This window comes from Brotaphodocola sp. (genome assembly GCF_983179755.1).
Window position 1 is genome coordinate 115,344 of record NZ_CFAHBC010000002.1, and the last position, 57,671, is coordinate 173,014.

43 protein-coding genes (2 of these 43 cut by a window edge) are annotated in these 57,671 nt (G+C 48.0%); 34 read left to right on the top strand and 9 right to left on the bottom strand.

The features are described from left to right. Window positions 1-302: the 3' end of an HAD-IC family P-type ATPase gene (locus AC4EVX_RS01725; protein WP_177978208.1), read on the top strand. The gene continues 2,347 nt to the left of window position 1, outside the view; 302 of the gene's 2,649 nt are visible here — the last part of the coding sequence; its start codon lies off the left edge, out of view; the stop codon is at window positions 300-302. 81 nt (window positions 303-383) lie between these two features. Here the strand turns inward: AC4EVX_RS01725 and AC4EVX_RS01730 are convergent, their stop codons facing one another. Next, window positions 384-1,076: a winged helix-turn-helix domain-containing protein gene (locus AC4EVX_RS01730; protein ID WP_177978209.1), complete on the bottom strand. Its 693-nt coding sequence runs from the start codon at window positions 1,074-1,076 to the stop codon at window positions 384-386. A gap of 473 nt (window positions 1,077-1,549) precedes the next feature. Between AC4EVX_RS01730 and AC4EVX_RS01735 the strand changes: the two genes are divergently transcribed. After that, window positions 1,550-3,862 carry an ATP-binding protein gene (locus AC4EVX_RS01735; protein ID WP_177978210.1) on the top strand — a complete coding sequence of 771 codons (2,313 nt, stop codon included), beginning with the start codon at window positions 1,550-1,552 and terminating at the stop codon, window positions 3,860-3,862. 423 nt (window positions 3,863-4,285) lie between these two features. Here the strand turns inward: AC4EVX_RS01735 and AC4EVX_RS01740 are convergent, their stop codons facing one another. From AC4EVX_RS01740 to AC4EVX_RS01755, 4 genes are all read right to left on the bottom strand, one after another. After that, entirely contained in the window at window positions 4,286-4,828 is a 543-nt protein-coding gene (locus AC4EVX_RS01740) for an NADH peroxidase (protein WP_177978211.1), read from the bottom strand. Between the two features lie 357 nt (window positions 4,829-5,185). Further along, entirely contained in the window at window positions 5,186-5,581 is a 396-nt protein-coding gene (locus AC4EVX_RS01745; RefSeq protein ID WP_490159430.1) for a Fur family transcriptional regulator, read from the bottom strand. A gap of 212 nt (window positions 5,582-5,793) precedes the next feature. Continuing rightward, window positions 5,794-6,732, bottom strand: a complete 939-nt coding sequence (locus AC4EVX_RS01750; protein WP_177978213.1) for a LysR substrate-binding domain-containing protein — start codon at window positions 6,730-6,732, stop codon at window positions 5,794-5,796. After that, window positions 6,725-7,474: a PHP domain-containing protein gene (locus tag AC4EVX_RS01755; RefSeq protein ID WP_177978214.1), complete on the bottom strand. Its 750-nt coding sequence runs from the start codon at window positions 7,472-7,474 to the stop codon at window positions 6,725-6,727. Before AC4EVX_RS01755 ends, AC4EVX_RS01750 begins: the two co-directional genes overlap by 8 nt. A gap of 338 nt (window positions 7,475-7,812) precedes the next feature. Here AC4EVX_RS01755 and AC4EVX_RS01760 point away from each other — a divergent pair, with 338 nt between their 5' ends. From AC4EVX_RS01760 to hemC, 9 genes are all read left to right on the top strand, one after another. Beyond that, window positions 7,813-8,541 carry a S1 RNA-binding domain-containing protein gene (locus AC4EVX_RS01760; RefSeq protein ID WP_490159431.1) on the top strand — a complete coding sequence of 243 codons (729 nt, stop codon included), beginning with the start codon at window positions 7,813-7,815 and terminating at the stop codon, window positions 8,539-8,541. A gap of 127 nt (window positions 8,542-8,668) precedes the next feature. After that, complete coding sequence (locus AC4EVX_RS01765) at window positions 8,669-9,334, top strand: GTP pyrophosphokinase (protein ID WP_177978216.1); 666 nt, start codon at window positions 8,669-8,671, stop codon at window positions 9,332-9,334. 133 nt (window positions 9,335-9,467) lie between these two features. After that, a complete protein-coding gene (locus tag AC4EVX_RS01770) occupies window positions 9,468-11,270 on the top strand; it encodes a glycerophosphodiester phosphodiesterase family protein (RefSeq protein ID WP_177978217.1) in 1,803 nt (600 codons plus the stop codon). Window positions 11,271-11,399: 129 nt separating this feature from the next. Beyond that, complete coding sequence (gene dtd, locus AC4EVX_RS01775; RefSeq protein WP_177978218.1) at window positions 11,400-11,846, top strand: D-aminoacyl-tRNA deacylase; 447 nt, start codon at window positions 11,400-11,402, stop codon at window positions 11,844-11,846. 209 nt (window positions 11,847-12,055) lie between these two features. After that, on the top strand, window positions 12,056-13,462 hold the full coding sequence (locus AC4EVX_RS01780; RefSeq protein WP_490159432.1) for an aminopeptidase: 1,407 nt from the start codon (window positions 12,056-12,058) through the stop codon (window positions 13,460-13,462). A 291-nt stretch (window positions 13,463-13,753) separates the two neighbouring features. Next, entirely contained in the window at window positions 13,754-15,460 is a 1,707-nt protein-coding gene (locus AC4EVX_RS01785; protein ID WP_177978220.1) for an AAA family ATPase, read from the top strand. A gap of 108 nt (window positions 15,461-15,568) precedes the next feature. Beyond that, window positions 15,569-16,651 (top strand): trigger factor, encoded by a 1,083-nt coding sequence (tig, locus tag AC4EVX_RS01790; protein WP_177978221.1) that lies wholly within the window; start codon window positions 15,569-15,571, stop codon window positions 16,649-16,651. A gap of 96 nt (window positions 16,652-16,747) precedes the next feature. Further along, entirely contained in the window at window positions 16,748-17,536 is a 789-nt protein-coding gene (locus AC4EVX_RS01795; protein ID WP_490159433.1) for an HAD-IIB family hydrolase, read from the top strand. A gap of 252 nt (window positions 17,537-17,788) precedes the next feature. Next, on the top strand, window positions 17,789-20,842 hold the full coding sequence (gene hemC / locus AC4EVX_RS01800) for a hydroxymethylbilane synthase (protein WP_490159434.1): 3,054 nt from the start codon (window positions 17,789-17,791) through the stop codon (window positions 20,840-20,842). A gap of 137 nt (window positions 20,843-20,979) precedes the next feature. On the opposite strand, the gene AC4EVX_RS01805 is transcribed toward hemC, so the two are convergent. Then, the gene (locus AC4EVX_RS01805; protein ID WP_490159435.1) at window positions 20,980-21,564 is read right to left on the bottom strand and encodes a cysteine hydrolase family protein; all 585 of its coding nucleotides are present in this window, start codon (window positions 21,562-21,564) and stop codon (window positions 20,980-20,982) included. A gap of 299 nt (window positions 21,565-21,863) precedes the next feature. On the opposite strand from AC4EVX_RS01805, the gene AC4EVX_RS01810 reads away from it, so the two are divergent. The 12 genes from AC4EVX_RS01810 to AC4EVX_RS01865 all read left to right on the top strand — a co-directional run bounded on the left by AC4EVX_RS01810 (window position 21,864) and on the right by AC4EVX_RS01865 (window position 41,267). Further along, window positions 21,864-22,646: a nucleoside phosphorylase gene (locus tag AC4EVX_RS01810; protein WP_490159436.1), complete on the top strand. Its 783-nt coding sequence runs from the start codon at window positions 21,864-21,866 to the stop codon at window positions 22,644-22,646. A gap of 105 nt (window positions 22,647-22,751) precedes the next feature. Continuing rightward, a complete protein-coding gene (locus AC4EVX_RS01815; protein WP_177978325.1) occupies window positions 22,752-23,354 on the top strand; it encodes an ECF transporter S component in 603 nt (200 codons plus the stop codon). A gap of 100 nt (window positions 23,355-23,454) precedes the next feature. Continuing rightward, complete coding sequence (locus tag AC4EVX_RS01820) at window positions 23,455-24,228, top strand: energy-coupling factor transporter transmembrane component T family protein (protein ID WP_490159437.1); 774 nt, start codon at window positions 23,455-23,457, stop codon at window positions 24,226-24,228. Further along, window positions 24,219-25,931 carry an energy-coupling factor transporter ATPase gene (locus tag AC4EVX_RS01825; protein WP_177978226.1) on the top strand — a complete coding sequence of 571 codons (1,713 nt, stop codon included), beginning with the start codon at window positions 24,219-24,221 and terminating at the stop codon, window positions 25,929-25,931. Before AC4EVX_RS01820 ends, AC4EVX_RS01825 begins: the two co-directional genes overlap by 10 nt. Window positions 25,932-26,457: 526 nt before the next feature. After that, complete coding sequence (locus AC4EVX_RS01830; protein ID WP_177978227.1) at window positions 26,458-28,941, top strand: TIM-barrel domain-containing protein; 2,484 nt, start codon at window positions 26,458-26,460, stop codon at window positions 28,939-28,941. Between the two features lie 265 nt (window positions 28,942-29,206). Beyond that, window positions 29,207-30,544: an extracellular solute-binding protein gene (locus AC4EVX_RS01835; protein WP_177978228.1), complete on the top strand. Its 1,338-nt coding sequence runs from the start codon at window positions 29,207-29,209 to the stop codon at window positions 30,542-30,544. A 28-nt stretch (window positions 30,545-30,572) separates the two neighbouring features. Beyond that, window positions 30,573-31,502, top strand: a complete 930-nt coding sequence (locus AC4EVX_RS01840) for an ABC transporter permease subunit (protein WP_177978229.1) — start codon at window positions 30,573-30,575, stop codon at window positions 31,500-31,502. 4 nt (window positions 31,503-31,506) lie between these two features. Beyond that, window positions 31,507-32,334 (top strand): carbohydrate ABC transporter permease, encoded by an 828-nt coding sequence (locus AC4EVX_RS01845; RefSeq protein ID WP_177978230.1) that lies wholly within the window; start codon window positions 31,507-31,509, stop codon window positions 32,332-32,334. Between the two features lie 151 nt (window positions 32,335-32,485). Further along, window positions 32,486-34,270: a sensor histidine kinase gene (locus AC4EVX_RS01850; protein WP_490159438.1), complete on the top strand. Its 1,785-nt coding sequence runs from the start codon at window positions 32,486-32,488 to the stop codon at window positions 34,268-34,270. Then, a complete protein-coding gene (locus AC4EVX_RS01855; protein WP_490159439.1) occupies window positions 34,245-35,750 on the top strand; it encodes a response regulator transcription factor in 1,506 nt (501 codons plus the stop codon). Before AC4EVX_RS01850 ends, AC4EVX_RS01855 begins: the two co-directional genes overlap by 26 nt. An 807-nt stretch (window positions 35,751-36,557) precedes the next feature. Further along, the gene (locus tag AC4EVX_RS01860) at window positions 36,558-39,830 is read left to right on the top strand and encodes an ATP-binding protein (RefSeq protein WP_490159440.1); all 3,273 of its coding nucleotides are present in this window, start codon (window positions 36,558-36,560) and stop codon (window positions 39,828-39,830) included. Window positions 39,831-39,914: 84 nt separating this feature from the next. Next, window positions 39,915-41,267, top strand: a complete 1,353-nt coding sequence (locus AC4EVX_RS01865) for an MATE family efflux transporter (RefSeq protein ID WP_490159441.1) — start codon at window positions 39,915-39,917, stop codon at window positions 41,265-41,267. A 173-nt stretch (window positions 41,268-41,440) separates the two neighbouring features. On the opposite strand, the gene feoB is transcribed toward AC4EVX_RS01865, so the two are convergent. Then, entirely contained in the window at window positions 41,441-43,786 is a 2,346-nt protein-coding gene (gene feoB / locus AC4EVX_RS01870) for a ferrous iron transport protein B (RefSeq protein WP_177978234.1), read from the bottom strand. A gap of 116 nt (window positions 43,787-43,902) precedes the next feature. Further along, window positions 43,903-44,181, bottom strand: a complete 279-nt coding sequence (gene spoIIID / locus AC4EVX_RS01875) for a sporulation transcriptional regulator SpoIIID (protein WP_177978235.1) — start codon at window positions 44,179-44,181, stop codon at window positions 43,903-43,905. Window positions 44,182-44,405: 224 nt separating this feature from the next. Between spoIIID and sstT the strand changes: the two genes are divergently transcribed. The 7 genes from sstT (at window position 44,406) to AC4EVX_RS01910 (ending at window position 51,192) form a co-directional block, all read left to right on the top strand. Further along, window positions 44,406-45,629: a serine/threonine transporter SstT gene (gene sstT / locus AC4EVX_RS01880; protein WP_177978236.1), complete on the top strand. Its 1,224-nt coding sequence runs from the start codon at window positions 44,406-44,408 to the stop codon at window positions 45,627-45,629. A gap of 310 nt (window positions 45,630-45,939) precedes the next feature. Continuing rightward, the gene (locus AC4EVX_RS01885) at window positions 45,940-47,331 is read left to right on the top strand and encodes an amino acid carrier protein (protein ID WP_177978237.1); all 1,392 of its coding nucleotides are present in this window, start codon (window positions 45,940-45,942) and stop codon (window positions 47,329-47,331) included. Window positions 47,332-47,646: 315 nt separating this feature from the next. Beyond that, a complete protein-coding gene (locus AC4EVX_RS01890; RefSeq protein ID WP_490159442.1) occupies window positions 47,647-48,531 on the top strand; it encodes an ABC transporter substrate-binding protein in 885 nt (294 codons plus the stop codon). A 27-nt stretch (window positions 48,532-48,558) separates the two neighbouring features. Further along, on the top strand, window positions 48,559-48,714 hold the full coding sequence (locus AC4EVX_RS01895) for a hypothetical protein (protein ID WP_490159443.1): 156 nt from the start codon (window positions 48,559-48,561) through the stop codon (window positions 48,712-48,714). A gap of 1 nt (window position 48,715) precedes the next feature. Then, window positions 48,716-49,777: a sulfate ABC transporter ATP-binding protein gene (locus AC4EVX_RS01900; protein WP_177978239.1), complete on the top strand. Its 1,062-nt coding sequence runs from the start codon at window positions 48,716-48,718 to the stop codon at window positions 49,775-49,777. 108 nt (window positions 49,778-49,885) lie between these two features. After that, window positions 49,886-50,701, top strand: a complete 816-nt coding sequence (locus AC4EVX_RS01905; protein WP_177978240.1) for an ABC transporter permease subunit — start codon at window positions 49,886-49,888, stop codon at window positions 50,699-50,701. 65 nt (window positions 50,702-50,766) lie between these two features. Continuing rightward, window positions 50,767-51,192, top strand: coding sequence for a protease complex subunit PrcB family protein (locus tag AC4EVX_RS01910; RefSeq protein ID WP_177978241.1), 426 nt, complete (start codon window positions 50,767-50,769; stop codon window positions 51,190-51,192). Here the strand turns inward: AC4EVX_RS01910 and AC4EVX_RS01915 are convergent. Further along, window positions 51,179-52,132, bottom strand: coding sequence for a LysR substrate-binding domain-containing protein (locus AC4EVX_RS01915; protein WP_177978242.1), 954 nt, complete (start codon window positions 52,130-52,132; stop codon window positions 51,179-51,181). The two genes, AC4EVX_RS01910 and AC4EVX_RS01915, sit on opposite strands and share 14 nt — an antisense overlap. A 391-nt stretch (window positions 52,133-52,523) precedes the next feature. On the opposite strand from AC4EVX_RS01915, the gene AC4EVX_RS01920 reads away from it, so the two are divergent. From AC4EVX_RS01920 to AC4EVX_RS01935, 4 genes are all read left to right on the top strand, one after another. Further along, complete coding sequence (locus tag AC4EVX_RS01920) at window positions 52,524-54,497, top strand: aconitate hydratase (protein WP_490159444.1); 1,974 nt, start codon at window positions 52,524-52,526, stop codon at window positions 54,495-54,497. Between the two features lie 32 nt (window positions 54,498-54,529). After that, window positions 54,530-55,702, top strand: a complete 1,173-nt coding sequence (locus AC4EVX_RS01925) for an isocitrate/isopropylmalate family dehydrogenase (protein ID WP_177978244.1) — start codon at window positions 54,530-54,532, stop codon at window positions 55,700-55,702. Window positions 55,703-56,064: 362 nt separating this feature from the next. Next, entirely contained in the window at window positions 56,065-56,712 is a 648-nt protein-coding gene (gene cysE / locus AC4EVX_RS01930; protein WP_177978245.1) for a serine O-acetyltransferase, read from the top strand. 141 nt (window positions 56,713-56,853) lie between these two features. Next, a protein-coding gene (locus AC4EVX_RS01935) for a DUF3794 and LysM peptidoglycan-binding domain-containing protein (RefSeq protein ID WP_490159445.1) crosses the window boundary here: on the top strand, window positions 56,854-57,671 show its 5' portion. 799 nt of this gene lie beyond the right edge of the window; 818 of the gene's 1,617 nt are visible here — the first part of the coding sequence; its start codon is at window positions 56,854-56,856; its stop codon lies beyond the right edge, outside the window.

Sequence of the window (57,671 nt, forward strand, 5' to 3'; positions counted from 1 at the left end):
ATGCGACGACGGCGAGCACGATGGCGTTTGCATCGCTGACACTTGCCCGCCTTTTTCACGGATTCAACTGTCGGAGCCGTCATTCGCTGTGCCGGATCGGAATTCTCAGCAATCTGTGGACTGTGCTTGCGCTGGTTGCCGGAACCGCGCTTCTCGGAGCCGTATTGTTTTTGCCGAATTTACAACCGCTGTTTGAGACCGCAGATTTGAATGTAAGGCAGACCACAGCTCTGTTTCTGATTGCACTTTTGCCGACGATCGTGATTCAGGGAGGAAAGATTCTGCGCGAAGCTCTCGAATAAAAGGCGATTCGTTCCCCTACCCGCCTTGATACCTTGTCTTGCAAGTGGCTTGTTACGGAATGTGCACGTGCATTGCAGAATTTACGGAACAAAGCGGTAACCGAGTCCGCGCACAGTCACGATGTGGCGGGGTTTCTGTTTGTCGTCCTCAATTTTACTGCGCAGACGGTTGATATAGACCATAATCGCATTGTCATCCACAATCACAGAATTCCCCCAGACCTGCTCGTAAATCATTTCTTTTGTGAAGACCTGATTGGGGTGGCGCAGGAAGAGCAGAAGGATTGCACTTTCCCGCGCGGAGAGAGTCAGTTCCTCTCCGTTTCGGTAAAAACGCATCGTGGAAGAGTGGTAGGAAAATGGACCGCACTCAAGCACATCGGAGTGGTTCAGGATGAGGTCTTTGTTGCGCCGGATCAGAGCCTTGACTTTTGCGCCGAGCACGAGAGGGCGAAATGGCTTTGTGATATAGTCATCGGCACCAATCGAGAGACCGTAGAGGGAGTCATAGTCCTCACTGCGCCCGCTGACAATGATAACAGGAGTTTTGATTCCCTGACTGCGCATCTGTTTGATGACCTCAAATCCCTCCATATCTCCGAGCATGACATCGAGAAGAACCAGCGCGTAGCTGCTGCTGTTTCTTGCGAGCAGGGAGAGGGCAGAGACACCGCAGTCTGCGACGTCGGTGTCGAGATCGTTGCTGTGCATGACTTTTTCAAGCAATTTGCAGATTGCCGGATCATCGTCGACAATCAGTACTTTATCGTTCATAAAAATCCCCTCTTTTCGTTTCCGATTTTCCGATCGTTTCCGTTCACACGTTGTGCAGACAATAGCGGGAGTTTTGGTTCCTGTACACGGAATTCGTTGCAGTTTGTGCAATGCGTGAACCGCAACGAGTTTGGTGAGAACGTTTGGACATTTTGTAAGAAATATTATAATATTAACAAAGAAGTGAGTCAATATAGGATGGGGTAAACGGGCCGACGCAAAAAATTTTGTGTTCCGGTTTATGCATTGTGCAAACGGGAATGGATTTTACTGATAAAAAGATAAAGTGATGGGGAGCGTGTGAACTCAAACACAATAAAAAAATCAAAGTGAGAGAAAAAACGGGAAAATAAAAACGGGAAGATAAAAAACGAGAAAATAAAAAATGAGAGAATAAAAGAACGAAAGAATAAGAAATGCGAGACAATAGGAAGACAAAAATTGGAGAAAGCGAGGAAGAATGAAAAGAAAAAATGAGAGAAAAAAAGCAGAGCGAGAAAAATCAACGAGATGCACAGACGAGAAATCAGGAGGAAAAGAAGCAGGAGAAAAATTTCCAGAAAAACCATATTCCGAAAATCACGGTGCTTCTATTTGTGGTTGCAGTTTTGCTGGTGATCCTGATCGGAAAGCAGAGCTGGAATGAATACCGGGATTCGATCATCGATAATCAGAAAAAGCAATTACTTCTGACGGTTCAGGGACTTTGCGACAGCATGGAAGAATTCATGGCTTCTTATGTAGATGATCTTGAGGGATTATGCATCCTGTCAGAGAAAAACTGGGATCAGAAAGAGGACAGGAATGGAGTGCAGAATAAAGAAGTTGCGGATTGGAGTTGTTTAGAGGAATATGTGGACACCCATGAGAGGCGAGTTGCCGATGTAGTCGCAGAGGATCTTGACGGAAATGTGATTGAGAGCGTTCACGGGTCGGAGATTGAGACGATTTACTCAAAGAGTCAGATTGATGACCATCAGACGCTGATTCAGGCAAAGCTCACAAATGGCAATATGGAACTGATTCTTCAGAGAGAGATCCCAGAAAAAGGAAAACTGTCGCTGATTCTCAACACAGAGCGATACTTTGAGACGATGATGGAGGGACTTCGCGTCGGCAAAAATGGATATGTGCTTTTGAAGGATTCCAGGGGAGTCATTTTGCTTCACCCGGAGCGGGAGCAGTGGGGAATCGATGTGATTCAGGACAGAGAAAAACTCTATCCCGGACTTGATTTGAGTAGTCTTCAGAAACTCATAAACAAGCAGAACCAGGGAGAGGAGGGCGTCGACGACTACTATTCTTACTGGTGGATGGAGCCGAATCAGCCTCGTGTGCGGAAAATCTGTGCGTACTCACCGATGTATATCGGGGAAGATTTTCTCGTGCTGAGTGCAGTTATGGACTACGATGAGGTCTACATTCCTGTTGCAGTCGGAGTTGTGCGCCTGATCACGATTTTCGTCATTTTCTTTGGAATCCTGATTGTGATGGGAATTGTACTCGGAGGGATGTTCATGCAGAGCAAGAAGGATTCGGAGCGGATCGCCTATCTGACGGAACTCAATGGAATTCTCGAAAAAATGCATCAGAGCGAGGAAAGAATCGCTCACCAGCAACGTCTTCAGATCATGGGAACGATGACCGGAGGAATTGCGCATGAGTTCAACAACCTGTTGACCCCGATTATGGGATATGCAGATCTTCTGATGATGGATCTGCCGGAGGACTCGGAGAGTTTCAGCAATGCGTATGAGATCTATGAGGCATCGGTTAAGGCGAAGGAGATCATTCAGCAGATTTCTTCTCTGAGCCGTAAAAATATGGAGACCGTTTATAAGAATGCGAGTGGCGACCATGTTTTGCGCAGGGCGCTCAAGATGGTGACTTCCGTCTGTCCGGACAATGTCACAATTGAGACAGATCTGAATGTTGGACAGGTCTGTATTCTCTGCAATGAGACGCAAATGAATCAGGTGATCTTAAATATCTGTGTCAATGCGATCCAGGCGATCGGGCATCGGGAGGACGGAAAACTCCGTGTAACTGCGCGGGTTGCCGACCGGGAGGAACTCACGAAAGTTGTGACAGATGAGATTCCGGAGACCTGGGAGAGATATATGAAGGTAGATATTTCGGATAATGGATGTGGAATGAGTGACGAGGTGCTTCGTCAGATTTTTGATCCGTTTTTTACGACGAAGAAAGGGGGAAAGGGAACGGGACTTGGACTCGCACTCGTGGAACAGATTATCGGCTCACACAAAGGTTATATTCAGGCGGAGAGTGTGCCGGAGCAGGGAAGTACGTTTCATATCTGGCTTCCGATCAATGAGCAGAAAGAAGAGATGGATTTGTCTGGACAGAAAAACGGGGATGGACAGGCAAAATCAGGAAGTGCTCAGATTCGGATTCTTGTGATTGACGACAATGCGAAAGTTCTTCAGATTTTGAAGCGAGATGCCGATCGTCAAAATGCTGATCTGAGCGGAAGCATGACATTTATGCAGGCGAGACAAAAACTTGAGGAGCAGATGTTTGATCTTCTTGTTGTTGATCAGGAGGTAGAGGGGCAGAGTGCGCTTGACTTCTGCATGGCGATTCAGGGACAGGAACCGGATCTGATCAAGATTGTGATGGCAGATCATGTGACGAAGGAGCTGATTGAGGCGCGAGAGCGCGGAATCATTCAGGCGTATTTAGACAAGCCGGTTTCTGTGGTGGAGATTTTAAATACCTCGATTCGGATTTGCTCAGAGGCAGAAAAAGGAAAAGGCAGAATCTAATGACAGGTGGATGAAACAGCTGAGCCTACATTTGAGCTATTTTGGGAATCACCTAAAATTGAGAGAGATTGCTTTTTGTTGACTACTGCACGACTGTATCACCACTTCAAACTACTGCAAAAAAGGGCTGCCACCCAGCAAAAATATTTGCTGATGTGACAACCCGTTTTATTATTTCATAGGAAATTGCGTCTTATGAAATAATAAATACCCCGCAAGGGTGCAAAGCGCCAGTGGCGCTTGTTATGCACCGACCACAGTGGAACAAAGATGCGCACTCGGCGCGGGAGTAGATGGTTGCTTTTTTATTCATCCTCACTGAAACGACTCCGCAAAAATCGTTTCAATGGGAAGATAAAGTCAGGAATAATTCAGAATAATCCGAAATAATCCGAAATAATCTGGAATAATCCGGAATCGGAATTAGCCGAAGTATCTCTTTAACAGACCCTCGAATGCCTTGCCGTGTCTAGCCTCGTCACGAGCCATCTCATGAACGGTGTCATGGATTGCATCGAGATTTGCAGCCTTGGCGCGCTTAGCCAGATCTACCTTACCCTCGGTTGCGCCGTTCTCAGCGTCAACACGCATCTGAAGGTTCTTCTTGGTGCTGTCGGTAACAACCTCGCCTAACAGCTCTGCAAACTTAGCAGCGTGCTCAGCCTCCTCATATGCAGCCTTCTCATAGTACAGACCGATCTCCGGATAGCCCTCTCTGTGAGCAACTCTTGCCATTGCCAGATACATACCAACCTCAGAGCACTCACCCTCGAAGTTTGCTCTCAGATCCTTCAGGATATCTTCGCTCACACCCTGAGCAACGCCAACTACATGCTCAGCAGCCCAGGTCTTCTCACCGCTCTGCTCTTTGAACTTGGAAGCAGGAGCCTTACATACCGGGCAGAATTCCGGTGCATTCTCGCCTTCGTATACATAACCACATACTGTACAAACCCATTTCTTCATAACCCAATTCTCCTTTTCTATAAAAATAAATTTTATTGATTCGTTTTAACTGACTCTTGTGACTTTGTGACTCTTACTATCATTAAATGTGAATGAAGTCTTTGCTGCAATCATTCTGTTGTTCCGCAAAAGGTTTGGAATCCTGAACTTTGGAAGATGCTGATTTCATCAATGAATTGGAAATTCAGATCTTTAAGTTTCTTCAAGTTCTTAAATTGAAAACAGTAATGATTACTGATATTAAGATACCATATCTTATTGAGAATGTCAAGCCTATTTGAGAAAAAACTCAAATAATTTTGCGAATTATTTGATTGCAAAATGATTTCGCCAATAAGCAAATTTCTTAGTGCATTCTTAGTGCAGATTCTGCTTTAAACAGGCTCCGCAGGTTCCGTAAAAATATACGGTGTGGCTGTCAATCTTTCCGTCTGTAATTGCATTTGCCATGTCATTTAAGTTGGAGAGCGGGGACATCGCAAGGTCCTGGACGGCTCCGCAGGAGTGGCAGACAAAATGGTAGTGAGGAGAGGTGTCGGCATCGAAATGATCCTTTCCGTCTCCACAGGTGAGCTTCTGGATCTCTCCGAGCTCCACTAAGAGATTCAAGTTGCGGTAAACGGTTCCGAGACTGATATTCGGGAATTCCTCACGGATGCTGGAATAAACGGCATCTGCTGTGGGGTGATCCTTTCTTCCCATCAAACATGCCTTGATGGACTCGCGCTGACGGCTGTATTTCAGTACTTTCATAAAAAACTCCCTTTCTTTTATGAGGTTTGAATGTCGCCCAGAGGGAAGCCTTCCCTCCGAGCGGAATCATATTTAGTTGTCAAGTTTCATTGAGTTGTCGCTGTTGTTGTATAAAGATAAAAATAATAACGATTCCTATATTTAATATAATCATAAAAGAAAGAGAAAAGAAAGTCAAGAAGCGGATAAAATTCTGTCAGAAAATAATTTTGTTAAATCGTCTCTTTTGCAATTTGGATGAATTCTTTTGTTGCCTGAGACATATAATGACCTTTGTGGTAGCCGATTGCGAGAACACCGTGCGCCTTCGGGTAATCGAGGGAATAAAAATTCACGGGCATTCCGTTTTCTGCGTTCGAGGACAGTTCCCTGTAGCTTGAGATAAACATCTTTGGGTAGAATGTGATTCCCATTCCCTTGAACGCAAGCGCGAGAACGGTCTCGATGTTTTCCGTCTCAAGGACAATATTCGGGGAGACCTCTGCCTCCTCAAACATCTCATCTGCAAGGGTGCGCACGCGGTTTCCCTTGTTGATTAAGAGGAACGGACAGCGACTCAAGAGTTTCAAGTCAATGTGCCTGGAGAGCTGTTCTTTGATTTCCTGAAGCTGTCCCGGAAATGCTTTTTCGAGAACAGCATCGGGAACGGCGAGAAGAATCTCTTCCTCGCAGATCGGAACAGTCTCGACATTCTCCACTTTGATCGGGAGCATATCGATCAGCAGGTCGATGTTGCCGTGCAGAAGATCATCCGCAAGTTCAGAGGAATTGCCCTCCTCGAGTCGCAGTTCAATATTCGGAAATCGCTCCTTGTATACAGGAAGAATCTCCGGGAGAATCACACGACCGCGGGTGTGGGAGAGACCGATTGTCAGCTGACCGACAGAGAAATCCTTAATATCGGAGAGTTCGCGGTAGGTCTCATCGCGCAATTCAAGAAGCTGGCGAGCCTTTGCCTGGAGTGCGTGACCGGCATAAGTCAGCGTCAATGGGGTGGTGCGGTTGAAGAGAACCACATCAAATTCTTTTTCCATATTGGAAATGTGATTGCTCAGGGACTGCTGGGAGATGAAGAGCCGTTTGGCGGCCTTTGTAAAATTCAGCTCCTCAGAAGCCACAAGAAAATATTCCAGATTCAGGAAATTAATCATTTGCCGGACCTCCTGCAGTCAGCATTTTTGCGAGACATGGAATGTAGGAGGCAGCCTTCTCGAGAGATGTGTTCACGACAAGTTCCTCCGGGAAATCGACTTCCTTTAAGAGATCGTAAGCACGGCTGTGGTTGCCGACATCTGCCTCGCAGTGCGCATCGCTGTCAAGGACGATCGACGCCTTGTGCTTTTTGCAGAGCTCCAACATCGTCAGATAGTTTTCATGCGCATTTTTTCGGTTGCTCTGCGGGTGCAGGGAGCTGGAATTGACCTCCAAAAGCACATGCTCCTCCTTTGCGGCGCAGACAAGAGTCTCGTAATCAACCGGGAAACGGCCATCGTCCGGATGACCGATAATCTGAACAGACGGATGTTTCATCGCGCCGAGGTAGGCAGAGGTATTCTGAGCCACGGTTCCGCTTGTGAAGCATGGATCGTGAATGCTGGCGATACCGAAGTCGAGGCCTCTTAAGAAGCGCGGTTCCAGGTCGACACTTCCGAGATAATCAATGATATTTAACTCGCATCCGAGCATCAGGCGAACGCCGTAAAGTTCTCTCGGAACGACCTTAAAGTTGATAAAATAAAATGGATGGCAGGCTCCCGGAATTCCCGGCGCGTGCTCCGTGACACCCAAGAGACTGAGTCCCTTGTCAGAAGCAGAGCGAACCATCTCGTAAAGAGTGTTGTATGCATGACCACTGACGATTGTGTGGCTGTGCAGGTCCATGATGTCTTTCATAAAAATGTCCTCATTGTATTTTAGTTTGTTTCATTTGGCGAAATGTTATGCAAATGTTTTACATTTATGTATGTTTTCCCATTCGTTCATTATAGCATATTTTTACACATAAAACTATGGAAAAAAGGGCAAAAATGTGGTAAAGTCAACATAGTGTTACTGTATGTAAGTAGGTACTTTTGGAACCGAAAGTGCTGTACAAGAACGAAATGGTCGCGGGAATTTGCCGTATTCAAATGCGAAGCCACGGCAAAATTCGTTGCTGGTCATGCAAATATGAGCAGTAACAACATAGTTGCCGATGTTTAAATCGGCGAGGAAAGAGGAGGACTTGACTTATGAGCGAAGAAGTAAAAGAGACGATGGAGGATTACGCCAGCGAGCTGGAGGCATCCTATAAAGAGTTTGATCAGCGTCGGAATAGTCGTTATGAGGAACAGGATGGTCCGGATGCAGAAAAGTGGGCAGAGCTGGCTCAGATGATGGAAGACAAGACTGTAACCACCGTGAAGGTAAAGGAAGCTGTCAAAGGCGGACTGGTTGCTTATATCAATGATGTACAGGGATTCATCCCGGCATCTCAGGTTTCTACTCATTATGTAGAGAAATTGGAAGACTGTGTCGGTCAGCATCTCGATGTTGTTCCGATCACTGTTGACCCGGAGAAGAAGAGACTCGTTCTGTCCGCAAGAGCTGTCATGAGAGAAAAAGAGGCAGCTGAGCGCGCAGAGAAGATGGCAGGCATTCAGGTTGGCGAGATTGTAGAGGGAACCGTAGATTCTCTGAAAGATTACGGCGCATTCGTAAATCTGGACAACGGACTGAGCGGACTGATTCACGTTTCCCAGATCAGCAAGCAGAGAGTGAAGAGTCCGGCTGCTGTTCTCAAGGAAGGCGAGAAGGTAAAGGCAAAGATCATCGCACTCAAGGATGGCAAGATCAGCTTAAGCATCAAGGCTCTCGATGAGGATGTGGAAGTGGCAGAAGAGACCAATACCTATGATTACAAGGAGAACGGTGAGGCAACAACCGGTCTTGGCGCACTGCTGAAAGACCTGAAACTTTAGAGTGCAGCTGAATTCACCTGATAGGATCATCTGCACTCTGGGATTCCGGTCCGGCAGGCTCTTATGTACAAAAAGAAAGCAAATGCAAAAATCATGCATTTAGAAAAAAGAAGGAGGGATAGGTAAGATGAATATCCCCGATGCATACAGCCAGTTGGACCAGTGGAACTCGGTAATGTTTCTGTATGATTCGGCGCTCAAGGCGATCAACACAAAGATAGAGATTTTGAATGGAGAGTTTGTCCATATTTACGGGCACACTCCGATCGAACATATCAAGTCGCGCCTGAAAACGCCGGAGAGTATTGTCAAAAAACTGAAAGGCGATGGTCACGAGGTCACGATTGAAAATATGGTGGAAAAACTCAGTGACATCGCCGGAATCCGGATTATCTGTTCGTTCACTCAGGATATTTATAAGATTGCGGACATGATTGCGAGACAGAAGGATGTGACCGTTCTCTATGTGAAGGATTACATCAAACAGCCCAAACCGAACGGATACAAGAGTTATCATATGGTTGTGACGATTCCGATTTATCTGACGGAGGGACCGGTGGAGACGAAGGTGGAGATCCAGATTCGCACGGTCGCAATGGATTTCTGGGCAAGTCTGGAACACAAGATTTATTATAAGTTTGAGGGCAATGCTCCTGATTTTCTCGAGGCGGAGCTGAAAGCATGCGCCGACATGGTGGATATGCTTGACGCGAAGATGTTCTCTCTGAACCAGTCCATTTTGGCACTGGGACAGGATGGACTGGAAAATGTGCAGGAACAGAAAGATAAATAAAGGATATAGAGTTGGGAGTAAAAATTGTGCTGTCTCATATTAGTTTCATATATTTTCTGCAAAAATGAAGCAGGATAACTGCGGGATGTTTGCGGGATAGGGTATGACACAGCACAGGAGAAACAGACATAAGATGAAGACACTGGCAAAAGACACCTGGCAGATCGCCTGTCAGAACTGGAAAAATATTCTTTTGTTCGAGCTTCTGTACCGTATGGTGACGATGCCGGCTTATTTACGGCTGATCAGCCGTGGGGTGCGTCTGGCCCTTGAGAAAGCCGGATACAGCTATCTCACAGCAGGGAATATCGGAGGATTTTTCCTTTGTCCGTGGACGATTCTGATTTTGATTGGAATTGTGGCGGTGGGAATGCTTCTGGTTGTTCTGGAGATAGCCGGACTCATTACTGCATTTCAGGGGTCAGCCTATTATCAGAAGCTGACCCCTTTGCATATTTTATGGGGCGGAATGGAAAAAACCGCGACAGAGATCTGGAAGAAAAACTGGAAACTGGCAGTCATAACTTCTGTTCAGGTTGTGCTGATGAATCTCTTTTTTGTTTTAAGGATTCTGACGCACACAAAACCGTTGAATTTTGTGCTCAAAGAGATCATGAACGAGCCGTGGGTGGCATTTTTTCTTGTGGTTCTTCTGATTGTCCTGATCGTGGCGGTCTATCCGGCGATGTTTGTGCCGTATGGATGTATGATTGAGCAGAAAGCCTTTTCGGACAGCCTGCACCGGAGTCATGTTCTGACCCGTCATCGGAAACGGTTTGTCGCCGGACTCATGATTCTGTGTGAGATCTGCGTCTGCGCAGTCTCGATTCTCGCCTATCTCGTGGGAGTTGTGATTGCAGCGATTCTTGTGAATTTTTATGCGGATCAGACGCTTGCGATGGCAGTCCTTCTGCGCGTCGCAGATCGGATTGAGCTGGCGGTTCTCTTTGCGGGAAGCATTCTGGCGGTTGTGGGCTGTTATGCCTCGCTTTCGGTCTGCTATTACCAGTACGGGACGAGGCATCTCCATGAAGAACGATGGGATTTTCGCTATCCGGCACGGGGGACACCAAAACGGCGCAGAATTGTGATGGTGATGGCGATTTTGGCATCGATTGGCGTATTTTCGATCTGGGATATGGTGCGGACGGGTCCGACCGTGACCGATCGACTGCTGACTCAGGTGGAGATCACGGCGCACCGCGGAAGTTCCAAAAATGCTCCGGAAAATACGATGTCAGCGATTCAGATGGCAATGGAAGAGATGGCGGACAGCGCGGAGATCGATGTTCAGCTCACTTCGGATGGAGTGGTTGTTCTCGGTCACGATGCAAGCCTGAAGCGTGTGGCGGGAGTCAATCGCCCGATCAGTTCGATGACCTGGGAGCAGATTCAGAAACTGGATGTCGGCTCGTGGTTTTCGGATTCCTATGCGGGGGAGCAGATTCCATCACTTGAGGAAGTGCTTGAGGCCTGCCATGGAAAAATGCACCTGAACATTGAAATCAAAAATGTGGGGGCAGACAGCGATCTTCCCGCCCGCGTTGTAAATCTGATTAAGAGTGCGGGAATGGAAGAGCAGTGTGTGGTCACCTCGACAAGTCTGAGTTATTTGAAGGCGGTCAAGGAGATTGATCCCCAGATTGTGACGGGATATATCATCTCGGCGGCATACGGCAATTTCTATTCGAGCGATGCCCTTGATTTCATCAGTTTGCGAAGCAGTTTTGTTGATCGGCATCTCGTGGAAAATGTTCATGCACAGGGCAAGGGCGTTTTTGCGTGGACGGTCAACAACAAGAGCGAGATGGAGAGATTGATGATGCTCGGCGTGGATGGAATCATCACAGACCGCCCGGTTCTTGCAAGGGAGATTGTTTACCGGGAAGAAGCGACAGAAACTCTCTTTGAGTATCTGAGAATGGTATTCCGGTAGAGAAAGAATTCCTCTTGCCGTGAATCGCTCCTGCTTATGCAAGAATTGCAAGAATCAACAAATGAAAACAAATGAAGCAAAAAACAGAACGATAAATAACAATAGAGAAAAAAGAAAAGAGAACAAAAGATGCGTACAGTGGTACAGCGTGTGACCCATGCCAGTGTAAAAGTGGATGGTCAGACAATCGGAGAGATCGGAAAGGGATTTCTGATTTTGCTTGGCGTCGCAGAGGAAGATGACGAAGCCATCGCAGATAAGATGGCAGACAAGATCTGCCGTCTGAGAATTTTTGAAGATGAAAATGGAAAAACGAATCTCTCACTCGCTGATGTCAGCGGGGAGATTCTTGTAGTCAGCCAGTTTACGCTGTATGCGGACTGTAAAAAAGGCAATCGCCCGAGTTTTGTGAAGGCGGGAAATCCAGAAAAGGCAAACCGCCTTTATGAGTATTTCATGAAACGCTGTCAGACTCATGTGCAGACGGTTGAACATGGACAGTTCGGAGCCGATATGAAGGTGGAACTGCTCAATGATGGCCCGTTTACGCTGATGCTTGACAGTAAAGAATTATAACTCAGAGTGGATGTCCCCCTCCTCTTTAGGTGGGGTATCACAAGTCTTCTCAGGAGGGGGACAATCCCCTTCTGAGTTATACGCTCCGCGAGGGTGCGCAGTAATTCTGATGGGAAGATGTCAGCAAAGCTGACCAGAATTACGCGCCAAGTCTCTGCGAGCGTCGACTTGAATTCATAAATTTACTGAGTAAAAAAGGAGTGTATATCATGGCAGAAATGGAAAAAGAGAAGAGTGCTGGACAGTTGCTCGAGGAGGAACTGATGTGGAAATTCCCGCATATCGGCAAGGAAGCACCGGAGCAGAATGAGGAGGCAAATGCATTCTGTGAGGGATATAAGGCATTTTTGAATGCAGGAAAGACCGAGCGTGAGTGCGTGCTCGGCGCGCTGAAACTGCTCAAAGAGGCTGGATACGAGGAACTCGATGAGAAGAAATCTTATGCACCGGGCGATAAGGTTTACTATGTGAACCGCAAGAAAGCGATTCTGATGACAACATTTGGAAAACGTCCGGTCAGCGACGGTGTCCGCATCAACGTGGCTCATATCGATTCTCCGCGCCTTGACTTAAAGCCAAATCCGCTTTATGAGAAGAGCGACATCGCTTACTTTAAGACTCATTATTACGGCGGAATCCGCAAGTACCAGTGGGGAACGACTCCGCTTGCAATGCATGGTGTTGTTGTGAAGAAAAATGGAGAAGAAGTAACCGTTTGCATCGGTGAGGAAGAGGGCGATCCTGTATTCTGCGTCAGCGATCTTCTTCCGCATCTGGCAGGAAAGCAGAATGAGCGCAAGCTGTCCGATGGACTTCGCGGTGAGGAGCTCAATGTCATCGTCGGATCGATTCCGTTTGTGGATGACAAGGTGAAAGAGCCGGTAAAACTGCTCGCTCTCAAACTTCTGAATGAGAAGTATGGCATCACCGAGGCAGATTTCTTCCGCGCAGAGATCGAGATGGTTCCGGCACAGAAGGCAGTCGATGTCGGCTTTGACAGAAGTCTTGTCGGCGCTTACGGACAGGATGATAAGGTGTGTGGATATACGGCTCTGATGGCAGAGATCGAGGCGAAGGATCCGGAGTACACGACCGTCACGATTCTTTCCGACAAGGAGGAGATCGGTTCAGAGGGAAATACCGGAATGAATTCCGATTACTTTAAGCACTATGTTGAGAGACTTGCAGACATGGCAGGAGTTCCGGTCAGAGACGTCTTCACCCGTTCCCTGTGCCTGTCCTCTGACGTTAACGCAGCTTATGATCCGACATTCTCCGATGTGTTTGAGGCAAACAATGCAAGCTACATCAACAAGGGCTGTGTACTGACGAAGTACACCGGCGCAAGAGGAAAGTCCTCCTCCAACGATGCAAGCGCAGAGACGATGGCAAAAGTCATCCGCATCATGGAAGAGAACGGCGTTTACTGGCAGACCGGCGAACTCGGCGCAGTCGATGTAGGTGGTGGCGGTACGATCGCAAAGTACATCGCTCATCTCGACATTGATGTAGTAGATCTCGGCGTGCCGATCGTGTCGATGCACGCACCGTTTGAGCTGGCAGCAAAGCTGGATATTTATAATACTTATAAGGCATTTAAGGCATTCTATAAGTAAGAGATCGTGTAAGAGATAAGAGAAGCAATACCAAGAAAAGCAAGAAAAGAAAAACGATAGAAGAAATCTACAAAAAATATACGAAAAAGGAATCCGACATAAAGGTCTGTGTCGGATTCCTTTTTATATCTGTTATCCTCTTTGGAATCATTTAACTTGCTGTAAAATCTAAAATCCCATATAATGAAGAATATAAATATACGATTAGAGATTCAACTAAATATAACATTACTAAGATAGTATTTGTGTAGAAAAATTATCTTAAACGGTTGGCAGAAAGGAGCGGTAGCATTGAAAAAATTGAATCTGCCGGTGGGGATTTCTGATTTTGAAAAGATTCGTGAAAATGGATATTACTATGTAGATAAAAGTGGTTTGATTTCGGAGTTGTTGGAGAGGGAGACTGCGGAGGTGACGCTGATTACGCGCCCGCGGAGATTTGGCAAGACATTGGGAATGAGCATGCTTGCCAATTTTTTTGATATCCGCAAAGACAGCAGCAGATTATTTGATGGTTTGGAAATTACGAAAAATAAAACGTTGTGTGAGCGCTGGATGAATCAGTGCCCTACGATTTTATTTTCATTGAAAGATATTGATGGATTGACTTTTTTAAACGCATATAATCAAATGCAGATGCAGATTGCGAATCTATATAAAGAATATACTTATCTGCTTGACTCTGATGAGATTGATCCAGATGATAAAAATCTTTTTCTTCAAATAAAAGCGGGAAATGCAAATGAAACTCAAATTAGCCGTTCGTTGAATCTTTTGATGCGGATGATGCACCGATATTATAAAAAACAGGTTGTCTTGCTGTTGGATGAATATGATGTTCCGATTGCAAAGGCGAGCAGTAATGGGTATTACGCGCAAATGATGGAGATCGTAAAAACGATGATGAGTACGTCACTAAAAGATAATCTGTCTCTTCGATTTGCGGTGATTACAGGATGTCTGAAAATTGCCAAGGAGAGTGTATTTACCGGAACGAATAATTTTGTCTCTGATACGATCACGGATTCCAAGCTGAATGAATATTTTGGCTTTACGCAAGAGGAAGTCGCGCAGATTTTAAGCGATGCGGATGCAGTGGAAAAACGAGATTGTATCAAAGAATGGTATGACGGATATCATTTTGGAGATTTTGATGTGTATTGTCCCTGGGATGTGATGAATTATCTGTTTGATATTCAGAAAAATTCAAATATGCAACCGGCAAGTTACTGGAGAAATACAAGTGATAATGCGATTATTCGCTCTTTTATTGACTATGCGGGAAGCAGTATTACAAAAAAGATGGAGACTCTGTTGGCGGGTGGATCGATTCTTCAACGTGTAGATGAAAATCTGACATATGATTATCTCCATTCTTCCGAGGAGAATCTGTGGAGTGTGCTGTATCTGACCGGATATCTGACAAAAGTCAGAAAGATGAAAGATAGAAGTGGGCTGTCTAATGAAATATTTGAACTGAAAATTCCAAATAAGGAGATCCGGGAGATTTTTGAAACCACGGTGATGAAGTGGTTTGACGACAATGCAAAAAGCTGGGATCGGGGAAATCTGTTTCATGCAGTGTGGAGCGAGGATGACAAGGTTCTTACACAGGAAATGAGCAAATTGCTTCGCAAGACGATCAGTTATCATGATTATAAGGAGGACTTTTATCACGCATTTCTGGCAGGAATTTTTGCGGGAGCGGGATACGAGGTGGAATCAAACAAGGAGCATGGAGAAGGTCGAAGCGATGTGGTTGTGTATGACTCGGTGAATGGTCGTGTCGCAATTTTTGAAGCAAAATATTCCAAGACGTTGCAGGATATGACGGAGGATTGCAAGAGGGCGATCCGTCAGATTTCCGATCGGATGTATGCGAAAGACTTTCAGGATGATTATGACCAGATCTGCTGTTACGGGATTTCTTTTTATAAAAAACGTTGTATGGTGATGTGTGCAGAGGGAGAGCAGGTGGATTTTCCCGAATCTGAATAATTTATGAATTCCGGCAAATTGCTTTTTAAATTCTGGCGGATATGCTATACTTGAGGGGCACATATTTGACTGTGTAATTTTTTTGACAAAGAAAAGGGCAGAATAATCATGAGAAAACATGTAAAACTGGTGCTTTGCGGTCTGGCAGTTGCAATGCTGGCAGCGGGCTGTTCCAAAAAAGATGATACGGCAAAAGAGACGACGGCGACGGAGTCTGACAGCAGTGCTTCTACTGAGACCGAGGCAGAGATCACGGACAAGGGCGAGGTGACAAAGCTCGGAAACTATAAGGGCGTGGAAGTAAAGCGTGAGTCCACCGAAGTTACTGATGAGGAAGTGGATCAGAAGATTCAGAGTATCCTCGATGCAAATCCGGAGTATGTGGAGATCACCGATCGTCCGGCACAAAACGGCGATACCGTTGACATCGACTATGTGGGAATGAAGGACGGAGTTGCATTTGATGGCGGTACGGCTCAGGGATACAAGCTGGAGCTTGGTTCCGGTACGTTTATCGACGGCTTTGAGGATGGTCTGGTTGGCGCATCTGTTGGTCAGGAGCTCAGCCTGAATCTGACGTTCCCGGAGAATTATGGCAACAGCGATCTGGCTGGTCAGGCAGTTGTATTTGATGTGACTGTGAATGCAATCGAGGAGAAGAAGGATGCAGTTCTCGATGATAATTTCGTTCAGAGAGTATCCGATTTCAAGACCGTAGATGAGTTCCGTGCAGACAACCTTGCAGAGCTTCAGGAGCAGAAGGAGCAGGAAGCAGATCAGCAGGTTGAGGAAGATGCGTTCATGGCAGCTCTGAATGACTGTGAGTTTGATCTGAATGAGGCAGCTGTGGATCAGCAGTACAACAACCAGCTCAACTATTATGAGAGCATGATGCAGGCTTACGGCATGACTTTAGAGAGCTATGCAAGCCTGTATGGCATGACTGAGGATGACTTCAAGGCTCAGCTCAGAACATCTGCTGAGAATGCAATCAAACAGCAGTTGATGGCTGAGGCGATTGCAGAGAAAGAGGGTCTTCAGGTAGAGGATGCCGATAAGGAGGCAGTCGCAAACCAGTACGGTATGGATGTTGCAACCCTTGAGCAGAGCTATGGCGAAGAGGCAGTGAACCAGACTGCAATGATGTACAAGGTAATTGATTTCATCAAGGACAATGCAGTTGTAAAATAAAGTGCAAAAATAGCTATGATAACTATTAAACAATCGCAAAAAAGAAATAATAGCAACACGTAGGCAGTGAAAAAAGAAAGTAAATGTAAGGAAAGAATGAGTAGAAAAGCACTGTTTTTTGATATTGATGGAACATTGATGAGCGAGGTGACGAGGGAGGTGCCGGAGAGCGCAAAAGAAGCACTCCGGCGCACCCGCGCATGCGGAAATCTGGTATTTGTCAATACCGGGCGCTCTTACAGCGAGCTTGGAAAGATCATGCAGATGGTCGAGCCGGACGGATGGCTGTGCGGATGCGGAACCTATATTGAGGTTGATGGGAAGCCTTTATATCACCGAGTCATGCCGGAGGAACAGCGCCGGATGATCTGTCAGGCGATTGAGGATGCCGATATGGACGGACTCATGGAGGGCAAGGAAGGCTGTTATGTGCCGAGTCCGGACTCTCGTTTTGCGGAGGGACGACGGATTCGCGAGAGTATTCACTTTGCACTTCGCTCGATGAACTGGGGTGAGTCCTGCGGGGATGTGGAGAAATTCTGTGTGCTTGCGGATGAGAAGAGTGATCGGGCAGGATTTTTCCGAAAACTCGGTCTGGACATCGATGTGATTGATCGCGGAAATGGATTTTATGAGTGTGTGCCGGCAGGTCACTCCAAGGCCAATGCGATTGACCGGATTCTCGAAGCCTATGGTCTGACGCTTGAGGACGCCTATGTGTTTGGAGACAGCACGAATGATCTTTCGATGTTTGAGCATGTTCCAAATGCGATCATGATGGGCAAGCATAGTCCACAGCTTGAGCCGTATGCGAGCTTCTGCACGAAGACGGTTGAGCAGGACGGAATCTGGTATGCGATGGAGTATCTTGGACTGTTGGAGTAAATCGCACAGAAGAAAAATCGAAAAACGATAAAGTAAAAAACGAGAAACGAGAACGCTACTGTTGTCCGTCAGCCCGGGGGAACCGGCAGTGCAGACTGGAGTAGCGTTTTTCGTTTTTACAGAGAAAAACTTATTTAAATGTCCGATATTCGGACATTAGAGATAAAAATGTGATTTGGAGAAGTTGGGTGTTGCAGGTGTGAACTTGAAGTCTGCCTGAAAAATTACGGGAATGAGAGGATAGGTAAGCGTATGAAACTTCGTATTGGGACGAGAAAAAGCCGTCTGGCGATGGTACAGACGGAGATGGTAAAGCAGAAACTGGAAGAATGTTTTCCGGATCTGGAAATTGAAGTCATTCCGATGAGCACAAAGGGAGACAAGATTCTCGATCGTTCGCTGACGAGCTTTGGAGGAAAGGGTGTGTTCACAAAAGAGCTGGAGGAGGCACTGCTGAGAAAGGAGATCGATCTTGCCGTGCACTCCGCAAAGGACATGCCGATGGAATTTCCTAAGGGACTTGCGATGGGCGCTGTGCTTACGCGCGCGGAGGCATCGGATGTGCTTGTGACGAGAAGTGGAATCCCGGCGAGAGAACTTCCGGCCGGAAGTGTGATCGGAACGAGCAGTCTGCGCCGTCAGATTGAGATTCGTAGTCTGAATCCACAGGTCTTTACAAAGATGCTCCGCGGAAATGTGCAGACCCGCCTTGAAAAACTCAGAAATGGAGAGTACGACGGAATTCTTCTTGCGGCTGCCGGACTTGAGCGACTTGAGCTTCAGAATCCGGAGGATCTGCATCTGGAATATCTCGACAAGGAACTCTTTATTCCGGCTGCGGGGCAGGGAATTCTGGCACTTGAGATCCGCGATGGAGAACTCGGTGAGATCATGCAGGCGATCCACTCACCGGAGGCAGCGATTCAGCTTCGCGCAGAGCGAGAGTTTCTGACGATTCTCGGCGGAAGCTGTAATGCGCCGTGTGGAGCGTACTGCCGAAAAGAGGACGACAAGCTTGTGATGACGGTTATGTATGCGCGAGACGGTGTGCATCCGGTATTCCGCAGAGGTGGAGTGGAGCTTCCGGAAATTGCGACTAGTGCGGAGGGTCTTGAGGGTGGACTCGAGATTGCAGAGAAGCTCGCGGACAGTCTTGCGATTCAGGTGCGTTTCCGTCCGGTCTATCTCGTCGGCGCAGGCCCGGGAGATGCGGGACTTTTCACGAGAAAGGGGCTTGAGTGTGTCCGCAATGCTGACGTGATTGTCTATGACAACCTGATCTCGGGATCGATTCTCAATGAAGCCCGCCTTGACGCAGAACTGATCTATGCGGGAAAACGCTCCGGTCAGCACTCGATGAAGCAGGAGGAGATCAGCCAGCTCCTCGTACAGCTCGCGATGACCGGCAAGTCAGTCGTTCGTCTGAAAGGAGGAGATCCGTATATCTTTGGACGCGGTGGCGAGGAGGCACTTGAGCTGACAAGACATGGAATTCCGTTTGAGATCGTTCCGGGAATCTCCTCTTCGTACAGCGTGCCCGCCTATGCCGGAATTCCGGTGACGCACCGCAAGCTCGCTTCTTCCTTCCATGTGATTACCGGTCATGAGGGTGTAGGAAAGGCGCAGGAATCCTTAAATTATGAGGTTTTGGCGAAAGAGGAGGGAACGCTCGTCTTCCTGATGGGACTGCGCCATCTCGGTGAGATTTCCCGTCGTCTGATTGAGGGCGGAAAGCCGGCAGACACGCCGTCTGCGGTTATCCAGAACGGAACAACGGCAAATCAGAAAGTAGCATTTTCTGATCTCGCCCACATTGCAGAGGAGGCAGAGCGCTGTGGAATCCAGACGCCAGCGATCACGGTTGTCGGACCGGTCGTTGGTCTTGAGAAAAAGCTTTCGTGGTTCGGCTCTGGTCGTCCGCTTTCCGGAAAGCGTGTGCTTGTGACCGGAACGCGCTACATCTCACAGGAGCTTGAGGATGAGCTTCGCCCGCTTGGAGCAGAGACAATCGCCGTCAGCCTGATTGAGAGCCGTCTTCTCGACAATGCACAGGTTCGCCGGGCGCTCGACAATATGGGAAGCTATCAGTGGCTTGTATTTACGAGCAGTAACGGTGTCGACCTCTTCTTTGAGGCGATGCGCCGTGCAGACCGAGATCTGCGCTGTCTGATGCATTTGAAATTTGCGGCAATCGGGAGAAAGACCGAGTCGGCGCTCAAAGAGCATGGATTCCGCTGCGACTTTGTTCCGGAGAATTTCTCTGGAACGGATCTCGCAAGAGAGTGGATTCCGACGCTGAACGGGGATGAGAGAGTTCTTTTAATGCGTGCGAAAGAGGGATCTGAGGTTCTGCCGAGAAAGCTCAAAGAAGCAGGCATCGATTTTGATGATGTCCCGCTCTATGAGACCTGGGTCGACACGAGAAGAAAAGAAGAACTCAACCGCATCATCCATCAGGTTGACTATGTGGCAGTCGCAAGCAGTTCTGCGGCGCGTGCACTCTGCAACATGCTCGAGGAAAAAGAGTTTGACGCGAAAATTATCTCGATCGGACCGTACACGACAAGAACCGTGCGCGAGATGGGACTTCCGGTCTATGCGGATGCTGTCGAGTACACAGCATCCGGCATTGCGTCAGTGATTCTTGCAGACACCGAGGAGGAGCACTATGCTCCGGTTGAGAAGATCAAGTCGGACCGCGTTGTCAAGGACAGTGAGCTTTACCGGGAGGCGATTCGCAGTCGGGAAGAACAGGCATCGGATCAGGAGACTCAGGCTCAGAAGAATGCGGATAACGCAGAGGACACGAACAAGCAGGAGGGACAGGAGTCAGAGACACCGACGGCATATTTTCCGCTGTTCTTTAACCTGAATGGTGCTGATGTTCTGATCGTGGGTGCAGGAAAGATCGCGTCGCGCCGAGCGTCTGTGCTTGCAGACTTTGGCGCGGAGGTGACGGTGATTGCGCCGGAGGGCTGTACTGCGATGAGACAGCTTGAGACAGAGGGGAAGATTCTCTGGAAACATCGCCCGTTTACGCTGTCTGACCTTGACGGAAGAAAGATGGCACTTGCGATAACCGATGATGCATCTCTGAATATGAGAATTGCAAAGCAGGGAAAAGAAAAAGGCATTCTTGTGAACAATGCCGGAGATAAAGAGCAGTGCGATTTCTACTTCCCGGGAATTGCGAGAGAGGGAAGTCTCGTTGCCGGTGTGACTGCATCGGGAGCAGACCATCACCTTGCGAGAACGGTAACAGAGAAACTCAAGGAGTGGATGGAGACGCAGAAGAGCGAGAAATAGAGATCGTTTTTCCGAAATAAGTTTCTGTTCTGCCGGTATTCGATCACGGCAGACGGTCATATCCGGAGACTGACCGTCTGCCCAAAGTGAGCGTGTGTGAGCAAAGATTTGAGAATGTATGGGGAAAGATGCAATTGTCACTGGATGGTGGATTCAGATTCTTTTTGGCATTTTTCAATGTACTCGTCTGCGGTCATGAGTTCAGTGTGCAGGGGAGCAAAGTAGGAGATGATCTTTTCTGTTTCCTGTCTTGACTCCTGACTCAGACCGGCAACGCCATCTGTCAGATAGATTACCTTGCATCCCGCATCGATTGCGGACAGAACGGTAGAGAGGACACAGCACTCAGCGACGACGCCGGAAATCACAACATTTCTGGCATGGTGCGCCATCTCCTTTACCTCTGGAATTGCAAATGAGGAATAGACACTCTTTGTCAGAAGCGGATATTTCTCAGTCCACGGGAGAAAATCCGCGATCATCTCGTTTGCAAATGGATCGGCGTTGACATTGGCATTGACTTTATTGTACTCTTTCCAGATTCCCACGGGATATTCCGGGGCGAGATAGCGGGTGAAGACAACATTCGGGCAGACATCCGCATTTAAGACGCGCAGGATCGAGGCAGTGGCGGAGTCCATGCCCTCGCATGCCCATTCCTGTCCTTTTGTATACACATTTTGCATATCGATGACAAGAAAGAGATCTGTATTTTTTTCCATAAAAATCCCTCCAAAATAGATATTTAAAACACACGTTGTTACACAAAAAATTACACGAAAAACAATCTCCTGAAAATAAGTATAAGGGGAGAAAATGGGGCTGACAAGGAGAAAAATAATTATCGTTAAAATAATAACAATATGAGCTCGAAAACCTCCCTTTTCATTGACTTTTTTCAGATACAATGCTATCGTAAACGTAAATTGTTTCTATATTTTGGGAAAAGTTTTGGGAATAATTTAGAAAATCAAAAAAACTTGCCAAAACATGAATAGAAGCAGAAAGGGGGAATGGAAACATGGGGAACACAGGAAACACAGAGACACAAAAGCGTATGCCACACATCCAGATTCCAGAGAATCTCGGGATTGCGTATGCGGTTCTTCCGGGAGATCCGGCTCGTGCAGAGCGTGCGTCGAAGTATCTGGAAAATGTGGAATTTCTTGCATTTAACCGGGAGTACAAGAGTTATCGAGGAACCTGGCATGGTATTCCGGTTCTTGTGATGTCGACCGGCATGGGTGGTCCGTCCACAGCGATTGCGGTGGAGGAATTAAAGAAAGCCGGAGTGAAAGTGATGATTCGGATCGGAAGCTGTGGAGCACTTCAGCCGGAGGCAAAAGTCGGCGATCTGGTGCTTGTGGAGGCCACGGTGCGCGATGAGGGAACTTCCCTCGGATATGCTCCGTTAAGCTATCCGGCTGTCGCAGATTTTGAACTCCTCTCGGCATGCAAAGAGAGTGCGAAAAAGCAGGGATTTTCATGGCATATGGGAATTGGAAGAAGCCATGATTGTCTGTATCGCGACGAGAATCCGCAGATCTATGAGGAGTGGGCACGTCGGGGAGTCATGGCATCCGACATGGAGACAGCGTCTCTGTATGTAGTCGGAAGGGTCCGTGGAGTAAAGACAGCATCGATTCTGAATGTCGTTGCAGGATGCAAGAGTGATGTCGCGGAGGATATCGGGCGCTATGCGGATGGGGAAAAACTGACTGCGCTCGGCGAGGAGCATGAAATCCTGACGGCGTTTGAGGCATTTGAGTGTCTGGAGCATGCCAAACATGAAGTCGATAAGTAAGTAGTAGGTAGTAAGTGGTAAATAAGCGTAAGAAATTAAAGAAATTAGAGTAAGAAAATCAGAGTAAGAAAATTAAAATGCAAAAATGGGAAGGGACGGGTGAATATGAACAATCTGTTTAAAACGAAATTTGATGCGGTTACGATCGTTCTGATTCCGGCATGCATCGGAATCAACTATTTAGGAAAACTGTTTGCAAGTGTGCTGAAATTGCCACTGTGGCTGGACTCCATCGGAACCTGTATCGGTGGTTGTCTTGGCGGTCCGCTGATCGGTGCGATCTGTGGTGCAGCAAACAACCTGATTTATGGTTTTTCAGCCGGTGATAACATTACGTTGGTTTATGCGCTCACAAGTTTGGGAATCGGTGTTGCGGTCGGAATTATGGCGCGTCTTGGATTTATGAAGTCATTCCCGAAGGCAATTTTGACTGCATGTGTGGCCGGTCTGACGGCTGTTGCAATCTCGACTCCGTTAAACGTTATTTTCTGGGGTGGTACAACCGGAAATGTCTGGGGCGATGCCGTTTTTGCAGTAACGCAGGCTTCCAATATGCCGGTTATGCTCGGCTCTCTGCTCGATGAGGTTGTTGTGGATGTTCCGGACAAGCTGATCACTCTGATCGTTGTATTCTTTATTTTAAAGGGACTTCCGAAGAAGCTGACCAACCTTTACGAGGCAGATTCCGAGATTAAGACGCTGGATTAAAAGTTATTAAAAGCTATTGAAAGCTATTAAAAGTTGGACAAAATCTAGCATTCCGAATCGATAATCGATCAAAATAGTTAAAAAATTTAGGAAATAAAGAATGAAAAGTATAAGCCTTTTTGTGGACAACGGGACGTATCTGACAAAGATTCATCCCTTTACAAAATTGATGTACATTGCCACCGCGATCAGCATTCCGCTGATCACGGGTCGGCTCTGGATGTTTGGTGTTCTGATTGCCGTCAGTCTGTGTATTCTGGCGAGCGGAAAGATTCTAAGAAAAACGGTTCCGCTGATTGCATTTTCTTTCACGATTCTGTTGACCATTTTCCTGATTCACGGACTTTTCAACCAGAAAAATACAAATGTGCTGTTTCGGATCGGACCGCTCAAGTTCTACCAGGAGGGTCTGCTCTATGCACTGCGAATCGGGCTGAACATTTTAAATATGCTTCTCTCTTTTGCGGTCTTTGTGCTTTCCACAAAGCCGTCCGAGCTTGTCGATGAGCTTGAAAAACGGGGCTTCTCTCCGCGGTTCGGATATATCGTTACCTCGGTCTTTCAGATTATCCCGCAGATGATGGGAACGATGAATACGATCATGGATGCACAGCGCAGTCGTGGACTTGAGACGGAGGGAAATCTGCGCACCCGTGCGAAAGCCTTTCTTCCGCTGATCTCACCGGTTGTCATGAGTTCTCTGATCAACACGAGAGAGCGTGCAATCGCGCTTGAGGTGCGTGGCTTCGGTGCAAACCGAAAGAAAACCTGGCTTCAGGACAGACCGAAACATAAGGGGGATCGGGAGATCACGATTCTTCTCGGTGCGCTGATTCTGGTAGCCGTGATTTGGAGGGTTATGGAATGTCTGTGATAACAGTGGAAAACCTGCGGTATCAGTATCCGCACGCAGAGAAACTCGCTCTGGATGGAATCACTTTTTCTGTGGAAAGAGGAGAATTCATCGGAATTATCGGGGAAAACGGAGCCGGAAAGAGCACGCTCAGTCAGGCACTGATTGGACTTGTTCCCCAGTTTTATAAAGGTGCTTACGGTGGAAAAGTCATCGTCAATGGCAAGGAAGCGGGGAATACACCGGTTGCGCAGATGTGTGGAAATGTCGGACTCGTGTTCCAGAATCCGTTTAATCAGCTCTCGGGTGCAAAGGATACGGTGTACGATGAGGTTGCATTCGGTATGCAGAATCTCGGCGTGCCGAGGGAGGAGATGCACAAGCGTGCCGAAGAGGCGCTGAAACTGCTCGATATCTGGCAGTACCGCGAACGAAATCCGTTTGATCTGTCAGGTGGTCAGATGCAACGTGTTGCAATCGCGAGTGTGCTCGTCATGAGACCGGATGTGATGGTGCTTGATGAGCCGACTTCCCAGCTTGATCCGGAGGGAAGCGAGGAAGTTTTCCGTGCGGTTGAGAAGTTGACAAAGTCGGGGATCACGATTCTGATGATTGAGCAGAAGATCGAGAAACTGGCGGCATATTGCAGTCGGATTTTGCTTCTGCATCAGGGAAAGCAGATCGCATTTGATACGCCACAGAAGATTTTTTCGATGGAAAATCTTGAGGATTACGGTGTTCAGGCACCGGCATTTACGAGAATCTGCCGTGCAGAGAATGTCACGCTTCCGGATGGCACATATCCGGTGACGGTTGAGGAAGCGGTTGGAGTGATGCAGGCGAAACATGCATCGAGTGAATTGAGTGGATCGAATGGATTAGATGGGTCGAACAGCGCAGACGATGCCGTGAAGAGGAGCATGGAAATGTTTCGGATTGAGCATCTTGATTTCTCGTATCTTGCGAATGTTCCGATTCTCAAAGATCTGAATCTTCACCTTGATGGCAGACCGACGGCGATCATCGGGCAGAATGGAGCCGGAAAGACGACGCTTGTCAAACTACTCAAGGGACTTTTAAAGCCGGTGTCTGGAAATATTTATTTCCGCGGGGAGGACATGGCGGGAAAAACCGTTGCAATGCTTGCCGGAAATGTCGGCTATGTGTTTCAGAATCCGGATGATCAGATTTTCAAGTACAACGTTCTCGATGAGGTGATGTTCGGACCGTTGAATATCGGAATGGACCCGGAGCGCGCAAAGAGCGAGGCGAAAAAGGCGCTTGAGCTGACCGGGCTTGCCGGAAAAGAGGGGGAGAATCCCTACGATCTCGAGATGTATGAGAGAAAGATGACGGCGATCGCGTCCGTGCTTGCGATGGACACGGATGTGCTGATTCTCGATGAGCCGACAATCGCGCAGGACTGGCGCGGACGACGGATTATCGGGTCGATCATCCGCAGTCTGACGGAGCGCGGAAAACTTGTGATTGCGATTCTTCATGATATGGATTTCGTCGCAGAGAATTTCGAGCGCGTGATTGTCATGGCGCATGGAACGGTGCTTGCAGATGGAAGAGCAGAGGAAGTCTTTGAGCAGGAGGAGGCGCTTAAAAAAGCGTGTCTCCAGAAGCCGTATGTGATGCAGCTTTGCAGTCGGTTGGGGTATGAGAAGCCGTATCTGACGGTCGAGGAGTTGCTGAGCGATAGAGGTATTGAGAAATAAAAATATCTCACAGTATCTCAGACAGCTCCAATGGCGAACAAAGTCCTGCAAACGCGCTCTCGCTCCGGGTTCAACGTAGCAGTGCATAAGACCGTAAAATACACGGTCTAAGCACTGACGTTTCACACGGGTTTGCATGGACTTATTCGCCTTGTCGCTGTGCCAGGTATATCAAATCATTCAAGTCGACGCTCGCGGAAATTTGGCGCGTAATTCTGGTTAGCTTTGTTGAAATCTTCTAATCAGAATCATTGTGTATTAGTTATAGAAAATGAAACGTGCTGGTGGGAGAAATCCTGCCAGCTTTTTTTATGAGAATCTTTTTCAGAGGTGAAAAAAGTGCAGGGTCAGGTGAAAAATGAATGGCGACTTTTTGGGGGAGTCGTGGTACGATAGGATTAGATTTTTATGGGAAAGTTTATAGAAATATGAAAGGGAGATTTTGCAAAATCCATTATCGTTTGTGCAACGCATGAACAGTAATAGCGATAAGGCTGAATGAAAAAGAAGGGAGACAGGGAACGTTATGGAAAAACAATTTTGTCTGAAACTGAATGGAAAATGTCGTCCGGAATCGGTCGTGCAGGGGGACAAGTATCGTTTTACGGTGCTGACTTCCCAGATGCTTCGTATGGAGTACTCGGAGACTGGAGAGTTTGAGGATCGCCCGACTCAGATCGTGTGGAACCGTGATTTTGAGACTCCGAAATTTACGGTGAGGGATCAGGAGAATTGTCTTGAGATCGATACCGAGTATTTTCATCTTGTGTATGATAAGAAGGAGTTCAGCCCGAACCACCTCTATATTGATGTGAAGTATGCGTTCACGAACTACGGCGGAAGATGGTATTACGGAAGAACTGACTATGGTGATCCGGCGAGAGAGCATAATTTGAAAGGAACGGCGAGAACGCTTGACCGCTGTGACGGTGAGTGGTATGTAGGCTCCGGTCCGCTTGAGCGCATGCGCACGACGGGGGGAAAGACGAACCGTGAGGATGGAGATGTCGATCTCGGCATGGGTCTTTGCGATACGAGCGGACGTACGTTCTTTGATGACAGCGAGTCCCTGATCATGGAGGAGGACGGCTGGGTAACGCCGAGAAAGAAAGGCTGTGTCGATGTGTATTTTCTCGGATACGGGCGTGATTATTTCCATGCGATTCATGATTTTTACCGCCTGTCGGGTGCTGTGCCGATGCTTCCGAAATATGTGCTCGGAAACTGGTGGAGCCGTTACTGGAAGTACACCGAGGAGACATATCGCGAGCTTCTTGAGCGTTTTGAGAGAGAGCATGTGCCGTTCTCTGTCGTTGTCATGGATATGGACTGGCATCTTGTCGACATTCCGGAGAAATTCGGAAAGGGTTGGACGGGCTATACCTGGAACAACGAATGCTTCCCGGACCCGGAGGGCTTTATGGCATGGCTTCATGAGCACGGCTACCGCGTGACGCTGAATCTTCATCCGGCGGACGGTGTGCGCGCGTTTGAGGAGGCATATCCGGAGATGGCAAAGGCGATGGGCGTTGATCCGGAGTCGGAGTATCCGGTTCGCTTTGATTTCACAAATCAGGAATTTATCCGCGCCTACTTCCATTTCCTGCATCATCCGAACGAGGAGAACGGAGTTGATTTCTGGTGGATGGACTGGCAACAGGGTAAGATCTCGGCAGTCGAGGGAATGGACCCGATCTGGATGCTGAACCACTATCATCACTTTGATCTGACGAGAACCGGAAAGCGTGGAGTTATGCTGTCGCGTTACAGTGGTCTCGGCAGTCATCGCTACCCGATCGGATTTTCGGGCGATACGCATGTGACGTGGAATGCACTTCAGTATCAGCCATACTTTACGGCGACAGCATCGAACGTCGGTTACACCTGGTGGAGCCATGACATCGGCGGTCACATGAACGGAATCAAGGATAATGAGCTGTATGTGCGCTGGATTCAGTTTGGTGTCTTCTCCCCGATCAACCGCCTTCACAGCAACAGCAACCCGTTCTGCGGAAAAGAGCCGTGGCGTTATCCGAAGCCGTATGATGATCTTGCAAGAGAATCATTGCGTCTGCGTCATCGCCTTCTGCCGTACATCTATACGATGAACGCACAGTGCCATGAAAAGATGGTTCCGGTTGTTGTTCCGGCCTACTACTACTATCCGATGGAGGAGGGAAGTTACGTCTGCCGAAATGAGTATTTCTTCGGAACAGAACTTCTCGTTCAGCCGATGGTTCATCCGACCGATCACGAGACCGGATACACGACGGAGAAATCATGGATTCCGGCTGGAAACTGGTATGATTTTGACAATGGTGCAGTTCGCCACGGAGGTCCGAAGGGACATTACACGACGATCAGCAGACCCATTGACCGTCAGGGCGTTCTCGCAAAGGCGGGCGCGATTGTTCCGATGGCACCGGATACCGGGGATAATTGCATCGATAATCCGGAGACGCTTGAGATTCTTGTTTTCCCGGGACAGGACAACACCTACACGCTGTTTGAGGATGGCGGAGAAGGATTTGACTATGAGAATGGTGTGTGCTTAAGAACAGAGATTTCCTTAAGCTGGAAGGATGAGGCAGTGACACTTGAAGTTCGTCCGTCAGGAGATCTCTCGGTTGTGCCTAAGAAACGCCGCTATGTTCTTCGTCTGCGTGGATTTGCAAAGATAGAGCTGACTGCTTCGAGTGAGGCGATGGAGAGCGAGTATGATTCCGAGACGAGAACGCTGACACTGACGACAGAGCTTTTAGAGGCAGGAAGAAGTGTGAGTGTGACGCTTCCGGGAGCAGACGATTGCACTGCAAAAGAATCGCGTGAGAAGTTGAACGAAAGAGTCTTTGAGTTCCTTGATCAGGTTCAGGGAAGCATCGTGAAGAAGAAAAATGTCTACCAGTACTTTGCAGGAGACTACACGAAAGAAGAAATTCTGGCATCTCTTACGGGTCTTGAGCTTCCAGAGAGCTGGAAGGCTGTGCTGACCGAGATGCTGATCGGCTAAATTTTAATCACAAAACGCAGAAAACTGGTGAAAAAATTACATACAGAAAATAATTCATAAAAGCAAGCAAAAATTGAAAAAAAACCGCCATTCCTTTTGTCGAAGGATTTTTCTATAATAGGCACATAGAAAAACGGTGGAAACAAAAAGTTCCCGGAATCTGAAACGAATACGATCTGAAACAGTTAAATCAGATTTGGAAGAAATAGAATTTGAGATGAGAGAGTTCAGATTCCGGGAGCGAAAATGACAGGAGGAAGTTGGTATGAAAAAACATCTGGCACTGGCAATGGCAACTCTGACGGCAGTGAGCGCACTGACCGGTTGTGTGGGAGCAAGCGCAGGAAAATCGGCGGTAGCACCGGAGACGAAACAGGAAGTAGCGAAGTCGTCTGCAGAGAATGGCGGATCAGAGTCGGCTGAGGCATCAGACGGAAGCGTACCCGGAGAGATTACCGTGATGGTAAACAGTTCGTTCACGGGAATGGACGATCCGGCGATCATGAGAGCGGCGAAGGCATTTGAGGAGCAGAACCCGGGCACGAAGGTCACGATTGAGGGACTGGCAGGTCAGGAGCTGATCAGCAAGTTCACGACGACCGCAATGGCAGGTTCCGGACCGGATGTCGTGGCACTCGACAACTCCGGCTGGCCGATTGATCTGGCAGCAATGGGACTGATCATGCCACTCGATGACAAGATCGAAGCATCGGACAACAAGTATCTTCAGGGACCGCTCGAGTCGGGACTCTATGAGGGAAATTACTATTCCGTTCCGTGGTATTACAACAACACCGGACTCTATTACAATAAGAGAATCCTGACCGAGATCGGAAAGGACAGCGCACCGACGACCTGGGATGAGCTTGAGGAGGATATCAAACTTGCAACAGAGAAGGGATATTCCGGAATTTCCACCCGTCTCGATGGATACGCACTCTTCAACATCTTCTTTGAGAATGGAAACGATGTGATCGATACAAGCGGAGAGAAGCCGGTCGTAACCGTCAACAACGAGTCTGGTAAAGAAGCATTCTCATTCTGGACTGGTCTTCACACGAAGTATCACGCATTCCCAGAGGGCATGAAGGATGCAACCGACTGGGCAACCGCATACACGACGTTCGTCTCTGATGACTGTCTCTTCTTTGTCTGCGGTGACTGGGCTTATGTGAATATCCAGAAGGGCAACCCGGATATGGAATTTGGTCTGGCTCCGATGCCGAAGGGAAGCGTACAGGCTGTCTGCCTTGGTGGATACAATATGGCAATCAATGCAAACACCGCAAATCCGGATCTTGCATGGGCATTTGTTGACTACCTGACGAGCAAGGAATGTGACTATGTCATGACGGAGCAGGGAAGAATTCCTGGAAGAAGTGATGTAGATTACACCCCGATTCTGGAGATGAATCCGGAGTATCAGGTCTTCATCGACGAGTCTGCTTACACCGTTCCGAGACCGCGCGTAAAGAATGCCGCTTCTGTTGATCAGAAGGTTGTAGATGCGTTCAAGAAAGTGTTCTTCGATCAGAAGACTTCTGAGGAAGCACTGAATGAGCTGGAAGCAGAACTGAATGACTTTGTCAACGAAAACTACTAGAACGGTTAAGAATGATAGAGGCGCTTTTATGAGAGAGAAGACAAAGAAACGAAGACCTGATGAGTACTCGTTTCAGAGAAATATTCACGGTTATCTGCTGATTGCACCGGCAATCCTCGCAATCCTGCTTCTCAGCGTTTACCCGCTTTTGCAGGGAATCTGGATCAGCTTGCTGAACTATGATATGACAAAGGCGAATGCCCCGAATTTCGGGACATTCGCCGGACTCAAGAACTATCTCGTTGTGTTTGCAAATTCCAAGTATCGCAATGCGGTGATGAACTCAGTTGTGTGGACACTTGTGAACATCGTGATCCAGCTTGCACTTGCGATGGGAGTAGCGCTGATCCTCAATGAGAAGCTCAAGGGACGCGGTGTATTCCGTACAATGGCACTTCTGCCGTGGGCGATCCCTGCAGCGATCAGTGCACTGACATTCAGCGCACTCTACGATACGAAAATTGGTGTCTTCAATGCAATTCTGATTCGCCTCGGAATCCTGAAGGAGGGATATTCTTTCCTCGGAAATGTCACGAGCGCGATGCCGGCGGTTATCGTCGCAAATGTGTGGAAGAGCACGCCGTTTCTGATGATCTTTATTCTTGCAGCCCTTCAGGGCGTATCTTACGATATGTATGAGAGCGGAGCGATTGACGGAGCAGGAAAGCTGAAACGCTTCCTCTACATCACGCTTCCAAACATCAAGGAGCCGATGGCAGTTGCGGTTATTTTGAATCTGATTTCCATCTTTAACAACTTTAATGCAATCTGGCTTCTGACAAAGGGAGGTCCGCTTGACAGTACTGAAATTATGTATACATATGCATACCGTCAGGCGTTTGTGGACCACAAGTTTGGATATGCAGCGGCGACTTCCGTTGTGATTTTCATCGTGATTGCGATTCTGACTGTGATCTATGTAAAGATGATTTCTTCAGATCGGGAAGGCAGGAGGTAGAGAGATGAAGCGGACAAAGGGTGAGTGGACGTTTCTGTATGTGATGGCATCATTGATTGCCCTGTGCTCGGTATTGCCATTTATCTGGGTTCTGATGACCTCTGTAAAGTCGCCGGAGCAGATTTATGATATGAATCAGATCATACCGAAATACGTTACATTTGACAATTTTAAGCGAGTTTTGTTTCAGTCGAATTTCGTGCGCTACTTTTTAAACAGCGCGTATATTTCCGTTGTCGTGACTGTGATCTCGATGATTTTAGCAGTCATGGCGGCATATGGATTCTGCCGTTACAACATTGTCGGAGCGGAGAAAATGAAGCTGAGTATCCTGTTCACGAAAATGTTTCCGGGCGTGTTGCTTTCCATTCCCTACTATGTTATCATGAAAAATATGGGACTGGTTGATACGCATACCGGTCTGATCATCATCAACTGCTCGTTCGTTCTTCCGTTTGCGGTCTGGAATATGTGTACGTTTTTCCTCCAGATTCCGTGGGAGATCGAGGAGTCGGCGCTGATTGACGGATGTAGCAGATTTCAGTCGTTTATCAAGGTGATTTTCCCGATGGCAAAACCGGGTATCTCCGCGACGACGCTGTATTGCTTCCTGATGTCCTGGGATGAGTTCATGTATGCAAATACGTTCATCAATTCCACGCTGAAAAAGACCGTTCAGGTTGGTATTCGCGATTACATCGGAGAGTACTCGACCGACTGGGGACCGCTGATGGCATCTGTTATCCTGAGCCTGATTCCGGTTATCGTCTTCTTCGTCTTCGTTCAGGACAACCTCGTAGGTGGTCTGTCTGCCGGAGCCGTTAAGGGATGAGATTTTTGCAAGAGAACATCCCATCCGAGGATAGATGTTTTCAGTCAGAGCTTTTGATCGGGGTGGCAAAGAAAAACGATTGAGCAGACCAGTGGATTTACAGACAGAATAAGTAGACCGAATAGATTGACGTTTCAGGAGACAGTTAGAGATGAGAGAGAGGAAGGTTGCGCCGAGCATCTGGCGCAGTATGGTTCAGAGTGTGACGCTTTACATTCTGCTGCCCCTCTTTCTCGCTCTGACTGTCCTTTGTTTTTTGTTGAAGAAAAAGACAGACTCCGGGATTGAGGAAGCGATGCAGATGATGTTTGCGCAGAATGTGCAGGAGATTGACAGTGCGATTCTGCTTTCAAATTATGCGAGCAGTACGATGATTACCTACATGGAGAACAGCCGGTTTTTGAAGAATTATTATAATGCGAAAAATGAATATGCGAAAAATCGCGTGGTCGGACAGATCGAGGGGATGATCCTCAATACGAATGTCTCGACCCTCGGAAGCATCGAGGCGGAGCTGATGATTTTTATGAACGACGGAAAAAAGATCAGTTCCACAAGGATCGCTGAGATTCCGGAAAAATATCAGGAGACTGACTGGTATCAAAATATGCAAAAGAGTGGTCAGATTCCGTACTGGGACAGTGCGATGACGCCGTATTTTGATTACAAGGATAATCGAAGATATGTGAGCTTTGGGCGCGCACTCGTGCGCTATCGTGGAAATGCGCTCGGCTATGCGCTTGTGCGGATTCCGAGAGATGTCTTTTTCGGAAATGCGAAGAATTCGTCCGATTCGGTTTATCGAGGCGGAACGGTCTTCATGTGTGACCAGAACGGCAGAATTATCGCATCCGGTCCCGAGGAACTCTCGCCGGAGATCGCGGAGAAGACGATCGAGGTTTGGAGAAAATCCGGTGAAAAGCAGGGAAAAATCGGCAATGCCTATGTGCTCTCATCAAATCTGACTTCGAGCAACAATCAGGTTGTTTACGTCGGAAATTATCATGAAATTTTTGCACAGAGTGAGCAGATTCAGCTGGTCGTGATTCTGTTTATGGCAGGTGCAGGCATTGCCATTGTCACAATCATGTTGATGATCAGCCGGTACATCACAAACCCGATTCTCTTCTTTGCGCGACAGGTTGACTGGATTGAGCAGAACGATCCGAAGAAGCTGACACTCGAGGAAAATCGTTTCCTTGAGACGCAGGCTCTTGAGAACGGGATGATCCGCGCACAGAACAGAATCGCAAAGCTGATGGAGGATGTGAGACAGGAAGCGGTGATGAAGGAGAAGGCAAGATTCGATGCGCTCAAGGCACAGATCAATCCTCATTTTCTGTTTAATACGTTGAATGCGATCCGCTGGAAGGCTTCGATGAATCACGATGAGGAGGTCGCAGATGTGCTGTCGGAGCTTGGCGTTCTGCTGAGCGAGACGTATAAGAGCGATGAGGAGATGGAGAGCATTGGAAATGCAGTGCGCATCCTGAATGCCTATGTAAAAATCATGCAGATCCGCTTTGGAAACAAGGTTCAGTTCTTTTTCTCAATTCCGGAAAACATCCGAAAGTACCAGATTCCGCGTTTCTGTCTCCAGCCGCTTGTCGAGAATTCGTTTATTCACGGAATGTCTCATGTGGAGTGCGGTGTGATTGCGCTTCGCGGGGAAAAGCAGGGTACAGATATTGTGCTGACGCTGATTGATAATGGCGAGGGACTCAGGGGAAAAACGCTTGATTTAAACCGCGAAAAGCCGGGAAAACGGGGACTGACCGGAATCGGTCTTCCTAATATTCACAAGAGACTGACCGGATTGTTCGGAGAGGGCTACGGCCTTGCGATCGACACAGAGATCGAGAGCGGATTCCGAGTCTCGCTACGAATTCCGGCGATTGAGGAAAAGGGGGATGAAAATGAAAGCGCTGATTGTTGAGGATGAGCTTCTCGCGAGAGTTGGAATGCGTTCCCTGCTTCCGTGGGAGGAGCTTGGAATCGCACTTCTTGAGGATGCGTGCGACGGCAGGGAGGCTCTGCAACAGATTGAGAGTGGTCATCCGGATCTGCTGTTTCTGGATTTGAATATTCCGGAAATCAGCGGTCTGGAACTCTTAAAAATCATCCGCAGTCGTCATCTCTCGGTGAAGACGATTGTTGTCAGCTGTTACGATGATTTTGACACCGTGAAGGAGGCGATGAAACTCGGGGCAGTCGACTACATCCGAAAATTCGGACTCTCGAAGGAGGAGCTTCTCGCCTCTCTCAAACATCTGAGAGACTCGTTTCCTGAGATGGAAGTTGAGGAGAAATCTGTACCAGAACAGAAATCCGCTGCCCAGACCGGCTATGAGATGCGAAAGCGAGTTCGTAACATACCTGAAGAATTCCAGAGCGGATGCTGTCTGAGTTTCTATATGGTGTGGAAATATGCGGAAGAGATGACGGACATGAAGCTGATCGAGACGGTCGCCACCCAGTATTATCAGGGACTCGGGAAGCATACGCTCGCCCTGATGTGGGAGGGCAAACTCCTTGTTTTGATCCGTGAGGGGACGGAGAAAGCGGAGGTTGAATCGCTTAAACGACAGATTGAACTTTTCATCACAAACCGGTGTTATATCGGAATTACGCCGTACAGCGACCGGGATCATGAGACCGGATTTTTTACCCGTCTTGCGGACAGCATCGAGGCGTATGGATTTTATGGAAATAGGGAAGAGATCGTTGACCTCGAGACTCCATTTACGTTTGAAAAACATCAGACTCTCGGCGGAGCAGAATATATGGAGCGCCTTGAGCGCGCAATCCAGAAAATGTCACTCGAAGAGATGGACAAAAACATCTCCGAGCTTTTTGATGAGATCGAGACGGCAGAAAATTATCCAGTGCCGTACATCAAACGGCTGATGATTGAGATTCTGAGCCGGTTTTCAGATAAGTCCGCCCAGCTTGGCGGGTCGATCGATGAACTTGAGGTCGCAGACAGCAGACGCCATTATCGGAAGATTGTGAACATGGCAAACCTTGAAGATCTTCGCATCTGGTGGAAAGAGTTTACGAAACAATTTGCCGGGACGTATTTTACGAGACAGAAAAAATCAGAGTCCGACATCATTGAGATGGCGCTCAATTACATTGAACAGAATTTAAGCTCTCCGATTCAGCTTACCGATGTTGCGCGCTATATAGGCGTGTCGGAGCCGTATCTGAGTTCCTTTTTCAAGCGCGTGATGAACGAGAACTTTATCCCGTATGTAAATCGCCAGAAAATCCGACGGGCAAAACAGTTGCTTGCGGAGGGAAAGATGGTCTATCAGGTCTCCGATCTGCTCGGCTATGAAAACAGCACCTATTTTTCAAAAGTATTTAAGAAAGTCGAGGGCATGACCCCGGAGCAATATAGAAAGAGCCTGTGAGACTATTTTCTCAAGGGCTCTTTTAATATGCCAATATATATAGTTCGGATTATACTATGAAATTTATAAGTGACTCATAAATTGACCAACATCTTCCGCTCTCTCTGTATCTGCTTTATGATAATAAGTAGAACAATAGAGGAGAGAGCGTATAGATCAAGCTCCGAAAGCGATTTTTCTCACCATTTGGCGGAAAATTATCTTGCTCATTCCGCTCTTTTTTCTGCTACCGTACCTGTGTCCGGACGCAGTTACTGGTGTCTATCTGGCAGAGCCGATTGCAGACACCATTGCTGTTTGCACCACCTCACTGATGTTTTATGCCTATTATCGAAAATTAAAATGAATAGGGATTGGGACTATCCCAAAATATAAAAACAGAGCGTTTCGGCAGTCAGTCAAAACGCTCTGTTTTTTTTCGGTTTAACGTCTTCGAATATCATATGCGCTAAGAAATAGCAATAGACAGAGAGTTTGTGCAAGGAATTATGAAATGTATTAAGAACGGTAACGATCTTGTCAAAACAGAAAAAATCTACTAGAATGAAATGGAACAGATAAAAAGATACAGAACAGATACAGATAAATGGTAATAAAGTTTAAATGGTAATGAAATTTAAGTTGAGTATGTAAATGTAAATAAGAAATGGATGTTACTGTTTACAGGTAGGCACTTTTAGAACCGAAAGTGCCGTGAGATAACGTGGTGGTAGCGGGAATTTGCCGTATTTAAATGTGAAACCACGGCAAATTCCGTTACTGGGCACGTGTGCGTGAACAGTAAGAATTAAATGCGGGAGACAGAACGTGGCAACGAAAAAGAAACAGAACAAACTCTCTTATCTGGTTCGTGGCGGGATGACGGTTTTGACGACAGTACTGATTGTACTGTTTTTTTGCATTATGTCGATTGTGGGAAAAATTCAGGGAACTGCCCGCGTCGTAAACTATGCCGGACTTGTGAGAGGAACGACACAGCAGATTATAAAGCTGGAGATTGCGGGTTTCCCGCAGGATGAGATGATTGAGAGCGTGGCATCTTTTATTGTGGGACTCAGAGAGGGCAGTGATACATGGAATCTTGTCCGCCTCAATGATGCACAATTTCAGCACAAGTTGACAGAGCTGAGTGCAGATTTTGATGATGTGAGAGAAGAGATTTTGAAGGTGCGCCAGGTGGGATACCAGAATACCGACATCATTGCGGAGAGCGAAGCCTTTTTTGGCATCTGTGATGAGGCGACCGGACTGGCGGAGGCGTATTCCCAGAAAAAGGCGACTGCGCTGAGTTATCTTGAACAGGTCGTGGTATTGGATACGATCGGTCTGGTGATTCTGATCGGAATTGAGCTGGTTAAAGCTCTGCGATATGCGGCGATGAACCGAATTTTGCAGAGCAAGGTCTATTTAGATGAGGCGACCGGTCTTCCGAATAAGAATAAGTGCGAGGAGATTCTCAGCACACCCGAGCTTGCGGGGGAGAATGGAGCGACTGCGCTCTGTGTCTTTGACTTAAACAATTTGAGGACGATCAACAACAGCTTGGGACATGCAAAAGGAGACGAGTACATTCGAAATTTTGCGGTGGAGCTGAGAAAGGCGCTTGCGTCGGAATATTTTGTCGGGCGAAATGGCGGAGATGAGTTCCTTGCAGTTCTGCATGGTCTGAACCATGAGGAAGTCCAGAATTGCATGGCACAGATTCGGACGCATATGGCGGAGTACTCGAAGGGACATCCGGAGATGCCGATCAGTTATGCGGCGGGATATGCACTGTCGGATGATTTCCCAGAGTGCACGATGAGAGAACTTTTCCGTTATGCGGATAAGAACATGTACATTGACAAGAACCGGGCGAAGATGGAGGAGGCGATAAAGGAGAAACAGATCAATCTGAGTGTTCTCAGGTTCATAAAAGAAAAAGGATTTTCCTTTACGGACTGTGTGTACTGCGATGGACAGCAGGATCAGTACCGGGTACTGCGTGCAAGTTCGTCCTTCTTCCTCGCGGACGATGGAAGTTATTCCGGAGCGGTGGAACAGATTGTGCAGGAGCTTTCGACTCCGGAGACGAGGAAGAAACTCTGGGAGGAGCTTCAGCTCTCATATCTGAAAAAGACGCTCTCCAAAACGCATGAGAAGAGCGAGTATCTTTGTCAGTATCCGGAAGGCGACCATATGAGAAGAGGGCGCTTGACGATCCTCTATTGTGATTCCAATGCACATGGAGAACTGCATCACTTTGTGCTCGGATTTGAGTATTTCCGCGACTCTGCACAGCTTGAGGCGATTGAGAAACGCCAGCTGACCCGCTATTACGAGCAGATGAAGCAGTCGATCCTTGAGAACAGCAATTACGTCGATGCGCTTCTCGAGACGGCTGAGATGGTCTATACCGTAGATCTAACAAATGATCGGATTGAAAAGATTTTCTATCGGGATGCGGAGGCTCGCCACTTTGAGCTCGGGATTGAGCTTCCGTGTTCTTACAATGAATATTGTGAGGGACGACGGAAGTTTATCTCAGGTGAGACGATGGAGAACTATCGAATTGCAGATTCCTCGGAAAAACTGTTGGAACGTTTTAACACGGGCGCAAAACAGGTTGCAGTCGAGTACCGGGAACTCGATGCAAAGAAAACGCTGATCTGGCTTCAGAAAATGATTCTGATGTCTCAGGACCCCGTTTATGATGATGAGAGTGGAGTTGAGCGCAGTGTTGTGCATGGAATGATTCTCTTCAAGAATACTTCGGTGTTTCATGAGCAGGAGAAGATGGAGAGGGAACGTCTTCAGGTTGCATTTAAGAAGGCGGATCTTGAGAGCAAGGCAAAGACAGAATTCCTGAATCGCATGAGTCATGACATTCGGACACCGATCAATGGAATCATGGGAATGGTCGATATCATTGCGAGGAATAAGGAAGATCCGGAAAAGGTAGATGTCTGCCTTGAAAAGATTCGACTCTCCTCCACGCACTTGCTGGCGCTTGTCTGCGATGTGCTTGAGATGAGCAAGATGGAGGCAGGACACTTTGTTCCGGAGAGAAAGCCGTTTGATATTGAGGAGTTGATGAATGAGGTTGCATCGCTGATCGAAGGTCAACTGTCGGAGACTGGAATTGTCTATCATGCATACCAGGAAAATCTCAGCCATGTTCATCTGCTCGGAAGTCCGCTTCATCTGAGACAGATTTTGCTGAATATCTTGAGCAATGCGATCAAGTATAACAAGCCGAATGGAACAATCGATGTCTACACGAGGGAGGCATCGGCCGATGAGAAGACGGTTGTCTATGAGTTTAAGATCACGGACAGCGGAGTCGGAATGAGTGAGGACTTTGTGAAAAACAGATTGTTTGAGCCGTTCAGCCAGGAAAAAACGGATGCCCGAACACATTACATGGGAACCGGGCTTGGTATGTCGATCGTGAAAGAGATGGTCGCAAAGATGAACGGAACGATACAGGTTCAGAGCCGTGTCGGAGTTGGGACAACGTTTGTCGTCACAATTCCATTTGAGCTTGATGTGCAGGCGAGTCAGGTTAAGAATACGCAAAATGGATCGGCTGCGATTGGAAATCAGACTGAAATGTATTCAGAAGATGGGGCGGAGACAGAGAATTTAGAAAAAAACATGTCAAAAGAAGGCACATCAAAAAAAGATATATTAAAAAAAGAGCTTGCCGGAAAGAACATTCTTCTTGCGGAGGACAATGAGATCAATATGGAGATCGCAGAGTTTTATCTGACGGATTATGGCGCAAGCGTTGATCAGGCGTGGAACGGGCAGGAGGCAAGCGAGAAAGTTGCAAAAGCTCCTCCGGGAACTTACGATATCATTTTGATGGATGTGATGATGCCGGTGATGGATGGACTTACGGCGACGCGCAAAATTCGTGCGATGGAGTCTTCGGATATCGGGGCGATTCCGATTCTTGCGATGACAGCGCAGTCTACCGCAGAGAGTTATGAAGAGTGTCGGGAAGGCGGGATGACTGGATATCTGACAAAGCCAATCAACCCGGAAGTGATGGTGAAAGAGATTTTGCGGGTTTGTGAAGTTTGCAAAGACCAATAAAAGGAAATGTAAAAGAGAATAAAGAATAAACGAAAATAAAAGAAAACGTAAAAGAGAATAAAAGGGAAAAGAGTGTGACGGATTATGAGAGAAAAAGAGATAAAAGGAACCCTTTTTTCCAATCAGGCGCTGTGGTGGTTGATTGCGCCACTTGTGGTGGAGCAGATTCTGGCAGTGACGGTCGGAATGGTGGATACGGTGATGGTTTCAAGTGCGGGAGAGGCGGCGACATCTGGTGTCTCTCTGGTGGATATGATAAACACGCTGATCATCAATATTTTTGCGGCGATAGCGACGGGAGGAGCTGTTGTATCGTCGCAGTATCTGGGACAGAAGGACAAGAATAAGGCGTGTCAGGCGGCAGATCAGTTGCTTTTGATTACGGGAATTATCGCAGTCGGTATCATGGTGTTGTGCCTGATTTTCCGCAGACCGTTTCTTTCGATTTTGTACGGAGAGATTGAGGCGGATGTCATGCAGAATGCGCTGATTTATCTGATTCTTTCTGCCTTATCCTATCCGTTTCTGGCAGTGTACAATTCATGTGCGGCGCTGTTTCGATCGATGGGAAACTCCAGAATTTCGATGCAGGTTTCGATTCTGATGAATGTGATGAATGCAGTGGGCGACTATGTATTCATTTTTGGATTCCACTGGGGCGTGGCAGGTGCGGCACTTGCTTCTCTGATTTCGAGAATGACTGCCTGCGTGATTCTTTATCTGAGACTGAGAAATCCGGTGCTCGACATTCATGCAGGGGCACATGGAATTCACTGGGATGGAAGAATGATTCACAGGATTTTGAATATCGGAATTCCGAGCGGAGTGGAGAATAGTATCTTCCAGCTTGGACGAGTGCTCGTCGTCGGTATCATTGCGGGATTTGGAACGATCCAGATTGCAGCAAATGCAGTTGCAAATAACCTCGACTCGATGGGCGTGCTTCCGGGAAGTGCGATGAATTTGGCGATGATTACGGTGATTGGTCAGTGTGTCGGAGCGGGGGACTACGATCAGGCGCAGTATTACACGAAGAAGCTGATGACGGTGACGTATGCGGTTAATATGGTGACTTGTCTTGCGGTGCTTGGAGCGATGCCGATGATTCTGAATCTGTACGGATTGTCGGATGAGACACTTGCGCTTGCATCGACGCTGGTGTTGATTCATGATGGCTGTGCGATCCTTTTGTGGCCGTCGGCATTTACGCTGACGAGTGTTCTGCGTGCGGCAAATGATGTGAAGTTCCCGATGGTGGTCTCGATTGGATCAATGATCGTTTTTCGAATTGGATTGAGCTATATCGTCGCAATTGGAATGGGACTCGGAGCGATCGGTGTGTGGATTGCGATGGTTGTGGACTGGATTGTGCGCGCGTCGTTCTTTATCTGGCGTTATCGCAGTGGAAGGTGGAAGATCTATTATCGCGCGGAGTAAGAGTGTGGGACTAGATTGATTTCGTTTGGGAATGTCATTCGATTTATGTGTGCGTGCATATGTAGCGAGCTGTCTGTGAACAATCTTAGACAACTAAAGCGGGAAAGTCGTTGCCGAAGCAACCGCGCCTCGGCGCAAGAATGTGCCAAGGCACATTCTTTTTTTTAGATCATTCAAATCAGGCTTCCGATCAGGTAGACCACAAACGAGGCGATCCATGCGATTGCGCATTGCATCAGGACAACGGCGAAGGCCCAGCGTCCGCCGAGTTCTCTGCGGATGCTCGCGATCGCGGCGACGCACGGGGTGTAGAGCAGGCAGAAGACAAGCAGGCTACCGGCTGAGAGTGGACTGATCGTGGATGTCAGAATCGCGGTGCTTCCAAACAGGACGGAGAGCGTTGCGACAACACTCTCTTTTGCCATGAATCCGGTGATCAGCGCGGTGGAGATCCGCCAGTCGCCAAATCCCATCGGGGCGAAGAGCGGGGCAATCATACCGGCTACGCAGGCGAGGATGCTGTCTCTCGAGTCGGTGACGATGTTCAAGTGCAGGTCGAATGTCTGCAAGAACCAGATTGCGAGTGTCGCCATGAAGATCACGGTGAACGCTTTCTGGAGAAAGTCTCTTGCTTTGTCCCAGAGCAGGTGACCGACGTTTTTTGCTCCCGGCATGCGGTAGTTTGGCAGTTCCATGACAAACGGAACGGCTTCTCCGCGAAACAGCGTCTGACCGAAAATGAGTGCCATGAGAATTCCCATAAAGATTCCGCCAAAGTAGAGGATCGCCATCACAAGTGCGCCATGTTTTGGGAAGAAGGCACTTGCGAAAAATGCATAGATCGGCAGTTTTGCGGAACAGCTCATGAACGGAGTCAGAAGAATTGTCATCTTGCGGTCACGCTCAGATGGGAGTGTTCGACTCGCCATGACACCGGGAACCGTGCATCCGAATCCGACAAGCATTGGGACAATGCTTCGACCGGACAGACCGATTTTACGGAGCAGTTTGTCCATCACGAAAGCGACGCGCGCCATGTATCCGCTGTCTTCAAGCATCGAGAGGAAGAAGAACAGCGTGACGATAACAGGCAGGAAGCTCAGCACACTGCCGACACCGTTGAAGAGACCGTCAATCACGAGAGATTGGAGGACATCACTGACGTTCCAGGCAATCAGGAGATTCTGAACGAGGTCGGACAGCGCAGAGATGCCTGCATCGAGGAGCGACGAGAGGAAAGCACCGATGACCCCAAATGTCAGGTAGAAGACGAGCCCCATGATGCCGACAAAGCAGGGGATTGCAGTATATTTTCCGGTCAGGATGCGGTCAATCTGTACGCTTCGCAGATGTTCTTTACTTTCTTTCGGTCGAACAACCGAGGCATCGCAGACTTTTCCAATGAAATCGAAGCGCATGTGGGCGATCGCAGCGGAACGGTCAAGACCGCGCTCTTTCTCCATCTGGCAGAGAATGTGCTCAAGTGTCTCCTGCTCGTTCTGATCGAGGTGCAGACTTTTTAAGATCAGTGGATCGCCTTCCGCAAGCTTTGAGGCGGCAAAGCGCAGGGGAATATCGGCGCGCTTGGCGTGGTCCTCAATCAGATGCATGATTGCGTGCAGACAGCGGTGAACCGCACCACCGTCGTCATTAACATCGCACAGGTCCATTTTTCTTGGACATTCCTGATACTTTGCGACGTGGACGGCGTGGGAGATCAGCTCGTCAATTCCCTCGTTCTTGGATGCGGAAATCGGGATCACCGGGATTCCGAGCATTTCCTCCATCTTGTTGATCATGACGGAACCACCGTTGGCTCGCACTTCGTCCATCATGTTTAATGCGAGAACCATCGGAATGTCAAGCTCCATCAGCTGCATCGTCAGATAGAGATTTCGCTCGATGTTTGTCGCGTCGACGATGTTGATGATTCCCTTCGGGTGATCGCGCAGGACGAAGTCGCGGGTCACAAGCTCCTCGCTCGAGTAGGGCGACATCGAGTAGATGCCGGGAAGGTCGGTCACGAGGGTGTCTTTGTAATTTCGGATCACTCCATCTTTTCGGTCGACAGTCACGCCTGGGAAGTTTCCGACATGCTGGTTTGAGCCAGTCAGCTGATTAAACAGGGTGGTTTTTCCACAGTTCTGATTTCCGGCAAGTGCAAAAGTCAGGATTGTCCCGTCAGGGAGTGGGTTCTCTGTGGATTTCTCGTGGAAGCGTCCGCCCTCTCCGAGTCCCGGATGAGGAAGGGTTTCCGCATCCGGAGCCGGCATTGGAGGGATCATCTTTGCATCCCGAATGTTCTCAATTTCGATTTTTTCTGCATCCGCTAAACGCAGGGTCAGTTCATAGCTGTGAATCCGAAGTTCCATCGGATCGCCCATGGGAGCATATTTCACCATGGTAACCTCGCCTTTTGGAATCAGACCCATATCGAGGAAGTGTTGGCGCAGTGCGCCCTCTCCCCCGACAGAGCGGATTGTAGCAGTTTTTCCGATTGGTAAGTCTCGCAGTGTCATCTCTGTACCTCTTCTGTATGAAATCGTAGTGTGAAATAACTGAAAATACTTGATTATTGAGAAAAACTATCAATAATCAAAATAACCGTATGAAAAAACAGCAGATTTGTCAAGTATTATTTCTGTTCTTCCTGACTGCAAATCGCGAGCCGGTGCTGATATTTTTCCCGGGTCGCAAGTCCACCGCGAATGTGGCGCTCGGACTTGTTGATGTTTAAGACGATCCGGGCGCGGGCAGCGAGGGATGGATTGATATGTTCAAGCCGGTCTGTCACATCCTTGTGAACCGTGCTCTTGCTGATTCCGAATTTTTTTGCAGTCTGACGTACTGTGGCATTGTGGTCGATGATGTAATTGGCGATTGCAACCGCCCGCTCTTCAATATAATCTTTCATGAATGTCCTTCCGAACACGTTTTTTACATCCTATTAGAAAAAAAGGAAAAGTATGTGTGAAACAGGGAAACTTGTAAGTTGTTTTGAGGAAAACTTGTTGAGGAGATTTTTTTTAAACGAAAAGACAAATAACTCAAAATGTCCGCGTGATAAAAACATTTGTATTTTAAAGGCGAATTGTGTATAATAGAACAGAAAAATCTATACAGAAAGAAGAAAAATCTATGAAAAAGCTGTTTGAGGCATGGAATCAGATCAGTCTGGTAAAACGGATTGTGGTAGGTCTGATCATCGGAACAGTTCTGGGTCTTGTGTGTCCCGGAACAGGGGGAGTTGCAATTCTTGGTGATGCGTTTGTCGGAGCGCTGAAGGCGGTGGCACCGCTTCTGGTCTTCTTTTTGATCGTCAGTTCGCTCTGCTATTCCGGAAAGAGTCACGGTGGTGTGATCCGGACCGTTATCATTCTTTACATGTTCAGCACTTTTCTTGCGGCTGTGATTGCAGTCGTATCGAGCATGCTGTTTCCGGTATCCCTGACGCTGAGCGCGGAGGCAGCTGATATGTCAGCACCGCAGGGAATCGCGGATGTGCTGAGAAATCTGTTAATGAATATTGTGTCGAATCCAGTGAAATCCCTGATGGAGGCAAATTATATCGGAATTCTGTTCTGGGCAGTTCTGCTCGGTTTCGGTCTGCGCGGTGCCGGGGAGGCGACGAAAAAGATGCTCAATGATCTTTCGGGTGCTTTTTCAAGGGTTGTGACCTGGATCATCAGCTTTGCACCGTTTGGTATCCTCGGTCTTGTATACAACACGGTGTCGACGAATGGTCTGTCAGCATTCACCGAGTATGGAAAGCTGCTCGCGGTGCTTGTCGGCTCGATGCTTTTTATCTACTTTGTGACGAACCCGATTCTTGTATTCTGGTGCATCCGCAAGAATCCGTTCCCGCTGATCTTCAAGTGCCTGAAAAAGAGTGCGATCACTGCATTCTTCACGAGAAGCTCTGCTGCGAATATCCCGATCAACATGGAAGCCTGTGCGGAGATGGGACTTGATAAGGATACCTACTCTGTAACGATCCCGCTCGGCTCTGCGATTAATATGGACGGAGCAGCGATCACGATCACGGTAATGACGCTTGCGACGGCACACACACTGGGAATCAATGTGGATATTCCGAGTGCGATTGTCCTGAGTATTCTTGCAACGCTCTCCGCATGTGGAGCATCCGGCGTCGCAGGCGGTTCCCTGCTTCTGATCCCGATGGCATGTGGACTCTTTGGAATTCCGAATGAAGTCGCTATGCAGGTTGTTGGAATCGGATTCATCATCGGTGTGATTCAGGATTCTGTTGAGACGGCACTGAATTCTTCCTCAGATCTTCTTTTGTCTGCTTCCGCAGAGTTCAGACAGTGGAGAAGAGAGAATAAGGAGATTGTTTTTTAGGACATCAGGTTCTGTGAGAGAAAATCAGGTTCAAGGGGGAACCGGCAGGAGAGTTGTGCCGGTTTCCCCTTTATTATTTCATCAGAAGGGGATTGTTTCCCTTCCTGAGAAAGTTTGCGATATCCCCACTTTTACAAGAGAGGGACATCCGCTCTGAGTTATATTTGGTTTTACAATCCCTTGATTTTATGGTATGCTTGACGATGTTTTTATGGTTCATGGCAAGATTTGGAATTCGATGAAGAAAGGAAAATTGCGCCATGTTCCCCGTGATTTTTTGTTACGAAAATATGAAAGGACATAGAAATTTATGTTACAGACAATTGAGACAATCAACACCGCCGTGAATAATTTCATCTGGGGAGTTCCGGCGATGGTCTGCATTATAGGTGTAGGACTTTATCTGAGTCTTCGCACCCGGTTTCTCCAGATTCGGAAATTCCCTTACGCAATTCGCACGACAATCGGACGAATGTTCCGCAAGAAAAATGCCTCAGACGGAGCAATCACCCCGTTTCAGGCAGTGTGTACCGCACTCGCGGCGACGGTTGGAACGGGAAATATCGCAGGTGTAGCGGGAGCAATCGCAATCGGCGGTCCGGGAGCGGTCTTCTGGATGTGGGTTTCTGCAATGCTCGGCATGTGCACAAAGTTCGCGGAAGTAACGCTTGCCGTTCATTTCCGTGAGACGAATGCGGAGGGCGATCAGGTCGGCGGTCCGATGTACTATATCAAGAACGGACTCGGCAAGAAATGGATCTGGCTTGCTTATCTCTTTTCAGCATTCGGTGTGCTGACCGTATTCGGAACCGGAAATGCGACTCAGGTAAACACCATCACGACTGCAATTAACTCTGCACTTCTGAATTATCAGGTGATCACAGAGGAGAATGTCAGAATGTCGAATCTGATTATCGGTGTGGTGATCGCTGTTCTCGTCGCTCTGATTCTGCTTGGAGGAATCAAGCGAATCGGACAGGTTACGGAGAAGCTCGTTCCATTTATGGCTCTGCTCTACATCATCTTGGCACTTGGCGTAGTTCTTGTGAACTTCCGCGTTGTTCCGCTTGTGTTCACTTCCATCTTTGAGGGAGCATTTAAGCCGGCATCGGTTACGGGCGGACTTGTCGGAAGCATGTTTATGAGCATGAAGAAGGGCGTTTCCCGCGGTATCTTCTCGAATGAGGCGGGACTCGGAACCGGATCGATTGCTCATGCATGTGCGGATACGAGAAAACCGGTCAAGCAGGGGATGTTTGGAATCTTTGAGGTGTTCACTGACACGATTCTGATCTGCACCCTGACTGCTCTCGTCATTCTTTGCAGTCAGGTGTCAATCGCTTACGGAGAGCCAGCAGGCGCAGAGCTGACGATTCAGGGCTTTACCTCCACCTACGGCAACTGGGTATCGATTTTCACCGCAGTTGCAATGTGTTGCTTTGCGTTCTCAACGATCCTCGGCTGGGGACTTTACGGAGCACGATGCATTGAGTTTTTGTTCTCTGAGCGCGTGATTCGCCCGTTCATGGTGGTGTATTCCCTCGTTGCAATTCTCGGTGCGACCGCAGATCTCGGTCTGATGTGGAACATTGCGGAGACGTTCAACGGACTGATGGCAATCCCGAACCTGATTGCACTTTTCCTGCTCGCAGGAACGGTTGTGAAGCTGACACAGGAGTATTTTGCAGGAAATGATCAGTAGGATATCAGTAGAATGATTCGTAGAAGCAGAATGATCAGTGAAATGATCGGCAGATCGAGCAGATTGAAAAACGTTTTATAAAAACCCTTCATAAACCTTCAAAAAAGTTTGTTCAGGCGAATTTTTTCAGGTTGTCCAGAATGTTTTCGGACGATCCATGAAAAAATTCGCCTTTTTTGTTCTGACGTTGACTTTCTTTTCTTCTGCCTGTAAGATACGCACTAACACCGAAGCGCAGGAAAAAAGAAAAACAGAAAACGCAGAAGAAAATGCAGAGTTTGAGAGGGCGCGGACGGGAAAGAGGAGGACATGATTATGAGAAAAAGACAAATGCTTACATGGATCACGGCGGTAACACTCGGAATGAGCCTTTTAAGCGGATGTTCCAAAAGCTCCGGACAGGCAGAGAACACGACAACTGCTGGCAGTGCAGTTTCAAGTTCCGCTGAGACGAAGACGAGCGAGACAAGTGGAAACAACGATTTGAAGGTTGTCCGTGAAGCAGTCATGTCCAACAACTTAGACCAGTGGCTTGCAATCATCGGAACGGAAAAAGGATTTTTTGAGGACGAGGGCATTAAACTTGAGGTCACGGAGTTTGCAGCAGGAATCAACACAGTGGACGCAATTGTGACCGGGCAGGCAGATATTGGAGTTCTCGCTGATTATGCGGCAGTCAACCGAATCGGAAATACACAGGATAAGACAAATTTGAGAATTCTGTTTCGTCTTGCACAGGGCGCAGGAAATTCCCTTTACGTGAATCCGGATAAGGTAAAAGATCTCTCAGATCTGGCAGGTCAGGGCTTTATCACTCTCCCGGGAACAGCATGGGATTACTGGAATGCAGTGACTTATGAGAAGGCAGGAATTCCTGAGGATCAGCAGAATCTTGTGAGAGTCGACAGCTCTCAGGCAGGTCTTGCGGTGATGACGACCGGTCAGGGCGTGGCGTTCTGGGCTGGCGGAGTCGATGCAAAGAAGCTTGAGGAAGCCGGAATGAAACCGCTCGTATCGATGGATGAGATTGGACTCTACACAGACCAGTATCTGATCAGCTCAACGGAGTATCTCGCAGAGAATCCGGAGACGATTGAGAGCTTTGTGAAGGCGCTCAAGACGACTCAGGAGTGGGTTGAGGAGAATACCGATGAGGCATCCGAGATTCTTGAGAACAAGCTGAAAGTTCCGAAACAGTAGTTTATTGACAAATTTGGCAATTACAAGATGGATCTCGACTTCCCGGAGGAGGCTGTGGAGCATTTTGACGGCATTAAGGCGTGGGCACTTGAAAATGGAAAGTTTGCAAAGGACTATGATGTGAACGATTTTACCGATCTGACTGCAATCAAAAAATTATATCCGGATAAGGTGGCTGAGTGATATGTACCTTGAACTGAAAAACATTAATAAAAAATTTGGAGATTATCAGGCATCGGATCAGGTGTCCTTCTCAATAGAAAAAGGAACGCTCGCAGCTCTTCTTGGACCGAGCGGAAGCGGAAAGACGACGATTCTCAGAATGATTGCAGGTCTCGAACATCAGGACAGCGGAGATGTCTTCATTGATGGTGTCTGTGTCAACGATGTGCCGGTCGAGAAGCGTGGAATCGGATTTGTATTTCAGAACTATGCGCTCTTTCCCTATATGACCGTCTACGACAACATTGCGTATGGACTGAAACTCAGAAAGCAGGATAAGGAGACGATCAAAAAGCGAGTGACAGAACTTCTCGATCTTGTCGGTCTTCCGGGACTCGAAAATCGTCTCCCGGGACAGCTCTCAGGTGGACAGAGACAGCGCGTCGCATTTGCCCGTGCGCTTGCTCCAGATCCTCAGCTTCTGCTTCTCGATGAGCCGTTTGCGGCGATTGACGCGAAAGTCCGCAAGGAACTGCGCGCATGGCTCAAGCAGATGGTCGAACAGCTCGGCATCACGAGCATTTTCGTCACCCATGATCAGGATGAGGCAGTCGAAGTCGCGGATGAGATCATTGTGACGAACCGTGGAAGAGTCGAGCAGAGCGGAACACCGATTGAGATCTACAAGAATCCGAAGACTCCGTTTGTCGCCCAGTTTATCGGAGAGTCGATTAAGTTAGAGGGATACGACAAACTCAAGGGACTCTCTGCAAAATTCGGAGAGTCCGAGGCAGTGATCCGACCGGAGTTTGTCAAGGCAGTGCGCATCGGGGAGGCGGTTGATTTTCCGAGTGCCTACGAGCACGGTGTTGTCGAGGAGACTGCATTCCGTGGAAGTTACACGGAACTTCAGATCAATGTGAAGGGATTGAAGATTTCAGCATCGTGGGGACTTGAGGAGGAACCGTTAAAGCGTGGCGATGAGGTGGATGTGCTGATTTACCGGCTCTATGTGTTCCATGACGGGGAGGCACATCTTCTGAAGAATGAGCTTCTGACCCCGGGTGATGTGTTCTATATTTAGTCAACCTATATTTGGTCAACAGAATGAACGACATTTGATGAAGGACGAACGACATCATGGAATAAGTGATGATTGATGAACGATGTTGTGTTATGAAATCAAATCATCATGGAATCGAACCAGGAATGGGAGAATACGAGAGACGAGAGAGCGGAGGTGTTTGGTGTGAAAAAGGGCATCAATCAGATTTTAAAATGCGGGGCAGTGACCTGGATTCTGCTTCTGGTGATCTGGCAGATCGGATCACTTTTCTATACAGATGATTTTCTTCCGGGACCGGCGACGACGTTCGCGGGGGCTGGGGTTTTGATAGAGGATGGAACGCTTGCGACGGATATTTCCGTCAGCCTTCAGCGAGTGCTTCGCGGATGGTTGCTCGGCGTGATTTTTGCAGTTCCGGTTGGGCTTTGCATCGGCAACTTCAAGAAAGTCGGATGGGTGTTGGAGCCATTCTTAAATTTCTTCCGTTTTGTGCCGGCGATCGGATTTATCACGCTGTTTCTGATGTGGTTTGGAGTGGGAGAAAATTCTAAGACTGCGCTGATCTTTTATGCGGTGATCTTCCCGGTAATGATCAACACGATCGCGGGAGTACGGGCAGTTGACCAGTCTCTCGTCGAGGCATCCCGCTCGCTCGGGGCATCCGGCCGGACGATCTTTTTCACGGTGATTGCACCGTCGGCAATTCCTCAGATTTTTACCGGTGTTCGCCTGGGACTCAGCGGAGCGATTATCTGCATTGTGGCAGCGGAGATGCTTGCAGCGTCCGAGGGTATCGGATATCTGATTTATACTTCTCGTCTGTATTACAAGACCGATTGGATCTTTATTGGAATTTTCACGCTTGGATTTCTCGGATTTCTTGCAGACCGGGTTCTGCTGTTTGCGGGAAGGAAGTTTTTGTATCGGTTTGGAGTGAGATAGGAATAGGAAAGGTCTCCTTGGAATAGATTAGTAGTACACAATCTGTTCCTGGGAGGCCTGTTTTTATGAAAAAAGGGGGAAATCTACTGCTGACAGGCTGTTTGATTCTCTGGGTGCTTGTCGTGCATGTGATGACTGGATGCAGTGTGACAAGGGAAAACAAGGACAAGGTGCGAGATCTGGATTTTACAGTGACTGCGGTGGAGGATTTGCCGGAAGAGCTGAGAAAACTGACGGAGGAAAAAAAGATAGCTCCATTTAAGCTGACATACACGAATGACGGTGGACTTTACATAGCGGTTGGATATGGCGAACAGCCATCCGGCGGATACAGCATTGCGGTGAACGAGCTGTATCTGACGGAAAATGCGATCGTCATTGATACGGAATTAAAGGGACCGGAAAGTGCCGAGGAAAGTGGAGCGGAGAAATCCTATCCATATGTGGTTGTTCAGACGGAGTATCTCGAACAGCCCATTATTTTTCAGTAGGCTCTGTGAGAGCCGGGCGGGGGAGAAATTCATTTTTGAATTTCTCCCTTGTCATTTCTATAAGGTCACGTTCCGGCTGACCGAGATAAGCTCCTTTTCGAGTCCAGACCTGAACATCCCAGGTCACAGGTTCAGCACCGAGAGAGAAGAGCTCGACGGGTTCTTTCGATTTTGTCAGGCAAATGATCTGGTAAGGCATGATTGCGACACCCATGCCGGTAGTAGCCATCTGAAAACTTGTGACATTGCTGGAGAATTCCATTTTGACAGGCGGTCGGATGTGGCTTGCTTTAAACAATTCATTTGTGGCATAGCGAATTCGGTGCTGGGGATGAAGCAGGAAAAATGGTGTGTTTTTGAATGTGCGAAGATCCACACTGGACGGATGACCGGGCAGACGCTGGTTATCGAGAACATATCCTTTACGGGCGACAAGGACAAGCTCTTCCTGATAGAGTGGTTGCATCTCGATACCGGAAAAAGACTCTTTGCCATATACGGGAAGAAAGACGAGATCGATTCGTCCCTCTCGCAGTGCTTCGGTCAGCTTGTATCCGCTGTCAGTCAGAATCGTCACTTCAATACCGGGATAGCGCTCCGAAAACTGAGGAAGCAAACGCGGGATCATATGGGATGCGCGTTCTCTGGAGGTTCCAATGCGAAGCGTTCCGGTCATGTGATGCGTAATGTCGCGAAAGACTTTCATCAGCTGATCGTTTTCCAGAAGAATTCGACGAGCAGTCTCGATATAGTGTTCCCCGGCAAGCGTTAAAGTCAGCGGTGTCGTGGAGCGGTCAAAAAGCTGAATTCCAAGCTCTTTTTCGGCTTTCTGAATATAATGGCTCAATGCAGACTGGGAGATAAAGAGTGCGTCGGCAGCCTTGGTGATATTTCGATACTGTGCAACAGTGGTGATATATTGCAACTGTCTGAAGTCCATAAAATTACATTTCTCCTTCCCTAAGTTTTCATTTTCATAGAAATGTCTTAAAAAACAAAAATGCGTAGTCAAAGCATATTCTTTATTTTTTAAATACGCCACTTATGTATCGCCATCTTATTGACATCATTTTCCGATCTGATTTTATCTATAATTTCAGTGTATCACGAAGCTTTCGCGTTTGCAAGAAAATATCATGAGTAAAAACTCATGGTAATTAAGAAGATAATGACATTTTACAACTGAATGCACACTTGCTATAATTGAATTATCAAATGAGAGATACAAAACCTCGGAGATTTGAAAGTTGAGCGAACATAGCACGGATGATAGCACATTTCATAGGGCTTTAGTCAGTACCATATTTCACATGTAAAGGAGAAGCGTTATCATGGCTCAGAACTTAACGAGAAAGATTCTTGCGGCGCACCTTGCAAAATCGTCTGATATGATTCCCGGCGAGGAAATCTATCTGAGGGTAGATCAGACTTTAACTCATGACATCAACGCGGTTATGACCTATCTTGCATTTGAGGCGATCGGCATCGACCGCATCGGTGTAGAGAAGGCAGTCAGCTACCTCGATCACAACCTGCTGTATCTGGACTTCAAGACTCCGGATGACCACATCTATTTACAGTCGGCAGCAGAGCGTTTTGGTGTACATGTTTCCCGTCCGGGTAACGGAATCTGCCATGCCGTTCAGGTATCCCGTTTCGGCGCACCTGGCAAGCTTTCTATGGGTGGTGACAGCCATACTCCTCACGGCGGTGCAATTGGCATGCTGTGTATCGGTGTTGGTGGTATGGACATCGCGACAGCAATGACCGGTGTCCCGATGAGACTGAAAATGCCGAGAGTCATCAAGGTAAATCTGACCGGAGAACTTCGTCCGGGTGTAAACTCCAAGGAAGTTATTCTTGAGATGCTTCGCCGTGTAACGATCAAGGGCGGTCTCGGAAATGTGTACGAGTATGTAGGACCGGGTGCAAAAACTCTTGAAGTTGCCCAGCGTGTGACGATCACAAACATGGGTGCAGAGATGGGGGCGACGACCTCGATCTTCCCGGCAGATGAGCAGGTTCGCAAATTTATGAGATCTCAGGGACGTGAAGATGAATTTGTAGAGATGCTTCCAGATGAGGGCTGTGAGTACGACGGTGAGATGGAGATCAATTTGAGCGAGCTTGAGCCGTTGATCGCCTGCCCGCATCAGCCGGACAACGTTATCCCGATAAGCGAAGTCGAGAAGAAGCCGGTTCAGCAGGTATTCATCGGAAGCTGTACAAATGCAAGCTACTCCGATATCGCAAAGGCAGCCCTCGTGATGCAGGGTCATCATGTAGCAGAGACTGTCAGCTGTACCTGTGCCGTTTCCTCCAAGCAGATCTATCGAAGGCTGATGGAAGACGGATACGCAGAGATGCTTCTTGACGCCGGTGTTCGTTTCCTCGAGATAGCTTGCGGACCGTGTTGTGCAATCGGTCAGTCACCGGCGACGAAGGGGGTTGCAGTTCGTACCTCCAACAGGAATTTCAAGGGTCGTGCAGGCAATCCGACCGCAGAGATTTATCTGGTAAGCCCGGAGAGTGCCGCTGCAACCGCAAGCGTTGGAACCTTTGCAACCGCAGAGGAGATCATGGGCGAGGATGTGAAGAAGCTCGCAGAGATCAAAGAGCCGGAGATGTTCAAGATTGATGATTCTATGATCATCAAACCGCTCCCGCCTGAGGAGGCAAAGGAGGTTGAGATCAGGCGTGGTCCGAACATCGCTCCGCTTCCGGTTCCGGATGCTTCGGAAGATCATCTGGAGGCAAAGATCAGCTTGAAGACCGTGGACAATATCTCAACCGATGATATTACTCCGGCAAGTGCAGAGTTCTCAAGCATGCGTTCCAACATCCCGCTGATGTCGAAATATTGCTATCATCGTTACGATCCGGAGTTCTCCGAGAGAGCAAAGAGTCTCGGAAAGAGCATTATCGTCGGTGGTGAGAACTACGGTCAGGGTTCTTCGAGAGAGCATGCAGCGATCAATCCGATGTATCTCGGCGTAAAGGCTGTCATTGTAAAGAGCATTGCAAGAATCCACAAGGGCAACCTTGTCAACCACGGAATCATCCCGATGCTGTTTGAAGACCCGGCAGATTACGACAAAATCGATCAGATGGATGAGCTTGAGATCGAGAACCTCAGAGAGCAGATCAAGACGAGAGAAGTTGTGATTAAGGATAAAGATAAAAATGTGACGTTCAAGGCAAAACTGGATCTGTCCGACAGTGAGCTGGAAGTTATCCTCTGCGGTGGTCAGTTAAGATACTTAAAGCATCAGCTTGAAGAGATGAGGAAGGAAGCAAAGCAATAAATTTAGATATAGAGAAGAAAGGGATATTTACAATGAGTGACAACACCAAGAACATTGAAGTAGCACAGGAAAAATTTGCAGAGCTGATCAAGTCTGAATTTGAGCGTATCGAGCGCATGAAGCAGGACAACGAGATCAAGGATTTCTCCAAGCAGGAGAAGATCGTCATCGGCGTACTGCCGGGCGATGGCATTGGTCCGATCATCATGGCACAGGCACTCCGCGTTCTGAAGACTCTGATGAAGGATGAGCTGGAATCCGGAAAGGTGGGGATCCGTGAGATCGAAGGCATGACGATTGAGCACCGCGCAGAGACCCTTCAGAGCCTTCCGGATGAGGTTCTGGCAGAGGTTAAGAAGTGTGATGTTATCCTTAAGGGACCGATGGTAACTCCGAGAGCTGGCGATCCGTGGCCGAACCTGTTAAGCGCAAACAGCCTTCTGCGCCGTAACCTGGAGCTGTTCGCAGCTGTTCGTCCGATCAAGATTCCGGAGAAGAACATCGACTGGACCTTCTTCCGCGAGAATATCGAGGGCGAGTACATCTGGGGCAACAAGGGTATTCAGGTAAATGATGACCTCGCAGTTGACTTCAAGGTACAGACCCAGCAGGGAACTGAGAGAATCGCCCGTGCAGCCTTTGATTTCGCAAGAAAGAACGGCAAGAAGAACGTGACGATCGTTACCAAGGCAAACATTGTAAAGCTGGCTGATGGAAACTTCATCAAGGGTGTCCGCAAAGTCGGTGAGGAGTATCCGGAGATCGAGATTCAGGAGCGTCTTGTCGATGCAATGTGTGCAAAGATGCTTGATCCGGAGTTCAATAAGGGGATCGAGGTAATCGTACTTCCGAACCTCTACGGCGATATCGTGACCGATGTGGCAGCAGAGCACCAGGGAGGCTTAGGAACTGCTTCCTCTTCCAACATCGGAAACAAGTATGCAATGTTCGAGGCAATTCACGGAACCGCTCCGTTCCTGATCAGCCACGGAAGAGGTCAGTACGCAGATCCGTGTTCCCTGATCCGTGCAGTCGGCATGCTCGTTGCACATATCGGATACGGCGACAGAAAACAGCTTCTTGACCGCGCACTCGACATCTGCACCATCACCGAGCGCAAACTCGTTGTGACGACTGATAAGGACGGTGCAACCGCAGAAGAGTTCACGACTTATCTGGTAGATACGATCAACGGACTGAAATAAAAATCAGTAATTGTTTAAATGAATTTGCACTTTCCCTGAAAATTCCTACCCATGTACAGGAATGAACTGTCTACATATGACCTACGCAAGAAAGACTGCCGTGAGACATCGCCCTGGTGTTTTCCGGCAGTCTTTCTGCTTCTTCGGGGAAAACTTCGCCCGGAAAATGTCCGTCTGTGTACAAAAAATCAAATTCCTATAAAAATAGTAGGAATTTTGACGAGACGACAGGTTTTCCATTGACAATTTCTCATCAAAATTATATAGTGGGAGATAACAGCGCTGAATTATGAAAGGCGATAAGGAAGCCGTTTCGGAGCTTGAGTCATAAACTAGAAGGAAGAACAGGTGAGGTCGAAACAATGATTTTAAAAGATATCTGGCAGGATGTGAAGGCAGTTCAGGAGAGAGATCCTGCGGCACGCAATGCGTTGGAGGTTTTGATTTTGTATCAGGGTGTTCATGCTCTGGTCTGGCATCGATTTGCGCATTGGTTTTATAAGCACCACATGTTTTTCATCGCGCGAATGATTTCTCAGATTGCGCGTTTCTTTACGCTGATTGAGATCCATCCGGGAGCAAAGCTCGGACATGGAATCCTGATTGATCACGGTTGCGGGGTCGTGATCGGAGAGACGGCAGAGGTTGGAGATAACTGCACGATCTATCAGGGAGTAACCCTCGGTGGTGTTGGTCTGAACAAGGGCAAGCGTCATCCTACCCTTGGAAATAACGTCACAGTGGGAGCGGGAGCAAAGATTCTCGGAGCATTTGAGGTTGGAGACAACTGTAAGATTGCGGCAAATGCCGTACTCTTGAAACCGCTTGAAAACGATACGACGGCTGTGGGTGTTCCGGCGCGTCCGGTCAAGGTCGGAGGTGTTCCGGTCAGGAAAACAGAAAAGCACGTCTCTGTTGAGACTTACAATCGGATGGAGGAGCGTGTGATCGAGTTAGAACAGGAGCTCAGACGGCTTCAGGCAGAACTCGAGGCTTCTCATGAGCAGTGATAGCGGATTCATATTTCTCAGATTTTCGCATAAATTTATCACAGACAAAAAGGTGATGCAGGCATTGCGATTTGCACAATGTATTTACACGACGTATTTGCATGATGTGCGAATCGCAATCATCAGGCGGGGAGAGAGAAGATGGAGATGTTGGAACTGGTAAGACAACAGATACAGATGAATCGATGGAAAAATCAGGTAGGCACGCAGGTGACGCTCGACGATGATTTTATCATACCGGATACGATGAGCGATGCGGATCAGATGATTCTGAGCGCGGGAGAGATCCAGCTGGAACCGTTAAAAATTCAGGACGGAAGAGTCCTGGTGCGGGGAAAGCTGGATTTTCACGTCTTATACCGGAGAGAAGAGGGCGGAATGCAGACGCTCGGCGGTTCGATTCCATTTGAAGAGCCGGTCAATGTCCCGGATGTGAATGCACAGGATGATGTGAGCGCAGGAGGCTATCTTGAGGATCTGAATGCAGAACTGATTCACTCGAGAAAATTCGGAATCCGCGCAGTCGTCCGTCTTGAGATCAAGGCGGAGATGCGGATGGATACGGAGGTGACAGTTGATGTCGCAGACCGGGAGAATGAGGAGAGCGATGATCCGCCAAAACTTTTGATGCAACACAGAAAACTTGAGGTCGCAGGACTTGTGCTTCACAGAAAAGATACATGGCGGATGAAGGAGGAGCTGACGCTCTCACCGAGTAAACCGGCGATCGGGAGAATGCTCTGGACGCAGGTTGCTCTCGGAAACATGCAGGTTCGACCGGAAGACGGAAGGGCTCATCTCGAGGGTGTCTTGAATGTCTTTGTGATTTACGAGGGGGAAAGCGGAGAGGAGACGATCTCGTGGATGGAGGAGAGCATTCCGTTCTCTGGCGATCTTGAGATGCCGGGATGCAGACCGGATCTGATCCTTGCGGTCAGCCCGAAACTTATTCACCGCGG

Coding starts and splice junctions, on each gene's coding strand:
- AC4EVX_RS01740 (WP_177978211.1), bottom strand. CDS start 4,828: ATGAAGAAATGGGTTTGTACAGTATGTGGTTATGTATACGAAGGCGAG.
- AC4EVX_RS01735 (WP_177978210.1), top strand. CDS start 1,550: ATGAGAGAAAAAAAGCAGAGCGAGAAAAATCAACGAGATGCACAGACG.
- sstT (WP_177978236.1), top strand. CDS start 44,406: ATGAAAAAGCTGTTTGAGGCATGGAATCAGATCAGTCTGGTAAAACGG.
- AC4EVX_RS01755 (WP_177978214.1), bottom strand. CDS start 7,474: ATGAAAGACATCATGGACCTGCACAGCCACACAATCGTCAGTGGTCAT.
- AC4EVX_RS01915 (WP_177978242.1), bottom strand. CDS start 52,132: ATGGACTTCAGACAGTTGCAATATATCACCACTGTTGCACAGTATCGA.
- AC4EVX_RS01840 (WP_177978229.1), top strand. CDS start 30,573: ATGAGAGAGAAGACAAAGAAACGAAGACCTGATGAGTACTCGTTTCAG.
- cysE (WP_177978245.1), top strand. CDS start 56,065: ATGATTTTAAAAGATATCTGGCAGGATGTGAAGGCAGTTCAGGAGAGA.
- AC4EVX_RS01895 (WP_490159443.1), top strand. CDS start 48,559: ATGGATCTCGACTTCCCGGAGGAGGCTGTGGAGCATTTTGACGGCATT.
- AC4EVX_RS01835 (WP_177978228.1), top strand. CDS start 29,207: ATGAAAAAACATCTGGCACTGGCAATGGCAACTCTGACGGCAGTGAGC.
- AC4EVX_RS01795 (WP_490159433.1), top strand. CDS start 16,748: ATGAGTAGAAAAGCACTGTTTTTTGATATTGATGGAACATTGATGAGC.
- AC4EVX_RS01745 (WP_490159430.1), bottom strand. CDS start 5,581: ATGAAAGTACTGAAATACAGCCGTCAGCGCGAGTCCATCAAGGCATGT.
- AC4EVX_RS01780 (WP_490159432.1), top strand. CDS start 12,056: ATGGCAGAAATGGAAAAAGAGAAGAGTGCTGGACAGTTGCTCGAGGAG.
- AC4EVX_RS01820 (WP_490159437.1), top strand. CDS start 23,455: ATGAAAAGTATAAGCCTTTTTGTGGACAACGGGACGTATCTGACAAAG.
- AC4EVX_RS01850 (WP_490159438.1), top strand. CDS start 32,486: ATGAGAGAGAGGAAGGTTGCGCCGAGCATCTGGCGCAGTATGGTTCAG.
- dtd (WP_177978218.1), top strand. CDS start 11,400: ATGCGTACAGTGGTACAGCGTGTGACCCATGCCAGTGTAAAAGTGGAT.
- AC4EVX_RS01765 (WP_177978216.1), top strand. CDS start 8,669: ATGAATATCCCCGATGCATACAGCCAGTTGGACCAGTGGAACTCGGTA.
- AC4EVX_RS01830 (WP_177978227.1), top strand. CDS start 26,458: ATGGAAAAACAATTTTGTCTGAAACTGAATGGAAAATGTCGTCCGGAA.
- feoB (WP_177978234.1), bottom strand. CDS start 43,786: ATGACACTGCGAGACTTACCAATCGGAAAAACTGCTACAATCCGCTCT.
- AC4EVX_RS01865 (WP_490159441.1), top strand. CDS start 39,915: ATGAGAGAAAAAGAGATAAAAGGAACCCTTTTTTCCAATCAGGCGCTG.
- AC4EVX_RS01770 (WP_177978217.1), top strand. CDS start 9,468: ATGAAGACACTGGCAAAAGACACCTGGCAGATCGCCTGTCAGAACTGG.
- tig (WP_177978221.1), top strand. CDS start 15,569: ATGAGAAAACATGTAAAACTGGTGCTTTGCGGTCTGGCAGTTGCAATG.
- AC4EVX_RS01810 (WP_490159436.1), top strand. CDS start 21,864: ATGGGGAACACAGGAAACACAGAGACACAAAAGCGTATGCCACACATC.
- AC4EVX_RS01905 (WP_177978240.1), top strand. CDS start 49,886: ATGGAATCGAACCAGGAATGGGAGAATACGAGAGACGAGAGAGCGGAG.
- AC4EVX_RS01845 (WP_177978230.1), top strand. CDS start 31,507: ATGAAGCGGACAAAGGGTGAGTGGACGTTTCTGTATGTGATGGCATCA.
- AC4EVX_RS01730 (WP_177978209.1), bottom strand. CDS start 1,076: ATGAACGATAAAGTACTGATTGTCGACGATGATCCGGCAATCTGCAAA.
- AC4EVX_RS01825 (WP_177978226.1), top strand. CDS start 24,219: ATGTCTGTGATAACAGTGGAAAACCTGCGGTATCAGTATCCGCACGCA.
- AC4EVX_RS01815 (WP_177978325.1), top strand. CDS start 22,752: ATGAACAATCTGTTTAAAACGAAATTTGATGCGGTTACGATCGTTCTG.
- spoIIID (WP_177978235.1), bottom strand. CDS start 44,181: ATGAAAGATTATATTGAAGAGCGGGCGGTTGCAATCGCCAATTACATC.
- AC4EVX_RS01910 (WP_177978241.1), top strand. CDS start 50,767: ATGAAAAAAGGGGGAAATCTACTGCTGACAGGCTGTTTGATTCTCTGG.
- AC4EVX_RS01855 (WP_490159439.1), top strand. CDS start 34,245: ATGAAAATGAAAGCGCTGATTGTTGAGGATGAGCTTCTCGCGAGAGTT.
- AC4EVX_RS01760 (WP_490159431.1), top strand. CDS start 7,813: ATGAGCGAAGAAGTAAAAGAGACGATGGAGGATTACGCCAGCGAGCTG.
- AC4EVX_RS01925 (WP_177978244.1), top strand. CDS start 54,530: ATGAGTGACAACACCAAGAACATTGAAGTAGCACAGGAAAAATTTGCA.
- AC4EVX_RS01885 (WP_177978237.1), top strand. CDS start 45,940: ATGTTACAGACAATTGAGACAATCAACACCGCCGTGAATAATTTCATC.
- AC4EVX_RS01750 (WP_177978213.1), bottom strand. CDS start 6,732: ATGATTAATTTCCTGAATCTGGAATATTTTCTTGTGGCTTCTGAGGAG.
- AC4EVX_RS01805 (WP_490159435.1), bottom strand. CDS start 21,564: ATGGAAAAAAATACAGATCTCTTTCTTGTCATCGATATGCAAAATGTG.
- AC4EVX_RS01890 (WP_490159442.1), top strand. CDS start 47,647: ATGAGAAAAAGACAAATGCTTACATGGATCACGGCGGTAACACTCGGA.
- AC4EVX_RS01900 (WP_177978239.1), top strand. CDS start 48,716: ATGTACCTTGAACTGAAAAACATTAATAAAAAATTTGGAGATTATCAG.
- AC4EVX_RS01920 (WP_490159444.1), top strand. CDS start 52,524: ATGGCTCAGAACTTAACGAGAAAGATTCTTGCGGCGCACCTTGCAAAA.
- hemC (WP_490159434.1), top strand. CDS start 17,789: ATGAAACTTCGTATTGGGACGAGAAAAAGCCGTCTGGCGATGGTACAG.